The following is a 57671-nucleotide window of genomic DNA, read 5'->3' on the forward strand; positions in this document are numbered from 1 at the left end:
CTGATGGGAGAACATCAGGCGGACGGGGGAATGAAGACCGACAGCACGCTGAATTTACAAACCTTTCTCACGCGAGTAACCGAAGTGCGGCTGAAACTGCAACAGATGAACAACAGTGATGACCCGCCGGCAATGGCGAATGCGTTGGCTAAGACGGTCTTTGAAGGGAAAAGCACCGATTTGACCGATACACAGGGCTGATGGACAGCAATTGCGTTATTTTAACCAGATGGAAAGCTGGCAGAGTTTTCGCTGGCCGGGCGAGACCGATGAACCGGGGGTGACGCTGATGTGGACCAGTGTTAACACTGGGGCGCGGTTGTTCGGTGATTATCAGGGGAACTGGGGGCTGATCCGCTGGCTGGCGCGGGCGAAAGCGGAAAGGCTGGATGAAAGCCGTTACCGCCTGATATTTACTGCCTCGGATGGATTACCGTTGACCTGGATTTTGCGCACAGAATTAGGGAAAGGGCCGCTGGCATTATTAAAACTGCGCGGATTTAAATTACCGAAAAATATCTTTGCGGTAAAGCCGGGTAGTCATACGACAATATCAGTGGAAAATGACGATGACCTAATGGCGGAATAATACAGGCTATTGGGGGTAAATAAGGATATTTGGCTATATAGGTGAAAACTTAATAACACTTTTCTCAGTGAGGAAGGAATATTGTTATGGGGTTTTATTGACGTGATTAAATATCTTGTTATTCGTATTACAGGAATGAGAATTATTCTTCTTTATAGTGATGAGGTAAATGAAATTTAAAAAGGAATGATAAGATTGAAGCGGATATAATTTATTGAATAAGATGGAAATAGGCATTGTTATCATGGGGATATAATTATAACAGCGTATTCAGGTCGTCTTCATTTTATGGCAATCAATGTCAGTTTAGTTTTGTCAATAAATGTCATGTTATTGTCATGAAGTTTAAATATTCCGTTTGGCATGCTGTTATATCGGTGGTGAAAAGGGGTGTGCATTAAAAATCGTATTTTTTGAAAAAAAGAGTTGATTTTTATAAGCACCCGTCGAGAAGATAGGAAAATTCAGAAATCGCTCATTCTGTTTATGCATTGATGTATGGCGAAAAGGTGGGTGGCCGGTGTAAATATCTTTGATCCGAACGGATGATCATACGTACAGAATGGAAAAAGCCCTTGGTAAAAGTAAGTTGGGGTGGAAATCAGTTAATTGCAAATAAAAGATGAGGAGTCAATGATGAGTGAACCGAAGGAAAATGAGATTTTTATTCACCCTGAATATGATGAGCTTGGCCTCCCTTATTACAACGTGCCGAATGCCAGAATTGAAGAAAATCTGGTGGCGACGTGTTTGAAATACGCAACTAAAGTGATCCCGGTAATTTTCCTGCCGGGGGTGACGGGGAGTAATTTGAAATCGACAGAGGGGGAGTCAGTCTGGCGGCTAAACAGGATATTAAGTTTTGATGTTTTAGTTTGGATGTGCAGAGGAGCCTCTTATAGGAAAGATACACTAGATCCTAGTAATACAGAAGTTGATGATTCCGGGGATATCACGCCTGATCACACTGAGAAGAATAAATTCCAAACTTGCCAGCAGCGCGGTTGGGGGGAGATAGCCCATATGAGCTATGGCACTTTCCTGCCCTGGCTTCAAGCGGTGTTGGATGATGAGCGTCTGGCCTTTGAATATTGTCTGGCCGGGAAGGGGGAAAAAACCCTTCGGCAACGTATGGTTGATATGAACCTGAATGCGGAGTGGGGGGAAGAGCCGCTGACCGAGGCCGAGGTTGACCATAGTTATGATTTTCTCTATCCGATTCATGTGATGGGCTATAGGTGGTGAAAGTTAGGTAAAAAAAAGAAGATGATTGGTTTTATTCACTATCGTAGCAAATTATGCCCTGTGGCAGTGATATTTCCCTGCCTTTTATTATCTCGTTTAAACCTGAAAAGGAAAATTAAATGAAAACTGAAATATTAGCCAATATGCAGACTCGTTGTGTCGGGCGTTATCTGATTGATATTCCCTTAGTCTTTGAAAACATCATCAATAATGAGATATTTATTGGTGATGCGAAAATAGAAACCAAGCGTATGCATTTATCCGCATTTGAACAGCGGATAGAGATAAGAGAGCAAAAATTAAGGACGACTAAAACGGCCGATTTAAAAGATCTGCCCTTTTTAAAGAAGATTTATCATCTCCAGGGAAACTTATATGGTGTGATTTTTGATAGAAATAACAGTATCAGTGAGCCAGGTTTTACCCGAGTATTAGAAGCCCATTTATATGATAATGGGGTCGCTTTTATTATAGAAATGAAGTTTACAGAGATATCAGATGATAAATACAGTTATTCAATGGACCGTTATATAAAGTCTGGATTGACCGAAAGCCAATATAAAATGCTTTCTCAAACTTTGGAAAAAATGCAAAGGCTAATTGCCAGAATCAGTGGCAGAAAGGATAGCGATATTCCGACAGAGGCAGGAATCTGTATCCCTGACGGTTTTATTGCCGATTATAATAATGAAAAAGAAAGTATAAAGTTTGTCTATCAAGGAAATCAGGATGATAATTTCACATTCAGTCTTGAAATCATTAATGACCTTAAAGGGGAAGGGATTTTACTTGAACATATGGGTGAAATTGAAAGGGATTGGTTCGTTAACTATGGCAGGATAATAAGAGAAGGAGAAAGAGAGATAAATGGGATACATGGCGAGGAGTTGTTAGCGGTAGGTCTGCAATCTTTTGACAATAATCCGCGTTATCAATTTGATTTTATTGCAAATGATATGATGTTGGATGATAAAAAAGTCTGTGTTGTTATTATGTTAATGAATTATCAGTTACCTGCAACGCCATATACCGAAGATGAATTGATCATGTTTTGGGATGCAATAACGAACACCTTTCGTAAAAGATCGGATGCTTTCGAATAGTAATAAAGTGAGAGAGATAGTGTTTTAAATAATTCACTAATGTGTTGTTTATTGATTTATGTGACTATTTATATAACTATTTTAGTTGAGGTAATAATTTCAAAATCAATGACAAGGTATTTTGATATAAAATATTGCCTTTGAGTATTAATGTCTTATTGCGTGATTGCGCTGGCAATAAAATAGAGAATGTCGTTATGTCTGGCATTGTTTTTAGGTGATATCAGACTACGGCTATTTTTCTCTAATATTTTATTTCTCTTCTTTTTATTTATTCTGAACGGGAAACGGTATTTTTTTAATAACTCTTTTGGAGGAGCATCCTATGGATGATTTAACCCTGCGCTATTATGAGGCGGAAATGCGCTATTTGCGTGAGGCGGGTAGAGAGTTTGCTAAGGCTCATCCTGACCGGGCGGCTGCGCTTAATCTGGATAAAATCGGTATGCGCGATCCTTTTGTGGAGCGTCTGTTTGAAGGCTTTGCTTTTATGATCGGGCGTCTGCGTGAGAAGCTGGATGATGACCTGCCGGAGTTGACGGAAGGGCTGGTCAGTTTACTGTGGCCGCATTACCTACGCACGATCCCCTCTCTTTCCATTGTTGAATTTGGGATGGATTGGGCACAGTTGAAAAATCCGGTACAGGTGAAAAAAGGCTTTGAGATCCTTTCGCAGCCGATTGGCCCAAGCAAGACTCGGTGTCGTTATACCACGACTCAGGCGGTTCAGTTGTTGCCTCTGGCACTGACCGATGCTTCCCTGCAAGAGGAACCCAATGGACGTTCCGTTATTCGATTGCGTTTTGGCTGTGGAACATTGGTGGACTGGCGCCAAATTGATTTGAGCCGTTTACCGCTGTATCTCAGTGCCGACAGCCCGCTGGCCTGTGCATTGCATCGAGCGTTGACGCTGCAAACCCAACAACTTTACCTGCGTTTACCCGGTCAACCTGATCGTCAGCCATTTGACGGCGGATTCTCACCAATGGGATTTGGCGAAGAGGAGAGGTTATGGCCGAAAGGGGAAAGTTCGTTCAGTGGTTATCAACTGCTGCTGGAGTATTTCACTTTTCGTGAGAAGTTTATGTTTGTTACGCTCTGTGGGCTGGAAAAGTTGACTCTTCCCGAAAGCACGCCGTGGTTTGAGCTGGATGTGGTTCTGCGTGAAAGTTGGCCCGGTGATTTGCCATTTTCTGCGGAACATATTCGTTTGCACTGTTCGCCGGTGATTAACCTGTTTCGATTGGAATCCGATCCGCTTCAACTGGAACCATTGCAAACCGAGTATTTGCTGTATCCGGTACGCTTTCAGGATGGGCATACCGAGGTTTATTCCGTCGATCAGGTCTCCTCTTCAAAACGCGAGGGCCACCGGTATGTGCCGTTCAGTAGTTTCCGTCATAAAGGCGGCATGTTGCGCCATGACGCACCGGAGTGCTATTACCATACCCGCGTGAAACGGGGGCCATCAGGTCTGTGTGACACTTGGATTATTCTGGGGGGAGCGGACTTTGATGATAATGAACTGTATGAAGAAGAACTTCTGTCACTCACGCTGACCGGCACCAATGGTCAACTGCCTCGCAGGGCATTGCAGGATACGTTGTTGGATACCGCCGTTAATCCTCCGTTGGCGGAATTTACGGTACGTAACCTGTGTGAACCGACATTGCCCTGCTATCCGCCAAATCGGGACCGTTTCCACTGGAGAGTGCTCAGCCATCTTGGTTCTAATTTTCTTAGCATGATGGATAACCCGGAGGTGCTGCGCGGGACGTTGGCTCTGTATGACTGGACCGACAATGAGATGAACTATCGCCGTCTGGAGGCGATTGTCGCGGTGAAGCATTCGCTGATTGAGCGATTTGAGCAGGGATGTTTGCGGCGGGGCGTACACATTGAAGTGACACTGGATAGCAACGGCTTTGCAGGCAACGGGGATATCTGTTTGTTTGGCGAAATGCTCAACCGCTTCTTTGCTTTGTACACCGATATTCATCTGTTTAACCGACTTACGCTGATTTTACAACCTACGGGGGAGCGACTGTTATGGGAAGAACAACATTGTCAAAACATTCCCGGCTGATGGCGATGCTGGAAGCTGACATTTCAACACTCGATTTCTACCAATTCTGTCAGATCATTGAACGTGCGGTTCCTGATCAGCCGCCGTTGGGTAGTACGGAAAATCCGGCTGATGATGCGATACGTTTGCGGCCTCATCCAGGTTTGGGATTTCCCGCCAGTGAACTGAAAGCGATAGAAACTGACAGTGAACATCCGGAACGTCCGCCAACAGCCAGAACAACATTTATGGGATTGTATGGGGTGGATTCTTTGTTGCCGACCGCTTACCTGAACGATATCGCTCAGCAAAGGGAAGGGAATGAAACAATCGAAGCCTTTCTGGATATTTTTAACCACCGGGTATTCACCCAGTTTTACCGTATCTGGCGTAAATACTCCTATCCGGCGACTTTTGCTACCGGCGGAACCGACAGAACATCCCAATGTTTGCTCGGGCTGATTGGCTTAGGGATACCGGGTAGTCAGCAACAGATTGCCACGCCGATGTCTCGTTTTCTGGCGTTGCTCAGTGTTATGCGCCTGCCAACTCGAACCGCTGAAGGTGTATCAGCGCTGGTGGCATTATTGGCGCCGCAGACCCGGATCGTGGCGACGCCCTCTTGCCCGCGGCAGATCGATCTGATGCAACCGGCGAGTCTTTCAGACACTCACCGAATTTCCCTGTCGCAGCGTACCGTGCTAGGCAGAATGGGCATTGATATCAATAGCCAGTTATTGCTGGCGCTACATCTGTCCGTTCCGGCATTGGTTCGGGTTTATCAGTTGCCAGATAACAAAGCTTTGACCTTGTTGCCTGAAAAGGAGCGAATAAATGAAAAAACCTTCTCTATATGAAAGCCTTTTCGGTAATTTTAACTGTGGTCTGGAGTTGCATCAGGTGAGTGAAGAAGATCAGGTGATTTTGTCGGTATTAGACAATATGCAACGTATTCTCAATAGTCGTGCCGGTTCGCTTACCCATCTGCCCGATTATGGTCTGCCTGATCTCAACACCATTCTGCGAGGGTTGCCCGCGTCGTCACAGCGCTTGATCTCGACGATTGAGCACACGTTGTTGACTTATGAACCGCGTTTGGAGCAAGTCAATGTGACGTTATTGCCGGAGCTTGCGCCGGGACATCTGCGTTATGACATCAACGCCGAACTCAAAGGTGTGGGATTGGTGCGTTTCAGCACTGAATTTGTGCCGGAAGGGAATGTGTTGATCCGCCATTTACGCCAGCAGGGGTATATGGATTAGGTATTTGTGTGTGTTTTGTTACTCGTGTCGTAAATGATCATTTGTAATACAAAGTGAAGGCTTGCCATTGTTGTGCAAGCCTTTGGTAGTTTAAGAGAGAATTCGCTCTAGAAAATCTAAAGCTGATTGAGTACTAGATAATTCAGCATCAACACTGTCACCATTCATGTACTTAACATGGATTAAAAATGTATTGAATATTAGGTGATTAGGAATGAGCGTGCTGTTGTATGTAACAATAAAGTCTTTAGCTTCCTTTAAAGTTTGAAATTTAAAGTCATGCCCATACAAAGGGGTTATAACTACATATTTGAGTGTTTTTTGTATTTTCCATTCCAATGCTTTTGTAAATCTTTCAATGTCTTCCTTATTTGAGTTAAAAATACTAGACTTAACTATTTCAAGTTGATCTTGTTTAAGTCGTTCAATAAGAGCAACTTTTTCAGCAAGAATTATTTCTGAGGTATCTTCATCAAAAGCCATATCAATCCCGGCTAAAGCGAATGCTGAAACAATATCTTTATAATGAATATACAGAACCTGAAAACCACAACTCTCAAGTTGCTTCAAGGAAGGTTCTGTAAATTCTCCGGCGAGTATTGCGCCTTTGAAAGGACATTCAAGTTGATATTTATTTACAATAGGAAGTACAGCACCTTGAATTTCTTGAGCTTTATTCTTTGAATGTTTGGTGTATCGACGCCATGCTGATTCAATGAAAGCGACGGGTCTTCCTAATGTTGTTGCTGAGCCAGAATACTCAAACACGAAATCTAAGTCATGAGTGTTTCCATAAATATCTTCCCAAGTTATTTTTTTTCCTTTTCGTGCTTTTCTTGGTTGTCCAACAACGTCAAGATATAAGCTTGCCTTATTTGCTATATCTTGTAATAAAGGAACGAATAAATTTTCAAGTATGCTCCCAATAAGTTGTCCAAGTTTGTGAGATGGAGATATAGCCATATTCTTATCCTTTAACCCATAAACGACCTTCATGTAAAGGTACTGTATGTGTTCTATTCTTCCATTTAACATTCCTATCTCTTAGCTTTTCAAAGCTGAAAGAGGAAAAACCGGCAGAAACAGCAAGTTCCCCAAGCCATTTTTCAGCAGGAACATGTATACCATATGGTGCGGAGTCACCAATAACAAAGCAGGCTTTTGAATCTTTCTCCATATTTTTACGAATATTTACCCATATTTTGGCTATGTCCAAAAAATAAGCTGCAATCATGGTATGGTAGGATTTTTTACCACCTTTACTGTGTCTTATTATGTCTAATTTTTTGGTTACATCAGATATTTCATCTTTTATTGGATAGAGAAGTGGGTTGCTGAGAACTTCGTCTAAGTCGATTTTATCTGAAGATGAGTGTTGAGAACATGATCTCATTAGTGAAGGTCTGACAACATTTTTGAGATCTCCCCAGCCATTTATCTCTCCCCAAAACATCATCTCTAGTCTTGTTGCATCCGCATAATCATAGTTATTAGGGTATGGCGGTGATGAAATTAGTAAGTTGCACTTTTTTGTTTTAAATGGTTGTCTCACATCTTTATGTTCAATATATGAGCTGTTCTGCCAACCTGACGAAACTGCATGAAGCATATCGGCTCTCATCATTTCAAGTTTCCCAATGAAGGCTTCGAAGGGATCTAGTACTTTAGATTTGGATTTATTAGGTAATACATATTGCCATTGAGCTGTGCCTACATGGCTACATGCTCTCAATATTGATGTTATGTTTAGCCTGATCAATTCCCAGATCGGTTCAGCATTAGATAATTTCTCATATGCGATTTTTAATCGTTCAAGTTTGTTAAATGAATCAAGAGAGTAACATTTCCCCAAAAGGTTACTTTTGTTGTAGCGAATAGGATCGGGCATGGTCGTTAAAGACGATGCGCATGCGATAAGCTCTTCTCCTGCGTCATTTAGGTCATTCGTATCTAAATACCAAAGCTGTTTAGCTCTTGCGATCCTTGCTACAAAGGGATGTCCCTCAAATCCGAAAGAGCTAACATTAAAAAAATCGGCTGCAATGTTGGTTGTACCTGAACCAGCAAAAGGTTCAAGAATTATCGCTTTTTTACCCGTTTCGTCTTGAAATTTTAAAATCTCAGAATTCACCCACTCAGCCGAAAAACCAGCGGAATAGCGAAACCACCGGTGAACAGGGAGTTTCATGTTATCGGTAAAGGTTCCTGAGCGAGCTGTTTTTTTGAGCATAAATCTTTTTGTCATTTCGTGTTGGTGTAGAAAGGACTATTGTACTCGAAAACATCTTTTATTAAGACTGTTTTTTATTCGATTATTTTGTTTCCCCATATTCATCTAGAAATAAGGTAATAACAACGATTTGAACAACAATAGCGAGTAAAAGTTCTATTGTTAATAAAGTTGTAAAATTGTAACATAAATTAAATACAGTTTTCATATCAGATTGAATTTTAATAATAAATTTTTCGATAAGATAAATTTTTTAATGATTACAATGAATATTATCACTGGGTTTGTGGTAGGACATTTTCTGCCTATGAGGATTCGATATTTTATCGTTTACAATAACAATATTCCTGATGTTATCTTTACAATATCCAAGTAAATAAAGTCTTAAATATAAAAATAAAGATAAGGGGATTGTTTTAATTCGTTTTACCATAATGAAATTAATAATATTGTTTCAACGGTAGCCTTATTAATAGATCAAGGCTACCGTTATTTCTTCTGGTACGTCCAGATTGAATTTTATTGTCAGCAGCAGAGTGGTTTAATAATAAAATTGCTATGACAATAGGAATTTTTCTGGTACATAATGATGAAGATTATTCGCTAAACAGTATTCCTCCAGTTGTTGACTAGAATGAATACCTATCTTGCCATATATCCGAGCCATATAAGTTTCAACGGTATGGTGAGAAATATTTAATTTCTGCCCAATCTGTTTCCTGGTGTATTTCTGTAAAAAGAAGAAAATGATATCCCATTCACGCGGCGTAAAAATATCGCTTGGTGCTTGGAGTATAATCGATGCTGGTAGTTCTTTATAATATTGATGCAAACAGGACAGTGAATAGTCTTTGGCTTCCCAACAGTGGTACATGACGCCAATACAATTTCCATTTTCATGATAAAAAGGTGATTTTTCACAGAAATAAGATGACAAAATTTGGTTTTGTCCGAATATATGTGTCTCAATTGAACATATTCTTTGCTCTGTTGCCATGACTTTTTTATCTTGAATAATAAATTCCTTAGCAAATTCAGCGCCGTCCCAAGGGAGTTCATGATCATGAAGCCCTTCATAATCAAATGATGCTTTAAAATTATGAATATATTTCTTGGTTGCTGAGTTTCCATAAATAAAATTTGAAGAACTATCTTTTATTCCCCACGGTTCATTGCTGATTTCCATTGTATTGATGATTTGAGGTGATATCGTACAGTTCTTCATAAAAACTCCTTAATAGTTTTCAGCTTAAATAAACATTCTACTTTTGGATTTCCTGGTGCTTTCTGGGGTATAGCAATAAAATTAAATTTTTTCATAATAATTTTCTAGTTTTATATGTTATGGCAGGCTGGATTATCGTTTATTATATTTAAAACAACAGGTTATAGAGTAATATCCAGCAATCTGTTAGCTCAAAAGTACATTTGTTAGTTAATTGATTATCTTACAAATTCAGAATAATTCTAAGGAGGTTTATGATTATAAGGTGTTCTGCAATCAAATAATTCCTCAATATTATGAGTAAATTCTTTTATTGCTGAATTACCGTAAATAAAATAGGAAGAACTATTTTTTACGCCCCACGGTGTATGACTTATTGCCATTGTGTTAATAATTTGAGGTAATATTTCATAGTTCTTCTTCATAAAAACCCGGTTGTTATTTAGGGGTTAAGGAAATATTCTACTTTCTGGATGCACAAATCTTTCTGGTACGTAAAGATCATAATCATTTGTGCGGCAATAATCTTCCAATTGACGACTAGAGTGAACACCAATTCTTTTATATATTCGCGAGAGATGGGTTTCAACCGTACGATAGGAAATATCTAGCATCCTACCCATCTGCTTACTGGTATATTTTTGTAACAGAAGAAAAATAACATCCCATTCCCGTTGCGTAAATATGTCGGTTGGTGGAGAGAATAGGATAGATGCTGGTAGTTTTCCATGAAATAGACGGGTAAATGAGAAATCCTGAGCTTTCCAGCAATGGAAAATGGTACCGACACATTTGTTATCATCATTATAGAGTGGATATTTTTCACTAAAATAAGATGATAGAAATGTATCTTTTCCATATATATGTGTTTCAAGCGAGCATACTCTTGTTTGTTTCTCTATTACAGTTTTATCGTGAACAACAAATTCTTTTGCAAATTCAGCTCCGTCCCAAGGGAGTTCATAGTCATATCGCCCCTCGTAATCAAATGAGTTTTGAAAATTTTGAAGAGATTTACATGCTTGGTTACCAAAAATCCAGCACGAATCTTTATCTTTGATCCCCCAGGGATCATTACTTTGCTGCATAGTGTTAATGACTTGAGGTGAAAGATTTAATTTGTTGATTTGGTTCATAATGAAATCCTATCGTATAATTAATGGTTAGTAATCTAAGTTTATAACTCCCTGCTACCAATAGTTAGAAATCTTTCAGGAATATAGAGATGATAGTTATTTTCCTTACAGAAATCTGCTAATTCTACATGAGGTGATAAATCAAATTTATGATAAATTGACTGAATATGGTTAACGACATCTTCTGTGCTCATCATTAATTCTTTACTGATGCTCTCTTCATCTTGTGAACGTAAAGTTAGAAAAAGGACTTCCCACTCGGTTTGTGTCAGAATATTATTCGGCGGCGTAAACTCCAGGTTTGTTGGCGATATTCTTTCATAATAGTAAGAAACAGAAAAATCTTGAGCCTTATACATATGAAAGAAGATCCCAATGCAATCATTATTCTCATCAAAAAGGGGAAATTTATCACAAATATAGCTTTGTTTAATGTTATTTTCTCCAAATTGATGCGTTTCCAATGAGGTGACGCGCTGCATGGTTTGGATGGCTTTTTGATCCTGACGGTGGAATTCTTCCGCATATTCAGCAACAGGTGAAGGTAATTCACCCATAGAAAGCCCTATAATATCGAAATTTTCAGGAAGGTTGAGCAGTTGATAGAAAGCGGGGTTAGCGTAAATAAATCTTGATTGGTGATCTCTGGCGCCCCAAGGTTCATTGCTTTTATCCCACATCATGGTTAATTGTGGCGTAATAAGAGTGGATTTGTTTCTTATATTTGACATAGTAACTCCTAAATTTCGACTTAAATTGTTATCTGAGTAGTTGCGTTTTCGATTATGCCTTAAGCGGACTGCTATATAATAGGATATAATGCTTTTCTCGTCAAAAAGCGTATGTTTATTAATTGAATTTTTACTATTTTATAATGAAACTTTAAATAACAATGAATATAACCATATATACTATTTTAGATGTGGATTATTTTTGTGTTTATTGAAAGAGTGATTGGAGACTGTTGCTGTGCTCGCTGCGGTGCCTGATATCGGTCATTTTTAGCTGGAAAGTATCCATCATTAATAGTCAATAAGTGCAGATTATGCCCAGAATTATCAGCATCCTGGCTGTTGTCAATTGATAAATAATTATTTGTCCTAATGCTTAAGGGCTGTTTTTTTAAATTATTTTATTTACTCTTCTTTGTAATAAAGAAAAAATCTGAACAGTAACGTGGAAAAAACAATAGTTTTTGAACACATTTTTGATGTGACCTAAAGATTGAACTCAATAAATTACGTCTGTTGTGTTAAGTATATATTCTTAGTTTTTCATATTGTTTGTGCTAACTCCCCTTTTAAAGGGTAGCTGGCAGTAGTTACACTTATTGGGATTAAGTAGTAAATACTTAATGAATGATGCTAACATAAATTTGGTTTTTTCTATTTGAATTTAAAATTTTCTTAATGCGATCCGTTACTTCACATGTATAACACGCAAGTTTGATGGGAAGTGAAAAGATCATATCGTTACCTTAGACCGAAGGCACAGTTATGGATTTGATAACTATATCGTCCTTTTTAGATGATTAGCGGGGGGATAGGAGGAGGCTATATGTCAATAAAATTGGTAAATCCTGAAAAGGCTAATGAGGTTTTTGCTTATCTGAATGGAAGCTCAGATAATCATACCCTTTATACTGCGTTAATGAACGGGATTGATATTACTGACCAGATAAAAGGATTGTTACTTTCGCCAGGTTATCGCATGGTTCGTATTGATGGTCGATTTGGTAATCGTATCAGTCAATCCCACTTCGAATTGGCGTTGGTTAACGATGTGTCTAAAGAGGTCGCCTATTATAATCGAATGGTTATACAGCCAGATGTGGTAGTGACTTGTCGTCCAGTAACACAAATTCTTGTTTGGCGTATCAGAACGCCTCAACACCGTGCTGTTCTACATGATTTAGCTGGCAAGGTGTTCTTTGGTTACTTGCTTGAGCATTACAATGTGATTGTGTCAGATATGAACCAGACTCATGACGGTATTTCTTTTTGGCAGGCCCGTATGTATGACGCGCTGGCGTATAATATGCATGTTTATGCTTATGATATGATTACCTGTGAGTTGCGTAAGATTTTGACCCAGAATGATGTTAGTCGCCAAGAATCTTGGTTATGGGGAGATCCTGAACATCATCAGAATAGATTGGCAATTATTTCGAAAAGTGAATTACCCATCCAATAGACCCACTTTGTGGGTTTTTTTCATAATCGATCTGAATGATTCCATGATAATTAACTTGCGATATATCAATCCTCACCCAACGCGCTATCCCTCATTGTAAAGTCTATAAATTTCCAGAACAGTGTTTGAAGTCGAGTTTCGCTATTAATTTAACTCATTATAGTTAGTAATATTGTATTTATTGTTCGCATTTATTTATATCAGAATAATGGAAGTGAGCGGTTATTTTTTACTATAGATATTTTGTTGCAAAGAAATAAGTTAAATTTACCTACATTTCTGATGCAACAATGTTAATAATTTAACCTTAGTAATTTGATTTATGAAAATCTTTTAATGATTTTAATAAAAACAACAGGTTAATCTGTAATTTAATCTTATTTTTTACTGTCTTATTTGTATTGTTAACATCAGTGTGGGGATATAGGGCAATATGTGGGGGGTAAACAGACTTTTTTGTGTGTTAATATTGATTTTGAGTTTTGGCTCTATATTATTTTATTCTACTCATTCGTTTGACAGTATTTGTATATATAAGCTCATTATGTCTCTGAGCTTAGGTTTTTTATTTCACTATATATTTTACAATCTTTGTGAATAAATTTCTTGTTAAGGGCGAAATATGTTTAAAAAATTCGAACAATCATCTTTGATATCAGTTATAACAAAGGCGTTTTTTTCATTATTTCATTGTTCAGAAAATAAATAGCCGATGAAATAATAACTTAATAGAGTTAGGGTAATCTGCCTAATTAGGCCAAATAATGCCATCATTGATGGCTGTCATTATATTTCTTACCGTGGTAAGAGCAGTGGATTTGCACTGTCCACGGAAAACTCGATTCTCAAAACCGTTGCTGTATCTGTCAGATGCAGTGGTTTTCTATTTAACCTCAACTTAAATTAAGGGATTATTTATGGGAAAATCATCAAACCGTAGTACAGAATATTTCTTTACTGGAAAATACTACGATGATGATGATGGTAATAATATTGTTGCCATCGGCGTAGGAGGGGTTATTTATGCCAAAGGAGGCGATGATCGTATTACCCTCGGATCAATTGGGGCGACGGTCTATGCTGATTCTGGTAATAAGGTTGTTAATGGCGGCGCCGGATATTTAAAAATAGTGGATAAGGAAGGTAATCTGTCAGTACATGGCGCTGCCGGTTATTCAGGTATTGATAAAAGTGGCAATGGTGATATTTCATTTGCTGGCGTGGCGGGAGGGGTTGCTATCGATCACCGGGGAAGCCACGGTAATCTCAATTTCTCTGGGGCGGCTGCTTATAATGGCCTGAGTCGTAAAGGGCAATCCGGTGAGGTGATTTTTGAAGGTGTCGGTGGTTATAACGAATTATGGCATGAAACCAATCAGGGCAATTTAAGTTTCTTTGGCGCCGGCGCTGGTAATAAAATTGATCGTACTTGGTATGATCACTATGAGAAAAGTCACGGCGATGTGAAATTTGAAGGCGGGGGAGCCGCAAATAGTATTAGTTCACGGGTTGAAAACGGCAATATTAATTTCACAGGTGCCGGGGTGGATAATCACATTATACGTAAAGGTAGAGAAGGCAATATTATTTTGCATGGCGCCGGGGCGTCAAATCGTATTGAGCGTTTGCGCCAAAGCCAAGATCAATATGGTCGGACCCACGGTAATATCGAATTTGAAGGGGCAGGGGGTTATAACCGGATTTATTCTGATGTCGCACATGGTGATATTAGTTTCGATGGCGCCGGTGCTTACAATGAAATATCAAGAATCGGCGCAGATAACGGCTCTCGTGATGGCGCTTTGGAATATGCTAAAGCCGAAGAGATTGTGTTAACGACAGCGACAATAGGGGGAAAGTGGCTCCAACAATCCCAACACCAACAGGTGATTGGGATTAAATCAATTGCCGAGCCTAATACTTATCTCTTTGCGCTGGCCGATGAAATGTATACTAAGTTGGTTAAGGTTCAACTTCAAAATGATCCTGAAACCGGTAAGCTCGGTTATTACGCCACTTCTTGGTACAAAGAGGGCAATCATCTCAATAATCTTGCCGCGGAGAATATCTCTTCAAGTAATGGATTTTTCGATATATGTTCCAATGGTGGTTACCGTCTCTTTAATCTCATCTTTGAACATCATCAACCCGTTACTATTCAGCATACTGTTGAAGAAGATTTACAGGAAAACCAGTGGGTGACTTATGCCGGTGGAACCAATGCCAGAGCAGGAGATGTCACGTTGATTGATGCCAAGATGCATGGGCATGCAATCCATTCTGGTGGTTTGGTATTGGATGTTTCAGCGGTGAAATCGAACCGCCAACCGAACACTTATATTTATGCCAAGTATGTTGAGTCATATACCAAAGTGGTGATGGTTGAATTGGTGAATAATCCTGAAACCGGTGCGCTGCAATATTATGCCAGTGCTTGGTATAAAGAAGGTGATCATACCGGCAATCTGGCCGTTGAAGATTTTTCCCCTAAAAATGGTTATCGCTCAATGGATGTGGGCGGATATTCCCTAACCCATCTGCAATACAAAGTGAATTCAGTATGTCGTGTTTCTGAGCATTTAGCACATACCGAAGAGTATAGTCATCAGGAATTGGTGAAATCATCCACGGATATGGGTGATAGCTCCGGTGATATTAATTTCAAGGGTATGGGGGGCGGCAATGTCATTACTTCTAGTGTCACACGTGGCAATGTCAATTTTGAAGGTACTGGTGCCGCTAATGTCATCGTGAAAAGGGGTGAAGAGGGTAATCTGACGTTTCGTGGCGCAGGCTTGGCAAATGTGCTGGTGCATCAAAGCCAACATGGAGAAATGGACGTTTACGCTGGCGGTGCGGCAAACGTATTGGTCCGAATCGGTGATGGGCGGTATCTGGCTCATCTCCTGGCGATAGGTAATATTTCGATCCATCAGGGGAATGGCGATAGCCGGGTTATCATGTTTGGGGGGTACAACACTCATAGCCAAATAGGTAATGGCAGCGCAAATTGGTTAGGCGCCGGCGGTTTTAATGTGATGACTCAAACAGGTGAGGGGAAGGTTTCCTCGGTACTGGTGGGGGGCGCCAATGTGCTGACTAAGCTTGGTGCCGGTGATTTGGTCGCCGGTATGCTTGGTGGTGTGAATATTATCACCCATCTCCACGATGATGAAATATCAGCTACCACGGCGGTTGCGTTAGGCGGCGCCAATATTTTGACGAAAAAGGGCAGAGGTAGTGCTATTGCGCTGATGGGCGGCGGCGCCAATGTGTTTACGCACATTGGCAATGGGAGTACGACGGGTGTGATGTTAGGCGGCGCTAATATTTTGACCAAAGTCGGAAACGGTGATGCCACAGGTATCATGCTCGGCGTAGGTAATGTGCTGACTCATATCGGCGGTGGTCAGACTCTGGGAGTCATGGGAGCCGCAGGCAATATCTTTACCAAAGTAGGGGACGGAAATGCGATTGCAGCCATGATTGGCGCGGGCAATATCTTTACCCATGCTGGCAGCGGTGACGCATGGGGATTGATGGGAGGCTTGGGAAATGTTTTTACCAAAGTGGGGGATGGTAAGGCGCTGGCATTGATGATAGCGGCCGGTAATGTGTTTACTCACATTGGTGATGAAATGAGTGTTGCCTTGATGTTGGCTAAAGGCAATATCGCCACCAAAGTGGGTAACGGTATGACGCTGGCGGCAATGATCGGTGAGGCCAATGTGATGACCCATATTGGCAATGGCTCAACTTTTGCGGCGATGATCGGGCAGGGCAATATCCTGACAAAAGCGGGCAATGATTTGACGTTTGGTTTGATGGTTGGTGAAGCCAATATCTATTCGCATCTAGGTAGTGGCACCAGCATTGGCTTGTTTGCCGGTGAGCTGAATGTGATGACCAAAATAGGTGATGGTACAACATTGGCGGCGATGTTTGGTCAAGCCAATATCATGACTCATTCCGGTAATGGCTTAACCGGTGTTTTAGCGTTAGGAGAGGCGAATATTGTCACCAAAGTGGGCGATGATTTTATGGGAGTGGTTGCGGCTGCGGAGGCTAACGTCATCACTCATAAGGGATCATCAACCACTGCTGGCGTGCTATTCGGTAAGGGCAATATTCTAACGAAGGTGGGTGACGGGATAACCGTCGGTTTACTTATTTCCGATGTGGGTAACATTATGACCCATGTCGGTGATGGCACGACGGTGGGTTTCGCCAAAGGTAAAGCGAATATCATTACCAAAGTGGGGAACGGTACCGGCGTTAATGCTGTTTGGGGGGAGGCTAATATCCTGACTCAGGTTGGTGATGGCGACCGTTATAACTTTGCCAAAGGCAAAGCGAACATCATTACCAAAGTGGGTAATAAGCAGGAAGTCACGGTTGTTCAAGGGGATGCCAATATCATCGCCCATGTGGGGCAAGGTGATGATTATACCGGCGCTTGGGGCAAAGCTAATGTGATTACCAAGGTCGGTGATGGGCGCAATGTCGTACTCGCCAAAGCTGATGCTAATATTGTGACTCAGGTAGGTAACGGTGACAGTTTGAATGCCTTGTGGAGTAAAGGAAATATTGTCACCAAAGTGGGTGATGGTATGCAGGTGACCGCCGCAAAAGGCAGAGCGAATATTACGACCACGGTGGGGGATGGTTTAAGTGTTATCGCGACGTACGGCGATTTTAATATCAATACCAAAGTGGGGGATGGTGTTTCCGTTAACACAGCGTGGGGTGAATATAACGTTAACACTAAAGTTGGGCAGGGTCTCAATGTTGCGATCATGAAAGGTAAGGGCAATGCCAATATTCATGTTGGTGATGGTTTGGGAATTAACGCCTCTTACGCACGTAATAATGTGGCGATTAAGGTTGGTAACGGCGATTTTTACACTCTTTCTATTGCGGAAAGCAATACGCAAAGTCATAACCTTTCCTTTCTGTTTAAAACGATTAGACAAACTGTGTTAGGTGTGGAAGGTAGTCAGGCGATTAACTATCTGCTTCACGGTAATGAAGCGAATAGTTCTGGTACGAATAGAGGCCGAGGAGCAATTAATTTAACCGAAGTTTCTGCCATTGATGGTTTTCAGATGAATGCCATTGATGAAGTGGGTTCGGATCTGCGTGATAAATTAAGCGGCTCGGTAACTCAGGTGGAGACGCCTGATACTGAGGCCATCCAGAATGCCTTGTGTATTGGAGACGAGGTTGATTCGACTCAGAGTGAATCGTCATCGCAAGCTGACGCTGTTGTTAAATATGCAAAACAGGACAGCGCTGAGCAAAATGCGTTAAGTGATAAAGAAAAAGCGGAAGAGAATCATCGCATTCTGGAACAAGAACGGGATGACCAACTTAAAATAATTTCAAAATCACACTTCCAATTGGAATCAACAAATCAAAATGCGTTAAATACCAATGGGCAAGTACAGCGTGATGAAATGAGTGGAGAATCCAGAGCGGTAACGAAAGAGTTGCTTTCTATGACTCAACGTTTGAATGCGCTTAATGACTATGGGAATTACTCTGGTCAATCGGGTGATGAGTGGCGTAAGCGGTTTGCTACGGGATATTTGAACCGTACTCAGGAAAAATTAGATGACACCAAATTTATTTCACAGAAAAAATTAGCTGATTTACAGCCGTGCCTTATTGATAACCAACAACAAGTAAAAAAGGCAATTGGCAAATCAGAAGCAGGTTTAGAGCAAAGTTATCAGAATATAAAGAACACAGACGACAATATTGAGGATGCGCGTACAGAAGCGAGATCAAGACAGAAAGAAGCGGATTCACAACGTCTGCGAGCGGCAAAAGCGGAAAGCGATGCTTATGCCGTATATGAAGAAGCGAAACAACGCGGTGAATATGATAGCGCGGTAGCGAAAAATAAAGCCGCTCAGATACAGGCTGATGCGAAAGGGGCGAAACAGGCTGGTGGTGTAAAACCCGATCGTAACGGGGCGCCCGGCAGTGGCTTGTCTGGAACAGCTTATACAGCAATCGAGGTAGTGAAACCGAAAAGTCATATCAACCCTGAATCCAAAACGGAAGCTAATGGTTGGAACAGTGAAGATCTAACACTAACAGCCACAGATTTGGCGGCATTGAGTGGTGCGCGACAGGCGGTTAATCGACTACAGATTGACAAGGGTGTTCGTGTAGAAAATGTCGGTGCTTCGGTCATTTCGCTGCTTACCGGAACGTCATCCGATAGGGTTGTGGAACCTACCTCACATCAACCGAGAAAGTTAACCACAAAAACAGCTGTAATTTCGGGTATCAATTTGCAAGGGCTAGGGCAAACGGCTGGTGGCGATAGCCTTAAATCCCATGCTTCCATTCTGAGGGAGTTTTATCCTTTCTTGCTGAGTCAGGGTGACAAGCGGTTTATTGATTCGACGAAAAGATATCTTGGTCAGATAAATACCGATCGGCCCAGTAAGGCGCTGGCGGCAGTACGAGAGGCTTTCAACAATACGGTTGAACAACCTGATGAGCGGCATGTATTGCAGCTTGAGCAAGCGCTTGCTCATTGGCAACAGCATGATCCCAATGAATTTGCCAGGCGTGGCCGATTAGTTAAAAGCCTGCGTTTTGAGATGGGGGAGCGGGTTGCTTACCTTCAAGCAAAAAGAGCCGAACCCGTCGGGATTTTAGGGATTAGCCTGGCGCCTGCCCATATTGCACAGTTTGACCAACAGGTCTCGTTTGACGGGTTCGGGCGTGTAGTGGGTTTGAAAGGCGATATCACGCAAAGCGAAATTAATCGTCTTACTGATTTACAAATCAAGCCATTGACTCAGATTAACTCTGCGGCGGAGCGGGAAGCGCCTAAAACTGAAAGTGAGAGCCTCATCGTTTTCGTTAGCCGATTGCGACAAGAAGCTATTCCCGAAGGTATGCCGTTAGCTGAACGGGCCAAAAACCTTTGGCTGAGCGGACAAGTAACCCGACAGGAAACCATTAAGCTATTTGAGGATGCGGTTACCCAGTTGCAGGCACATCCTGAACTGCATTTTCTGGCTCAACAATTACTGACTGACGCCCGAAAAGAGAAGGCGACCGGGCAGTATATTGATAACCTGTTTGGCCGCCATTTTGATTCTGAATTGGCCTATGAACTGGTGAAAACCGCATCGCCGGAGGCCAGAGATGCCGCACAGCGAACAGGCAATTTCTTGGTGCGGGAATTTGAGCGGTGGATAAGCGGTTATTACCCGGATCAGGTTGTACGTGACAAGCATATTGCGGCTAAGATGCGCCTTTTTGCCAGAGCCATCAATCAGGATTTTCGCCCTTGGTTTAGCCGGGTCCCTGAGGTAACGACATTCCTAGACGAGCCAACTTTTGTCCATTTCAAGGCTATGATGACCACGGTGAATAATGGTTTTGATGTGATCAAAGTGCCGTTTCTGTCGGTAAAAATGGCGATTACTTCTGGGATGGGGATGGATCGGACGGCATGGAAGCTTGAAGGGGATCGTTTCTATGAAGATGTTATCACTAAAGCCCGTTCGACCAGTTATGAACTGACTGCCGGGGCGGATGTGAGATACAGAGTAGAAGTTACGGGCAAGCTGACCAACGATTATGGCACGGCGTTGCCTTATCAGCCTGCGAATGGCAAGCATGATGATTTCCTGTTTGGTCGGAAGGTAGCGGCGGATCGGATTCTAGTTCCTGGATGGGAGACGAAATTTGAGCGTAATGCGTTAGCCCAAGGCCATTCTGTGGTGACGGGAGCTTCTGGCTCGACCAATATCATGGTTCACCTTAATAACTACATTGCCAGAGAGCAATCTGACTTTTCCGCTGGGCAGGGTTATCTCAACACGCTGTCATTTCTGGTATTTGATGGAGGCCATTCTGTCAATGAAAGTCTGGCGGTTTATCAGGCGCTACAGGCGGTGGGTGACGAGCGTAAACAGATATTGAATAGCTACACCGCCAATTATCGGGATCTGGTGGATATTGCCGGTGAAGAAGGCAAAGTGTGGGTAAGTCAGGCGCTGGATAATGCTTTCCAGGAAACTGGGGAATTCTATCAGAAACATGTCAGAGTGAAGCCACAAAGTCGTCCAGCGGTGGAAGAGTTAGACGGGCTATCGGGTAAAAATAAGCGGCCAGAACCGACTATCATCGACGATCCTCATCAGGATAAGAAAATGAGCAGACCACTCGGTGACTGGCAAGTAGAGAAGGTGACGCCACAGGCTGATGGCCGTGAAACTCGCTTTGATGGTCAGATTATTATCCAAATGGAGGATGATCCGGTGGTCGCGAAAGCCGCGGCTAATCTGGCGGGTAAACACTCAGATTCTAGCGTAGTGATTCAACTTGACTCCAGGGGCAAATATCGTGTGGTTTATGGCGATCTTGTCCGATTATCGGGGAAGTTACGTTGGCAGATTGTCGGTCATGGTCGTGATGCGTCGGAGCAAAATAACATTCGCCTGAGTGGTTACGCGGCTGATGAACTGGCCACCAGATTAACGCGGTTTTATCAGGAGTTTAATCTGGGTAAAAGCCTAACTCGTAAACCTGATCACATCAGTATTGTGGGTTGCTCTCTGATAAGTGATGACCAGCGGGATGGTTTTGCTCGTCGTTTTATCACCGTGTTGGATAAACAAGGCATTCGCAGTGATGTTTCCGCTCGCAGTAGTGAAGTGGCTGTTGACGCTGGTGGACGCAAATTTACCCGTGATCAACATAACCAATGGGTTAATAATCTGTCTGATAACAAAGTCGTATTAAGTTGGAATGGCCAAAATGAGCTGAGCACACATACTGAACAGGTTCGTCGTGGTATTGCTGAAAGTGATATCAACCTCTCCAAGGTAGGACATACTGAAGCGGATACCGTTATTAAAGGTGCGATTACCGGTCACAATGAAGTGTTAGTTCAACCAAAGAGACGTGAAAATACGATTCAGGTTGCTCCTGACGATCAATCGAATAATCAGCTCAGTTACTCCGGTAATATCCAGGTGAATGTGGGAGATGGCGAGTTTACCTCCTTCAACTGGGGAACCTCGAACGTCGGTATTAAAGTGGGTAGCGGTGGTTTTAAATCACTGGCCTTCGGTGATAACAATGTGATGGCGCATATCGGTAATGGCGACAGTAAACACAGCTTCGATATTGCAGGCTATCAAGCGCTTGAAGGGGCGCAAATGTTTATCGGTAATCGTAATGTCAGCTTTAACCAAGGCCGCAGTAATGATCTGATTGTGATGATGGATAAATCCATTCCAACGCCGCCGTTGGTTAATCCGTTTGATGGTGCCGCGCGTATTGCTCATGTATTACAAGGGGTTGCCGGTTTCAGTGCGGATCAAGATTGGTTGGCGGCGCAAGATCAGCAGTGGACCATCGCCGGTGCGAAGAGGTTTGTGGAGGATATGTCCGGTTTAGACCAAACCAGCAGCGTGGACTACAACACATTGACTGATCTGGATTCGCAACATGAGCGTAGCAGCCGTGGTTTGAAGCATGACGCTGAATTGACATTGAACAAGAAGTTTAATCAGTGGCTAGGCGAACATGGCAATGGCACTGGTATGGGCAAAATAAGTCGTATAGCGCAATTCCGTCAGGTCAATCAGAAGCTGGCCTTCAACTTTGCTGTAGGCGGGCGTGGCGCCGATATTCAGGTGACAACCGGTAACTGGAATCTGATGTTTGGCGACCATATCCAGTCGATTCTGGATACTAACTTGGGTTCGTTGTTTGGCCTGATGACGCAGCAATATTCGGCAACGGGCATGGCGAAGACCACCTTTACCTATAATCCAAAGGACTTGCCGCGTCAGCTTAAGAATAAACTGATTGGTCGATTAGCGAGTGTAAATGCGGATACCACCTTAGCGGATATTTTGGGCGTGAACTACACCGCGGAGGGGAAAATTATTTCCCGCACCGGCGAATCGATTGATGGTGAGGCGATTCTGCAAGAGATGCTGGAAGTGATTGGGGAGTTTAGTGGTGATCAACTGCAAGCTTTCACCAATCCAGAAAAATTACTTGATAGCCTGGAGGCGGGCATTGATATGGGCGAGGATGGCGTCAGGTCATTTGCGGAGAGTCATGGTCTGAAAGAGAAAGCGCCCGATGAGCGTCAGGGATCAGGATCTGCGGTGAGTATCAATGGAGAAAATGCTCAGACCAATAATAAATCCAAGCCTGCATTTGGTTTTAATTCGCTTAACTTACCTAATCTGTTTGCCACGATGTTCAGCGAAGAGAAGCAGCGAGAGATGAAATCGTTAGTGGTTAACCTGAAAGAAAACCTGACGACCGATCTGCTTAATATGGAAGAAAAAACGTTTGATTTCCTGCGTGACAGCGGCCATTTGCACGGTGATGGCGATATCCATGTATCGTTGGGGAACTATAACTTCAACTGGGGAGGCGACGGTAAAGATCTCAGCGCTTATTTGGGAGATAACAACAACTTCTGGGGTGGTCGCGGTGATGATGTTTATTACTCGCTAGGGACCTCCAATATCTTTACCGGCGGTGAAGGCAATGATCTTGGCATCCTGATGGGACGTGAAAACTGGATGTTTGGCGGTAAGGGGGATGATACCGCGGTAGTGGCCGGGCGTATTAACCATCTATTTATGGGGGAAGGCAATGACCAGATATTTGTCTTTGGTGAAGGCGGTTTTATTGATGCCGGTAACGGACAGGATTACGTTGTCACCTCCGGCAACTATAACCGGGTGGATAGTGGGGAAGGTCAGGATTATGCGGTAATCATCGGCAATAATAATCAGGCCGAACTGGGTGGAGGCGACGATTTTGCCAGAGTATTTGGTAATCACAACCGGGTCGATGGTTATTCCGGCAATGATGCGATTAAGCTGATGGGCTACCATGCGGTGATCAACGGTGGCGAAGGTGATGATCACTTGATAGCCGCGGCGATTTCGAAGTTCAGCCAGTTTGATGGCGGTGAAGGTCAGGATCTGCTGGTGTTAGGCGGGTATCAGAACCATTTCCGGGGCGGTGCGGGTGTGGATAGCTTTGTGGTCGGCGCAGAGGTGATTGATAACCGAGTGAGCGATATTAACGCAGAAGATATGATCCTGTTTAACGGTGTTGACTGGCAAAATCTGTGGTTCCAGCGTAGCGGATATGATCTGGTGCTGTCAGTGAATCGCCATACTCAGGACAATACCGCTCAGGGGAGATTTGAATCGGTGGGTTCAGTCACCTTTAATGATTACTTTAATGGCAATCGCGCCAAATTGGTGACTCGGATGAGTGATAAGAACGCGTCAGGGGAGCGTGAATTTACCGCACTGTCAGATAATGCGGTGGATTCTTTGATTCAGGCCATGAGTAGTTTTGCCCCGACTGTGGGTGATAATGGTTTTATTGCGGGTCTGGGCAATCAGGAGAAAACGGCTATTGCAACGGCGTGGAGTGATGTGACGATTGGTAAAGGGAAATTTGCTTAATTAACTCTTTATTAGCTCTTTCTATAAGTCAGTAAAAAAGTTGTTATAAAAATGGCTCACAGAAAGGTGGGCCATTTTTTGTTTTATATTTTGATTAAGTTTTTCTATTTTATTTAAAAACAGGGTTATTATTATCGAATTGATTGTAATAATTTATTATTTTTTTCATAGTGATTCTGTAATAGATAAGTTAAATATCTGTGGTGTTTTTATGTTTTAAATATTAATAAATTACTCTATAAATATTTTATTTTTCAAATTTGAATAAAAATTGTCTATGATTAATTTAATGCTATTTTATTAACTGAGTTAGCACTAATAGTCATGATGGTGAGTATTAGGAAGTGTCAGGGGGGATAAAAAGACTTTTTGTGGGTGGATATTGCTTTTGCATTTCTACTCTATATTATCTCGCAAAATTTATTCAGCTCATTAATCACAAATTTACTCAAAGAACTCGTAGATACATAAACTCAGGATTCATCTGAGTTTAATTTTTTATTTATTTCGCATTATTTTATTAATAAGTTTTTATTAGGTAAAAAATGGCTGGAGAATTTATGTAAAATATCTTTTATATCAATAAACACCAGTGTGTTTTTTCTTTATTTCGCTGAACTGCAATGAAAATAATCTAAAGGATTTCTTATGGGTAAATCATCAAATCGTGGTACGCAATACTTTTTCACTGGGAAGTATCTTGCTGATGACGATAATAATAATATTAATGCTATTGGATTTGGTGGTCATATTTATGCGCATGGCGGGGATGATCATATCACCCTCGGTTCAATTGCGGCGAAGGTGCATACCGATGTAGGGCATGACACGGTGGTCGGTGGGGCGGCCTATCTAGAAATAGAGGATTCTAAGGGTGATTTGTCTGTCAAAGGGGGTACCGGTTACGCGCATATTGATAAGCATGGTGATGGTAGCATTATATTTTCTGGCGCTGCCGGGAGTATTGCTGTGGAGCACTCAGGTAACTATGGTAACTTGAATTTTTCTGGTGCGGCGGCTTATAACAGTTTGAATCGTAAAGGTTTGATGGGCGATGTCGATTTTACCGGGGTGGGGGGCTACAACAAATTATGGCATGAAACCAATCAGGGTAATTTGTATTTTGCCGGAGCTGGTGCGAATAATAAAATCGACCGTACCTGGTTGAAACGTTATCAGGGTTCTCAAGGTAATGTAACGTTTAATGGCGCAGGGGCGGCAAATCGTGTCAGTTCGTGGGTGGAGCGTGGTGATATTACGTTTACCGGTATAGGTGCTAATAATCACATCATACGTAAGGGTAAAGAAGGGAATATTATCTTACATGGCGCAGGTGCATCAAACCGAATTGAACGTTTGCGTCAACGTCAGGATCAATACCCGCAAACCCGTGGCGATATTATTTTCTCGGGCGTTGGTGGTTACAATAAGATTTATTCTGATGTTGCTCATGGCAATATCAATTTTTCTGGTGTGGGTGCTTACAATGAAATCACCAGATCAAGTACCCATGATATTTATCATGGTGAAGCAATTGGTGGGGTATTGGAATATGCCAGGGCCGAAGAGGTTGTATTAACAACCGCGATGATGGGAGGAAGTTTTCTGCGGGAACCTCAGCAAGTGATGGGTATTAAATCCACAACAGAGTTAAATACTTATCTCTTTGCATATACCGATAATCGGTATACTCATATTAGCAAAATTCAACTTCTAAATGATCCTGTCACCGGTAAACTCAATTATTACCCTACGTCTTGGTATAAAATAGGCAATCATCTTAAGGATCTCGCGTCGCAAAATATCTATTCATCTAATGGGTTTATCGATATAAATGTTAATAATGCTTATCGTCTTTTCAATTTAGTGGTTGAATATCAGAAACTCATCACTGTTCATAGCGTAGAAGAAAACTTACTGGAAAATGAGTGGGTAACTTATATCGTTGGGGCGGACGTCAAGGCAGAAGATATTACCCTCTCTGATGCGAAAATGGAGGGACATTTTGTTTTTTCCAATCGCCAGAAAGTGGATGCTTCCGCAGTGAAGTGGAACCGTCAACCGAATACTTATGTGTATGCCAAATATATAGAGTCGTATACCAAAGTGGTGCAAGTTGAATTAGCAAATGATCCTGAAACAGATTCACTGAAATATTTGACCAGAGCGTGGTACAAAGCGGGTGATCATACCGGAGATTTGTCTAATGAAGATTTTTCTTTGGCAAATGGTTATCACCCCATAGAAGCAGGTGGTTGTACTCTCAGCCAACTCCGATATCAGTTCGATACGGTATACAGTATCTCTGAACAGTTAGAACACACGGAAGAATTGGATAAACAGAATATCGGTGAGAGTTCGGGGAACGTTAATTTTAACGGTGCGGGTGGCGGCAACGTTATTCAATCCAGTGTTACGCGCGGCAATGTCAATTTTGTCGGCGGTGGGGCGGCTAACGTCATTGTAAGAGGTGGTGAAGAGGGAGATCTGTCATTTCATGGGGGCGGTTTAGCAAACGTCATTGTTCACCAAAGCCGGCGTGGAAGCATGAATGTTAACGCTAGCGGTGCGGCTAACCTACTCGTGCGGATCGGTAATGGTCGATATCTGGCCCATCTTCTGGCGGTTGGCAATATTTCGATCCACAAAGGTAATGGTGAAAGCCGGGTTACTATGTTGGGTGGTTACAACACCCATACCCAAATAGGTAATGGCAGCGCGAATTGGTCCGCGATGGGTGGCTTTAATATCATGACTCAGGCAGGTCACGGGGATGTGTATTCCGTACTTTTCGGCGGCGCTAATGTATTGACTAAGCTTGGTGCTGGTGAGCTGGTATCCGGTATGTTCGGTGGCGCGAATATTATCACCCACATTAGTGATGAGACTAGAACGTCAGATACTACGGTTATTGCGTTGGGCGGAGCCAATGTTCTGACCAAGAAAGGGGCGGGTAATGCGCTAACGCTGATGGGGGGAGGCGCCAACGTATTGACGCACATTGGTGACGGCGACACAACAGGGGTGATGCTAGGCGGCGCTAATATCCTGACCAAAGTTGGCAACGGTGATGTGGTTGGCATTATGTTCGGTATGGGTAACTTGCTTACTCATGTTGGTGACGGTCAAACATTGGGGGTGATGGGGGCTGCCGGCAATATTTTTACTAAAGTCGGCGGTGGGGAAACGCTTGCTGTCATGATGGGTAAAGGCAATCTTTTTACTCATGTTGGCAACGATGATGTTTGGGGACTGATGGGCGGGATAGCTAATGTCTTTACTAAAGTGGGAGATGGTAATGCATTAGCTTTGATGGTTGCCTCCGGTAATGTGTTTACCCACATTGGTGATGGGAGAAGTGTCGCCTTGATGCTGGCGAAAGGCAATATCGCGACTAAAGTGGGTAACGGCATAACCTTGGCCGCGATGATAGGTGATGCGAATGTGATGACCCACATCGGTGATGGCAATACCTTTGCCGCTTTGATCGGCAGTGCCAATGTGTTGACCAAGGTCGGTAATGATCTGACAACCGCCTTGATGATGGGTAAAGCTAATGTCTATTCCCATGTGGGTGATGGCCCCAGTGTTGGTTTGTTTGCCGGTGAGCTGAACGCGATGACTAAAGTCGGTGATGGTACAACGTTGGCAGTCATGTCAGGTAAAGCCAATATCATGACTCATTTCGGCAATGGCTTAACCGGTGCGTTAGCGTTGGGGGAAAAGAATATTGTCACCAAAATCGGCGATGATTTTATGGGGGTTATTGCCGCAAAGAAAGCTAACGTTATCACTCATGTGGGCAACGGGATAACCGCTGGCGTACTGCTTGGCGAAGGCAATATTCTGACTAAAGTGGGGGAAGGGACGACTGTTGGCTTACTGGTATCGGATGTGGGGAATGTGATGACCCATGTTGGTGATGGTACAACCGTGGGATTCGCTAAAGGTAAAGCTAATATCATTACCAAAATGGGGAACGGCGCTGGTATTAACGCGGTTTGGGGGGAGGCCAATGTTCTAACCCAGGTGGGTGATGGTGATCGTAATAACTTCGCGCGAGGTAAAGCGAACATCGTGACCAAAGTAGGGGATGGACAAGAAGCGACGATCGTTCAGGGTGACGTTAATATTATCACTCATGTTGGTGACGGTGATGATTACACCGGTGCCTGGGGCGCTGCGAATGTTATTACTAAAGTAGGTACCGGGCGCAATGTTCTCCTTGCCAAAGGTGAAGCTAACATTGTGACTCAGGTGGGTAACGGAGACAGTTTTAATGCCCTATGGAGTGACGGAAATATTGTCACCAAAGTGGGTGACGGCATTCAGGTTACCGTAGCAAAAGGCAAAGCAAATATCACGACCACGGTGGGCAAGGGGTTAAGTGTCACGGCGGCTCACGGCGACCTTAACATCAATACGAAAATGGGTAAGGGGATTTCGGTTAATCTGGCGTGGGGCAATGGTAATGTCGAGACTAAAGTTGGGGATGGTCTCAATGTTGCAGTCATGAAAGGCGAAAACAATGCCAATATTCATCTTGGTGATGGTTTGACCGTCAATGCTGCTTATGCCCGTAATAATGTGGCGATTAAAGTGGGTAATGGGGATTTTTACAGTCTGGCGGTCAGTAACCTTGAAACTGATAAACTCTCCCTCTTTTTTGACAGTATCAAACAGACTGCATTAGGTGTGGGAGGCAGTCAGGCAATTAGCTATTTGGTTCGCGGTGATGAAGCGAATGCCTCCGGCGTACTTAAAAATCGTGGTGCAATTAATGTGGCGGAAATTTCTGCTATTAATGGTTTTGACATGGAGCAGGTCGAACAAATAGGTTCAGACTTAAATTACCAGCTCAGTGGTTCTGTGTCAGATATCGCGATGCCTGATATTGACTCGGTTGAAGGCGCTTTGAATCGGAGAATCAAATCGGTATCAAGCCGGGATGGAAATCTGATCATCAACGGTGATTTTGAACAAGGTGATCAAGGCTGGCGGTCAACTAAGGGTATTGAGGCTTACAGTCCAGCGAGCGCTTATGGTTTTGATAATGCGGGATATGGCGATCGGATCACTGAACTTGACGCTGAAGTTAACACCATCCTCTATCAAGATCTACAAAATCTGTATCAGGGAGATGTGGTTGTGTTGAGCTTCGATTTTACCGCGCGTCCAAAAATTTCCGCTGATAATGGCATGGAGGTTTTTTGGAATGGTGAACGGGTATTCTCGGCGTCTGGTGAGCAATCGGCATGGCAAAACAAAACGTTGAGGCTAATGGCGAAAGAGGGGAGTAACCGAATCGAATTTAAAGGTACCGGCCAGAATGATGGGGTCGGTTACCTGCTGGATAACGTTATGGCGAAATCCGAAGAATCATTGATTATCAATGGTGATTTTGAACAAGATGACCAAGGTTGGCAATCAACTCATGATATTGAGGCATATCTATCGGCAAGCGCTTATGGTTTTGATGATGCGGAACATGGAACACGGGTCAGTGAACTTGATGTTGAAACTAACACCACGATTTACCAGGACCTGCAAAATTTATACGCAGGGGAAGTGATTTTACTGAGTTTTGATTTTGCCAATCGCCATAATATCCTTCTCGCCAACAATGGCATGGAGGTTTTCTGGAATAGTGAACGGGTATTCTCAACCTCTGGAGATGTCACGGAATGGCAAAACGAAACGCTGCAATTAACGGCGAAAGCGGGCAGTAATCGAATTGAGTTTAAAGGGACAGGCTTAAATGATGGTATAGGCTATCTGCTGGATAACGTTGTGGCGAAATCTGGGGGGGTATTACCAACTGGGGTCATTCCTGAATATGTGAAACAAGATAAAGCGGCGCAAAATGCGTTAAACGATAAAGCCAAAGCGGAAAAAAATCGTCTGCTGCTGGAACAGGAAAAAGATAAACAGCTGGCAGTCGTGACAAAATTACAATCCCAATTGGAATCAACAGATCAGAATGCGCTGAATACTCAGGGGCAGGAGCAGAGTCGTGCGGTAAAAGAGGAGGCGCAGTTGGTAACGGATGAACTGATTGCCATGACTCAAGGTTTGGATCAGCTTGATAGTGATGTAGACCGTCATCGGCCATCAGGCGAACAGTGGTGCAATCGTTTCGCCGGTGGGTTGCTAAACCGCGTTCAGGATAAATTAAACGCAGTAAATTCTGCTACTCAACGGCAGTTGGGTGATGCACAGAAGATCATCGTCGCTAACCAACAAGAAGTCGAAAAAGCGGTTGCCAAATCGGAAGCCGGAGCGGCAAAAAGTGAACAGCATCGTGTCGTTGCAAGTCAAGATGTGATGGATGCGCAAACAGATACAGCGTGGAGAAAAGAAGAGGCGCTTTCGCAGCGACAGCGGGCCGAAAAAGCGAAAAATGATGCTAATACTGCTTATCAGCATGCTGAGAGTCGTGGCAAACGTGACATTGTTGAAGCTGAAAATAAAGTCACTCAGGTACAAGCTGATGCCAAAGGCGCGAAGCAGAGTGATCATGCCAAGCCAGAACGTCAGGGGGCGGAGGGCAGTGGTTTGTCAGGAGAGGCTTATAAGCCAAAGCGTAATATAGAAATCGGCCGCCAGATTAATCCCGAAGCAGTTGTCTATGCGGATGGCCGGTTTAGTCAAGGGTTAGGGAAGGGAGAACAGCAAGGGCTGAATCGTATTGAACAAGAGGTTAACTATTTACAGGATAAAATCGGGCTACAGGGCAATATCGGGCGCCAATATTCGATGAAGACGCCCGATGTCACGCCGACGGGCCATTCTTCCGTGCAAAATCATGATGTTGTCAAAGGCGATATACTGCAAAAAATTGATAACAAAATCTTTGACTTAAAAGCACATGGAAAAGAGTTGGAAGCTTATTCATTTCATTTTAGCCAGGATAGCCATTTTCTGGAAAAACTGCGGGGAATTATTCCAGAAATTGGCAGTGTACTCCTGACTCATGGCGATAAGGTTGAGTCAAAAGAGTTCCTTAAGGGATTGTGTTTCGCTTTGTCGGCCCGCTATTTGATTGAAGAGCGGGTGCAGGGGTTAGGGGGCGGCAAAGCTTATATGATGTGGTTGAAAGATGCGGTTAAAGCTTACAACGATAAATCAGTTAATAAGAAAACCGATATCAATGCGATTGAAACGGCTTTGCTCAACCAATATCGTCGGCAAAATATTGGCCCGGCGATTGAAGATCTATTATCAATGCAGTACAGCCAGTCGATGGATAGCTCTACCGTTGCTGCGCGTCGAAAAGCCAATGCCGCTTATGGTGGCAAGTTAAAAGCCAATGGATTGACAGGACCGAACATCAATAATGCGTTGAATTATGAGGCCGAAGGCTATGAAGCGGTTATGGATAAACTGCGTAATGTAAGAAAGTCGGCTTATATGACATTCATGTCTGAAGAACATGCCATGTCTGTTGTGGTACACAAAGGGCGTGCTCAGACAGTTTGGTCATTCTATGATCCCAACTTTGGCGCTAAATCGTTCGCTAATTATGATGATTTCCGCCGTTTTATGGATGATTTCCATAAAGGATACCTGACGCATTATCACTTTCAGACGAGCGAGCGGCTGGATCAGAGCTTCTATGTTCAATTCAATCGGTTTGAAGAAGGTCCCATGACCAAATATGACGGTATCTGGCAAAAGGCGCGTGATGGTGAACAGAGCTATGTACTACGTGCATTAAAAGAGCAAGGTAAAGCTTTTACGTTGAGTTCAGGGGTTACTGGGCGTGTGATTGATTACTGTGAAGGTCATGTAACGTTAGAAGTGATAACTAAACAAGGTAAGAAAGTGTTGGTTGAAGTTGAAGGTAGCAACTTTCAGCAAGTAGCCAGCTTTGTACAGTTGAATATCAGTAAGGTATTGACTTATTCGGCGGTAAGTAAATTAACATTTAAAACGCCGGTGGATAGGAAAGTGTCGCATCCTACATTAGAAAGATTGTCATCAAATGACGTTATTAAAAACAAAAATATCGATTCTTGGGAACGCGTGACTGTCACACCTCAAACTGATAGCCGTGAAACGCGTTTTAATGGTCAGATTATTATTCAGATGGAAAATGATCCGGTCGTTGCCAAGGCTGCGGCTAATCTTGCGGGTAAACACCCAGATTCCAGTGTGATTGTTCAGCTTGATGCTGATGGCGAATATCGTGTTGTCTATGGAGAGCCTGCTCAATTATCGGGCAATTTACGTTGGCAGATTGTGGGCCACGGCCGTGATGAATCAGAACAGAATAACAGTCGTCTGAGTGGTTATCGTGCCGATGAGTTGGCGGTAAAACTAAAACAGTTTAGCCAGCATTTTGGTCAGACGAGTAAACCGAGTCACATCAGTATCGTCGGTTGTGCGTTGATAAGTGATGATAAGCGAGATGGCTTTGCCCGCCGTTTTATCATGGCATTAGATGAGCAGGGTATTCGTAGTGATGTTTCCGCTCGTCGTAGTGAAGTTGCCATTGATGCAACCGGCCATAAATTTACACGCGATAAAAATAACCAATGGGTGAATAACCTGCCTGATAACAAAATCATATTCAGGTGGGATGAACAGGGTGAATTGAACATCAGTACAGAAAGGGTCGTGCGCGGTATTGCTGAAAGTGAAATCAACCTCTCTCACGTGGGGGTAGCCAACTTAGATAAATCAATCAAAGGGGCGATTGCGAATAATTCATATATTTTTACTACACCGGAGAAGCGTCGGGCCAGAATTAATAGTCATTCAGGTAGTACATCGAATACTCATCACTGGGAATATTCCGGCAATATTCAAGTTAAAGTGGGAGAGGGGGAATTTACCGCGATCAACTGGGGAACTTCGAATGTGGGCGTCAAAGTGGGTACTGGTGGTTTTAAATCACTGGCCTTTGGTGACAATAACCTGATGGTCCATCTCGGTGATGGTGATAGTAAACACAGTTTTAATATCGGTGGCTATCGGGCGCTTGAAGGGGCGCAAATGTTTATCGGTAATCGTAATGTGAGTTTCAACATGGGTCGCAGTAACGATCTGATTGTGATGATGGATAAATCCATTCCGGTACCGCCATTGGTTAATCCGTTTGATGGTGCTGCCCGTATTGCGGGTGTACTGCAAGGTATTGCGCGTTTTGATGAAGGACAAATGTGGTTGGTCTCTAGAGATGAACAGTGGACATTATCGGGCGCGAAGAAGTTTATCCAGGATATGTCTGGTTTAGATCAAACTAGCAGCGTGGACTATCATACCTTGGTAGATCTAGATTCTCGCAATGAACGTAGCAGCCGAGCACTGAAAGACGATATCGAATTAACACTGAATAAGAGATATAACGAGTGGCTAAGTAGCAATGGCAACCATGCTGACATCGGCAATATGAGTCGAGCGGAGCGATTCCGTTTGGCTAATGAAAAATTGGCGTTCAACTTTGCGGTGGGTGGTCAGGGCTCGGATATTCAGGTGACAACCGGTAGTTGGAACTTGATGTTTGGCGACAATATCCAGTCGATTCTGGATACTAACCTGGGTTCATTGTTTGGTCTGATGACGCAGCAGGTTACGGCAACGGGTTTGACGAGGACGACTTTCACCTATAATCCGCATGACTTACCGCGTCAGCTTAAGAACAGATTGCTTGGTCGGTTGTCGGGGGTTGGCGCGGAGACAACCTTTGCCGATATCTTTGGCGTAGATTACACCGAGGAGGGGCGTATTGTCTCTCGCACGGGTGAGCCGGTTGATGGTGCCGCTATTGTGCAAGAGATGATTAATATCATTGGGGAATTTAGTGGTGAACAACTGAAAGCCTTTGCTGATCCGGATAAATGGCTTGATGATTTGCGAGCTGGCATCAGTATGGGTGCGGAGGGGGTGAAATCGTTTGTGGAAAGTCACGGCTTAAAAAAGAGAGACGTTGAGGAAAAAAGCCAGGTTTCGACGAGTAATCTCAATATTGAAAAGGCGCAAATCAACTTATCAACGACGGGCAATCGTACCCCGGAACGGGCATTTGGCTTTAATGCGTTGAACGTGCCTAACCTGTTTGCGACGATATTCAGTAAAGATAAGCAAACGGAAATGACATCATTAGTCACCCATCTGAAAGAGAATCTGACGTCAGATTTGCTTAATATGGAAGAGAAAACGTTGGATTTTCTGCGTCACAGTGGTCATTTGCAAGGAGATGGCGATATTCACGTGTCGTTGGGCAACAGTAACTTTAACTGGGGTGGCGACGGTAAAGATCTTGGTGCTTATCTGGGAGATAACAATAACTTCTGGGGCGGTCGTGGTGATGACGTTTTTTACGCAATGGGGATATCTAATATCTATACCGCAGGTGAAGGCAGCGATCTCGGTGTCCTGATGGGGCGTGAAAATATGATGTTTGGTGGTATGGGTAATGATACCGCGGTGATGGCCGGGCGCATTAACCATTTATTTATGGGGGAGGGCGATGACCAAGCGTTCGTCTTTGGTGAAGCCGGTTTTATTGACGCAGGCAGCGGACAGGATTACGTAATAACCTCCGGTAATGATAATCGGGTGGATGTTGGGGAAGATCAGGACTATGCGGTAATCATCGGCAATAACAACCAGGTTAACCTAGGTAAAGGCGATGATTCTGCCAGAGTGTTTGGCAACAACAACTGGATTGATGGCAACGTTGGTGACGATGTGATTAAGCTGATGGGCTATCACGCGGCGCTTGATGGTGGAGAAGGTGATGATCGCCTGATAGCCGCGGCTATTTCGAAATTTAGTCAGTTTAATGGCGGTGAAGGGCAGGATTTACTGATGTTAGGCGGGTATCGGAATCGTTTCCAAGGAGGTACTGGCGTGGATAGTTTTGTGGTCAGCGGGGAGGTGATTGATACATTAGTTAATGATATCAGCGCAGAAGATGTGATCCTGTTTAATGGTGATATTGACTGGCAAAACTTGTGGTTCCAGCGCAATGGGTATGATTTGGTGCTGTCAGTGGATCGTCAAACTCAGGACGCCTCTGCTCAGGGGATCTTTGAATCGGTAGGTTCGGTCACCTTTAATGATTACTTTAATGGCAATCGCGCTAAGTTGGTGATACAGATGGGCAATGAGGATGCGTCAGGTGAGCGTGAATTTACGGCGCTATCAGAGAATGCGGTGGATTCCTTGATTCAGGCCATGAGTAGTTTCTCCCCGACAGTGGGTGATAATGGTTTTATTGAAAACCTGGAGAGTCAAACGAAAGCGGCTATTGCAACGGCATGGACTGATGTGACGATTGGTAAAGGGAAATTTGCTTAATTAACTCTTTATTAACTCTTTCTATAAGTCAGTAAAAAAGTTGTTATAAAAATGGCTCGCAGAAATATGGGCCATTTTTTTGAATTTTTATTTGTAGATTATTTTTGAGTTTTATTTGTTAATAATGTTATTGATTATTCATCACTATTTTAATATTAAATTTAGGGTTTTGTTATTAAATGGAATAGCTCACAAATAAGGTTGGAAGATTTGCTGGTTTCTAAGGGGCCTGTCAGCCCCGATTTTAGGATTCAGGTTAATATTCACTTCATATTGCGATATTGTGTTCTACTTCTTGCATAGATTGCCTTACGAACTCCGCAAATGGCTTTACATTTTTTCCTACCGAGGCTGATTCTAGCGCTGATAAATACTGAGTTCTATTTTTGAGTTTAATCACCGTCCAAGGGTATCCTCCGATTACCAGCAAGAAATTCATTAAGAATCTGGCAGTGCGGCCATTACCGTCGGGGAACGGATGAATGTAACCCAGAAAAAGATGTCCCAAGATAGCCTTTACTACAAAGTACTTCTCATTAGCGATCAACTCTTTCAGTGCTTCCATACAGTCCATCAATTGCTCGCTGGAGGGCGGTACATGCATTGAAGTGCGGATATAGATTGGTCCTTTGCGAAATCCCGCCAAATCCAGTCTGTTGATAATTCCGGCATCTACACAAGGATTGAACAGCGCAGTGAACCAGTCAGTCAAGCCAACGTCGATCAGATAGTGGATATCCAAGCCTTCCTTATCTTCATGTGCCTCACGCAGTAGCTCTTTCACCTTGTTGAAAGCATCATAATAGCCTCTGGCAGCCATTGCATCCTTCTGCTCCTTGTCCCTTTGGATGGTATCCGGCGACCAGTCACCTTTAGACAGGCGCTCGATTAATTCTGGTGTAACCTTGTAACCCTCGATGGATAGTGAGTTGTAGGCATCGCTTATGTAGAGACTGCTCATCATGGCGTGTGTTTCTTCGATTGAGCGCTCAAAGAAGTCAAAAGGTGGTGGAAAGTCATCGAATACCTCAATGACTTCTTGTCTCATCTCTTGCCATAGGAGCTTCACACGAACTGCGCTTGGGGATTCTCCCCGACTACCACCTACAATCATTGGAATATGGTCAAACGGGTTAACCCGCTTAATACCTTCAAAACCAGCTCCCTCCATGATGGTTTGTAGTTTCCGACTTTCGGCTCTCATCTTTAGCTGCTCGTAGGCGCCAATTAATCTATTTCCTGAGGCAACATTCTTGGTTGTCAGTACTGCCTCTGAAAGCAAACTCAGATCAGCGTTTCGGAGCGCTAGCTGAATGTTTAGGGGATTAACCCTGAAAGTTTGTGGGCCAGTTTCAACGAGTGCGCTTTCCAACGAATGAACATTTATACCGTTTACTCTGACAGTCTTACAGGGAACCCTTCCCTTGATGATCACCATACTCATGTTGTTAGGTAGGTTAAGTGTGCGAGGCGCTGTGTCTGAGGTGTAGACGATTATTTGGCTTGGTAAAGCATTGTTTGCTGTATGTAAATCAAGAGAGGATTCGGGACTTAGCCAGTAATCATCCCCGAAGATGCTTTCGACGTACTGCCCAACGAAAGACCAGATGGACTCATACCAAAGTACTGAATCACCCGCTTTTTCAGTCGTGAGATCTGCATCCAGGAGATACCATCCCCTGATAATTTGTTTGAAATAGCCTTTATTGACCAGAAGTGTGCGTTGTTTATCAGTGATTGATTTGGAGTTGAGCACATTGCCCACGGCCGCATCACTTGCAGCTCTCAGCGCTTCTGCCAACCTTTCGTTTCCAGTTTTTGCCATGTCTTTCTTCCAGCAGATGTTCAAGTATTCGCTAATACGGGAATACAATATTAGCTATTACGATATTGAATTACTAGCTTTTACGAACTTGCATTATTAGCTGTTACGCGCTTGTATTATTAGCTGTTACACTCAAATACAGTGAATTTAAGTCTTCTATCAACTAATGGTTGATGGTCAATATGCTGTAAAGGCCAAACAAATAAGTTTGGGATCTTTTGATAACTCCTCAGATCACTCGAACCGGATTGAGTTCCTTCAAAGTGCTCGACTATTTTGCAAAGTGATTCAGGACAAATTAACCCTAATATTAATAACAGTACTCTTTACTACAAAGTTATTAATTTTTTTATTTAATGTTACAGATCGCATTTTTGTGAATAAAAGAGACGCTATTATGCATTAGCGAAATCGCTTAACGACGGGTAAAGATAACGTTCTATTTGTCTGTATAACGATGAAGCTTGTCATTCAATTTTAATAATTACTATTTATTCAGAGGTCTTTATGGGCAGTACCGGAAGTGTCAGTGCGTGGGATGAAGCGTTATTAATTGCCGCTATTCAATATCCTGTTCCTATTATTAAGGGGCCTGAGGATATTCAGGTTCAAGTGCGGCAGATTTGTAAAACAATCGATTCAACTAAAGCCGGTTATCCTGACTTGGATTTTATTGTATTTCCTGAATATTCCGCTCAGGGATTAAATACCAAGATCTGGACTTATGATGAAATGTTGTTATCGCTGGACGGTCCAGAAGTGGATTGTTTTCGTCAGGCTTGTATTCGCAACGATATCTGGGGCGTGTTTTCAGTCATGGAACGTAATGAAGATCCGTCTCAGCCACCTTATAACTCCGCGATTATTATTAACAACAACGGTGAGATTGCATTGCATTACCGAAAATTACAGCCTTGGGTACCGATTGAACCTTGGATGCCGGGTAATTTGGGTATGCCGGTTTGTGAGGGACCCAAAGGCTCAAAGCTGGCGGTGTGTATTTGTCATGATGGTATGTTTCCTGAGTTGGCGCGTGAAGCAGCTTATAAAGGCTGTAACGTCTTTATCCGTATTTCTGGTTATTCTACCCAAGTCAATGACCAATGGATCTGGACTAATCGCACTAATGCTTGGCAGAACTTAATGTATACCGTATCGGTTAATCTGGCAGGCTACGATGAAGTTTTTTATTATTTCGGTGAAGGTACGATTTGTAATTATGACGGTAACGTTATCCAGCAAGGTCAGCGTAATCCGTGGGAAATTGTTACCGCCGAATTGTTCCCGCGTCTGGCGGATAAGGCTCGTGAGAATTGGGCGCTCGAGAACAGTATTTTTAATCTTGGTTGCCGAGGTTATGTTGGTAAACCTGGCGGAGAGAGAGCTAATTATTTGACTTGGGTGCGCGATTTGGCAAACGGTGAATATAAATTGCCTTGGGATGAGAACATCCGTATTCGTGATGGCTGGAAATATTATCCAGAAGGTGTGAAATTGGGGCCATTACCGAAAATTGATAAGTAAACTGAGAGACTGATAATGTAAAACCATAGGAGTGCTGTGATGCCGCTATTCTTTCCGTCCTATGTAAATTTAAAGCGTAGTGGAAAAGTGGTGAGTCTGGCATTCTTCTGGTATGAAAGGTATTGAGTGAAATTTTAATTATTTTTTGAAATTGAAAATAATATAAATATTTTATTGGATAACTATTATAACCAGGTGATTTTTTATTGTCTTTTTATTAACACCATTGTGTTTATTAATTGGTTATATTACTAGTTTAACATTAATTTATTGAATGAATTAATCATTTATATGATGATTGATAATGGTTTTAATTTTTGTGTAAATTGGATATATAAAATCTTAATTTAATTGAATTGAGATATATGGCATATTGAAGTGAAATGATTTTTTAAAAACGATTAAAGCAGAAATATATTTTAGGCTGGATGATTCACCGTGATAGGCCATAGTGTAATCCTATTCATCAAACATCTAAGTATCATGATGTTTGATGAATATTCCTATTTTCTATTGAAAAGGTAATTACTTATGGCAAATAAAATAGAATCACGAATTAGCTATAAAACGCTATTTAACGATAACCAAGATCTCTATTGTTTTCCCGGTTTACCTGAAGCCAACGATGGCCCTTTGGCTTATTTGGTCGATTTATATCAACAATCCTGCTTGTTTGAAGAAGATGCCGATAAAAAGAGCGCTCGGCTTCTCAGCCAACGACGGCCAGATATTGAAAAATTACTGCTTGATGGCACAAATCTCAATCAAACCAGTCAATCATTACCCTTTGTGGTTGAAATTCTTGCCGAAAAAATCAAAACATATCTCAATAACGACCAACCTTTGACGGGTTCGCTGGCCGATATTTATTACCCACTTTCGTTGCCATTTCATTTTCCACTCCAGCAAACGACAACCGTACTGGCCGAAAAGCAGATCTCATTACTGGATCTTATTCAACAGGCCGACAGAAAATACCCCAATTTTATAGATGACAACCTGAGCGTGGATTCGCTGCAAACGGCCATGATGGTTAGTAGTACCTTGGCGCCCAAATTGCAAGCCTTGCTGTTGGAAACATCACAAAAAGACCAAAAAGATTTCTTCGATAACTACTACGGTCTCAAAGGCGATGCAGCGGAGGCGGAACGCTCTTTATCTCGCCTCACTGTATTTACCCAACAAACCGGGCTAAGTTCCCAAGAAGCTGAACGCCTGTTTGCCGTTAATGGCATATCAAAAGCGGAAGAAGACGAGATATACAGTACCGTCACTTATTCCGCCAATGTCATCAAACCCGACAATGTGGATAAACGGTTTCCTTCCGGTGCTAACTATGCCGCTTCCTATATCAATGCGGGTCAAGCTCCCGCTCTCTATCTGGAAAAATTCGAAGATAAAGACACCGCTAAAAGCGTTATCTTAATTTCAGACGCCAGTACTGATAACTTTGACCGTATCCAACGTTTCCTGCATCTGCAAAAAGCACTGAAACTCTCTTATGAGCAACTGGATCTGTTACTGGCAGCCGCACGACAGGCAGAAAAACAGACTGGGTTTGTTATCACAGAAGCAACCATCCGCACATTGGGCGTTTTCCTGCATTTCCGGCAAGAGTACAACACGACCGCGGAACAGTTTGCTGCCTTTATCGGCCAGATAACGCCTTATGCTCTCGGCGATCAACTCTCCTTCTTTGACAGGATTTTTAATGCCCAAGGGCTGTCAAAACAGGCGTCTTCTTCCTCTGTGCTTGTGCTGGATAATCGTGAATTTGACCCGATGGCGACCGAAGGCCCAGACGCTTTAATCGTTAATCAGTTATGCAAAGGTCTGAATATTGATGATGAAACATGCCAAATTCTGCTAACGCTCGTGATGTATGTTCAGGGGTTGAAGAAACCCCAATGTTCACTGAATGTTGTTTCCTCCCTGTATCGCTTGGTGGCATTGCCCCGTCAGTTACGCATGTCAGTTAAAGAGAGTTTAGGGCTACTCGTCATATTGAGCCGTGATAATAACCATTATCTGCAACAGTTGGCGGGTATTCCGACATTGGCGCAAGATGCCAAGGCCGTTGATATCCTTGATGTACTGATCGCGGTCATGAATGCGGCACAGTGGATTCAACGCCATAATTTATCTCCTCTGTCGCTGAACACGTTACTCACCCCTTATCGAACTAACGGCAATGAGACTGTTGATATTGAGAATATTGATTGGATTAACAAAGTCAGAACTGTCATCCCTGATGCTAGCGATGCGCTGCTGAGCGAAGCTAAAATTGGCGCTGTCATGCAAGACTTTCAGGCGAAGAAGACGCCGATCCAGTGGATGAATGAGCTTAATCAACTGATAGGGGAATTAGGTATTGTTTTAGTCCAGGTAGCTTCAAACGATGATCAAAAAGCCTTAAGCGACAAAATCAGCGAAATTCTCAAAAAATTAGCACAAGATGATAAATGGCAACAACAAGGGGATACCTGGACACAGAAGCTAACCACCTTGATAGGCAACGCCTTTATTGCCCAACAGGATCTGATAGTTAATGCTATCGCCCATGTTTTTGATATTGAGAACCCACTTGCGTTGCCACTATTGCGATGGACGGGAAACAGCAACGCTGACTTTCTGAGTAATACCATTGCATTGGCTCGCCGTTCCGGTTCTCAACAACAAACAGAGCAAGCGCTGATCACATGGTACGATCTCAACCGTTATGCTGAGACTTGCAAGCTATTCAAGCTGCAAGATACAAGTGTTACAGCATTAGTGAATTACCCTGCTTGGTTCAATCTCCAGAAAGATAACCAACTTCGCCCCCTTGATTTGACGTTTCTCCATCGTCTGAGCCGTTATAGTGATTGGCTGAATTTGTTACCCGCCAATAAAACAGAAGTGGATGTCATCTACTATCTGTATCAAGTCAGTCAAATTGGGCAGCAACCGCCTGACGCTAAAGTTTGGAGTGCTGAACAAGCAGCCACAAATCTGGCCGAATTAATTGGCTGGTCAAGTCAAGAAATTCTGCGGATAACCAGCGATTTTAACCTGAAAGTGGCACAGAATGTCGTTGATGTCACTATCGTCATGCGTTTAAAAGCACTGGCCGAAAAGAGTGAAATATCTGCCCAGCCATTACTGGATATCGCCAAATTGACCGCAACATCCAGCTATGATCATTGGTATCAAGTCAGCAGCGCTTTATTTGCCGCCACCTCTTCCGAAGTACAATCCAAGCTAGGCGGTTCACTCAATGAACGCTGGCGTGATGCGATGGTCGAATATCTGTTACGGCGCTGGGCGCCTTCCAGCGATGCTTCATCGGATATTACGACGGTTGAAGATCTTTCAAACTATTTCCTGACCGATATATTGGTGGCGAAAGAGGTCGATACCAGTAGAGTGGCTTTTTGCATTGCCAGCTTACAACGCTATCTGTTCCGTCTCTTTTCCCGGATGGAAACCGGCTATGAGGGACAAATCATCAGCGATGAACGAACCCAGTTCTGGGAGAACTTTTTGAACCAATATAACCGTTGGCAAGCTTGGCAAAAGCAAAGAAATTTCCCGGAAAACTTTATCTCTCCCGCCAGCAGGCTGCGTAAAACCAGCGCTTTTACCACGCTGGAAAACGATTTGGGTCAATCACGTTTGAATAACAATATTATTCAAACAGCTATTCTGCGTTATCTGGCCGAATTTGAACGGATCAGCAATCTGCAATTAATATGCGGCTATATCGACGGTACTGACCCTAAAAACGATCGCTATCACTTTATCGGTAAAAGTAATGCCGAACCTATAGAGTATTACTGGCGCACACTGGATATTAAGCTGCGTGATAACACCGATGTCATTAGCCCACTGGCGTGGAGCGAATGGGAAAAAATCACGTTGTCTTTATCCGGGACCATGCTGGCAATTCGGCCAATCGTGATTTCTGGCCGCCAATATGCAATCTGGGTTGAGCGTGAAGCAACGCCATTGATGGGTGTAGATCAGAAACCCACCGATTATCGCGCTATCAATGTGAAATTTACCTTCAAACAAAGCAGTGGTGAATGGAGCGCCCCCAATCTATTACTCCGTCTGGATGGTAAAGATGCCAAGGGTGAATATCCGACAAAAGATAATAAGCGCGTTCCCGATGGAGATAACCCTTACTTGAAGGATGAAAAATATAAACCTGGGTTGATAGCTATGGTGGATGTACAACTACAAGTGGACGGAGACCAATGGATGGGGGTTTTATTGTACGACTCCGAAAATAAAGACAGAGGCAAATGGGAGAAAAACAAAGATTATTACTTTGAATTGCGTGATTTATTATTGGTGGATAAGAAGTCCTTGACTCAGGAGAATGAAAAAACACTTGTTACGATGTGGTATAAGTTTTTCAGCAATCCAGACACATTACAACATCACTATGCAGGTACCGCGAAGTTTCTCACCATAAAAGAAGCCGAGGAGGAAACGAAGAATAGTTATGATGGTATTAAACCGCATAAATCTTCTTTTTTGCAATTAGAGGGCAAAGTAGGAAGCGGCGGGACCAATCTTCTGCTAACTGGCAGAAACACATTGGTTAAACGCTATCAGTTAGCATCATCAAGCCCTAACAAGTTCCCCTCCAAAGAACTTTTTTGGGGAATCAATACTAAGAACATTCAAATGCAAGTCCAAATTCCTGCCAGTGATACGGCAATAAAAACGTTTAATTTTGAGTGGGCCAGAGGAGATGCGCCAACGGATGTTTTTATTATCAGCTATGATGAAATACAACTTTTCAAGTTATTACCTTCTGAATGGAAAGATAATAAAATTACCAAAAGCCACGATTTTTCATGGATCGGTAGCGCTGTATTTCAGGCCAGTACACAATGGAATCTCAGTGATAAAAACCTGTCCCTCTCCATTGAGGGAGAGAATATTTCCTTACGTAAAGAGATATACAAGATCCAAGATGGTTGGGAATATTTATCATCCGAGTTGATCTTCAAAACATATCCACAAGGTGAACAATACGCCAACCCAAAATTACCACTAGATGGTCATGCGGTAATACAAGATATCATTTTTAATCTTAAGCCAAATATCAATACTTATTCTTTTAGTTTAACCGCAAAATTAATTGAGCCAGGAAATAAACCACAAATTGTTGAGAATATATATGAACTTACTATCGAAGAAAGTGATAAAATTCCTGCCATTACGTTGAAAAGAAATACAAAGCAAGTTCAATATCTGGATATAACCAACCTGAAATTCAAATCCACCGCCATTAGATTGAACACATTATTTGGTAAACAACTGGTCGCACGGGCGACGCAATCCATTGACAAGGTACTGGCTTGGGAAACTCAATCCTTGCTGGAGCCTGCGTTGGATAACGAAACTTCACCGACAAAAGTCGATTTTAATGGCGCCAACGGACAATATTTCTGGGAACTGTTTTTCCATCTTCCTTTCCTAATCTCTTCCCGACTTTATGAAGAGCAACGTTTCTATGATGCACGCCGATGGTTTATCAATCACCTGTTTAACCCTTATAACAACATTCGAATGTGGAATTCCCGCGCCATTGTCGAAAATGGCAATGATCTTCCTCTAACAGTGAGAACGGCCGATCCTGACACTGTTGCTTACAGCCAGCCCGTCTATTATCAGAAAGCCCTGTTCCATTTCTTAATCAATTTGTGGATACAAGAAGGCGATAATCTCTACAGACAACTGACCAGAGATAGTCTGAATGAGGCCGGTTTATGTTATCAACAGGCTTTGCAATTGCTCGGCGCATTACCGGAGGGTTTAGATGCCAGTCATTGGCGTCCAGATACCTTGGAAAAGGTCAAAGCAAAATTGAAACCCAAGGTACGTGCGGCTGAAAATTTATTTAAATCCCCTTTCAATGAAAAACTGATTGAATTTCAAAAAACGTTGAACAATCGGCTCTATAATCTGCGTCATGGCTTAACACTGGATGGCAAAGTACAACCGTTGCCACTTTATGCCAGTGCCGCGAGTGCAGAGAGCCTGACGCAAAGAAACGTCGGCAATCTCCTCAGCGGGTTGAACAATATGCAGCAGCAGATCCCCCCTTATCGCTTCCCATTGATGTTAAAAAGCGCCAATAGCGCGGTAAAACAATTAATTGAAATGGGACATCGGTTACTTCATATCATGGAAACTGAGGCTAATGGCGAAAAGGACGTGCTGGTACAATCGCAAGCGCTGCGGTTATCCGCTTTTACAGTGGAACTGCAACAACAAGCCTTGCAACTTGCTCAAATGGGGAAAGTCACGCTTGAAGTCAGTAAAAAAATGGCAGAAGAGCGCTACCAACATTATCACGCGCTATATGAACAAAACCTTTCTGCTTTAGAGATTTCAGCCCTCAGCATGAAAGTGGTATCAGGAGTATACAAAATGTCGGCCGCTCCTTTCCTTGTCGCCAGCACGATACTGGAAACCATACCCAATATTTATGGTATGGCGGTTGGGGGAGCAAAGCCCGAAGCGTCTGTCAAAAACGCAGCTATCGTTGCCGACCTTCTTTCTGATGCATTAGGCAATGTTGCCGACAGGTTGCAAGACGGAGCAGAATACCAACGCCGTCGTCAGGAATGGGAAATTGAGTACAAACAAGCCCAAAGCGAAATCAATATCATTGAGATGCAATTAAAAGAGCAGGAATTGCTTATCAAAAGCTCTCAAACCGCCCTGAAAGAAGCTCAGGCACAACAATTCGCTGCCCGTGAGCTGTATGAGTTTATAACATCCGGCTTTCTGGTTGTCCCAACCTATAAGTGGCTGATGGGGCGTCTCGCAGCACTGTATGCGCCAGCCTATGATGCGGTGCTTTCCATGTGTTTGATGGCGGAAAGAAGCTGGCGGTACGAAGTCGGGGATTATCAGCGGCAAGGTTTTATCAAAACCTCGGCGTGGAATGATTCTTACCAGGGTTTGCTGGCAGGGGAATCTTTGCAGCTTGATCTATTACAAATGGAAAGCGCTTGGTTACAACGTAATGAACGCCGTTTGAATATTAATAAAACCATCTCGCTCGGTAAATTGCTGTCAGAAAATGGATTGAAAACTCAAATCATTAATAAAAAGGCGGTGAGTTTTACGCTGGATTCTAAACTGTTCGATACGAATTATCCCGGACATTATCTACGACAGATTAAGCGCATTTCCGTTTCAATATTGGTAAATGCACTTAGCCCTTACCCTGCGTTACCGACGGAGATTAGCGCCACCCTGACACAAACTAGCAGTTTCACTTTAACCAATACCGATATTGATGGGGTAACCTGGCTTTATGACCCAACCAGAAATAGCGGAAGCGATAAAAATATTGTGAAGAATCTGCGCGCTCAACAGCAAATTGCCCTCTCTTCCTTAAATGAAAAAGATGATGGCGGTGTCGCTAAAGAGAACTGGCTATGCACCCTGATGTTTGATGATGATCGCTATCTGCCTTTCGAAGGAACAGGCGCCATTTCAACTTGGACATTGGAATTCCCCGATCAGTCTGTGATTGATGTCCTGTTTCCCAACATCTACACATCGCAGTTGAAAGATATTCAGATTCATCTCCACTACACTGCGTTAGATGGTGGTAAACCGTTTGCCACAGCAGTAAAAGGTAAAATGAAGAATGGATAAATCGGCACCTGAGAGAGTGAATTATCCAAAACCTCGTTAACGGTCAGAGCCGGGAGTTTTCCCGGCTCTGTATTGAATATCAATAAGTCGAGCTGGTTCATTAGTCTAAATCCAATTCCTTGACCTTCCCTTGCCCGGTGCTTAATTGAGAGATAGATTCCATAAGACGATTCGCGTTGGTTGGTGATTTCATCAAATAAGCCGTTTCTTGCAAAGATTCGAAATCAGTTAATGACATAAGTGCGCAATTTTCGCCATTTTCACGAGTGATAATCACTGGGCTACAATCGTTCACGGCATTTATCATCGTTTCAGAAAGATTTTTTTTTGCTTCTGAGTAAGTTAACACTTTCATTTATCCTACCTATACCAAGAAATAACCTGAAAAATATAACGAAACACCCATTGATCGTACAACATACTGTACGATTGTTTCTGTATCTTGCAAGCTTCCAAGTTCGTAATTTGTGGTAACTGAGCTATAGCGGTCATTATTATCAGATTAACTAAGGTGTCATATGTACCACTTTGACAAATACAAAGAGCGAAACGTTGCCTGCCGAGAAAATGCAGGTTTCGTTCTTTCTGCCGAAGAGAGTGAGCGTGTTACACGATTGATTCGTGTGTTTGATGCCGCAGTACAACTTTTTGGCGGAAATAAGAATGAAGCATGGACATGGTTAAAAAGTCCTGTTAAGGGGGTTGGTGGAGTTACTCCAATGTCTCTTATTGCAACTGAAAGTGGCGCACTTGAGGTGCTAGATCTCATCGGGCGTCTGGAGCATGGGGTATTCTCATGATTTTTCTATAGAATTAAGAAAAATCATTCTCCTTCTTTAACCTCTCTTTTCTAGATTAATGCCCAGTCAAATGTGAACTGGGCATTTTTTTAACGTCATGGTAGGTGGCAGGTTTACATTAAATAGAATCGATATTAATTATTTCAAATTGTTATTATATTAATAATATATTATATGTGCGGAATTAATGTTATTCGTAAAAATATATTTTTGGTATTTTAATAAAGAAAAAATAAATAATTGATCATAATTAGCGAAACGTTATATCTTATGCGAAAGAAAACGGTTTTCTGCGTTAAATATTGTTTTTGAATCTTGTTTTTATTTGAAAGTATTTGTCTATACATCAGTTTAGGTATTTTTTGATTTTAAAGTTTTGTTGTGCGCTTTTTATGAATAAATTGTCTTTTGAGTAAAATTATGTCTAAAAGATTCGTACAAATTCTCTCTAATCTGCATATTAGCAGGAGAGCTGCTTACCTTATATTCCGTGTGCTAAGAGCGAAATTGCCGGATGAATGAAATAATGGTGGAGTAGCATTTTCCTGCATTTAGTATTTTAAATAAAGCTTAATCGTTGAGCCGGAATATCTGTTTTTTCCGCAATGATCATATTCCATGATCACCGCTTTAACGTTGCTAACAATTTGTTATTTGGTCTCTTTTTATCATGAAGAGGCTAAAGGATTTGTATTGTTAAAAAAATGAGATGTTCAACTTAACTATTATATCCGTCGAGTACGGTTTTAACTTCTATACCCGTTATCTTTCAAGTTGCCTCTTTGTTGGCTGCACTCGTTCACCCCGGTCACATAGTTATCTATGCTCCCGGGGATTCACTCCCTTGCCGTCGCGATGCATCTTGAAATCCATAGGGTATATTAAACTAAGGGATTGTTTATGGGGAAATCATCAAGTAGGAGTGCGGAATATTTCTTTACCGGGAATTATTTCGCTGATGACAATGATAATGACATTGATGCCATTGGCTTTGGTGGCTATATTTATGCCCGCGGAGGAAATGACCATATTGCTCTGGGGTCGATTGCCGCCAAAGTTTATACCGGTACAGGTAATGACACGGTAGTCGGTGGTGCGGCGTATTTATCCATTGTGGATTCCACAGGTAATCTGACAGTAAAAGGTGGTGCGGGTTACACCGATATTGATAAAAATGGTGATGGTGATATTTCGTTTTTTGGCGCCGCGGGTGGCGTTGTGATGGATCACACCGGTCATCACGGTGATTTGGATTTTACCGGTGCGGCGATTTATAACGAAATGAACCGTGACGGTTTAACGGGTGATATGAGTTTCAGTGGCTCCGGCGGCTACAATAAATTATGGCATGGAGCCAATCAGGGCGATTTATTCTTTGATGGTGCTGGAGCGGGTAACAAAATTGACCGCACCTGGTATGACAATTACAACGGGAGCCGTGGCGATGTCACGTTTCATGGCTCAGGTGCCGCAAATAGTATTAGCTCGCGGACAGAGTTCGGTAATATTGTTTTTGAAGGTGCCGGGGTTGATAATCACATTGTACGTAAAGGTAAAGAAGGTGATATTACCTTGAGTGGTGCGGGAGCATCGAACCGAATTAAACGTATTCGACAAAGGGAAGATATTTACGTACAAACCCGTGGTGATGTTTCTTTCGAGGGGGCGGGTGGTTATAACAAGATTTATTCTAATATTGCGCATGGCAATATCAATTTCTCCGGTGCCGGAGCTTATAACCAAATATCAAGAATAGGTGTCAATAACAGTTTTCGTGATGAGACACTGGAATATGCTGAGGCTAAAGATGTTGTATTAACTACAGCGACGATGGGTGGAAGTTGGATTCAAGAAGCTCAGCCAGTGACAGGTATTAAATCAACGACTGAACCTGATACTTATCTCTTTGCCTTTGCTGACAAAATGTATACGAAAATCAGCAAAATTCAGCTCCAAAATGATCCCGAAACCGGCAAGCTCAATTATTACGCCACCTCTTGGTATAAGGAGGGTAATCACCTCAATGGTCTAGCTTCAACGGAGATTTCTTCCGGTAATGGATTTGTCGATATCAACATCAATGATGCTTACCGACTTTTCAATTTAATGGTTGAACATCATCAGCCGGTGACTATTCATGCCGTGGAAGAGGGGTTATCTGAAAACGAGTGGATTATTTATGCGAGTGGGACAACGGTTAAAGCGGAAGATATCACGCTCTCTGATGCAAAGATGGGAGGGCATGCGATCTTTGCCAATTGTCAGAAGTTTGATGTTTCCGCGGTGAGATCGAACCGTCAACCGAATACTTATGTGTACGCTAAACATTTGGAATCATACACGAGAGTGGTGGTGGTTGAACTGGGAAATGATCCTATCACGCAGGAACTCAAATACTTTGTTAATGCGTGGTGCAAAGCGGGTGATCATACCGGCAATCTGGCTGATGAAGATATTTCATCCGCAAACGGTTACCACTCGGTGAGTGCAGGTAGTTGTGTGTTAAGTCAGCTTCAATATAGCCTTAATGCAACGATGCGGTGTGGTTCTGATCGGTTGGCACATACCGAAGAATACCGTCAGCAAGCACTGGTGAACTCATCTACTAACAGTGGTGACAGCTCCGGTGATATTCAATTCAATGGCGCTGGCGGCGGAAATGTTATTACATCCAGTGTCACTTATGGCAATGTCAATTTTGAAGGTGTCGGCGCCGCGAACGTCATTGTGAAAAAGGGAGAAGAGGGTAAGTTGACATTCCGTGGCGCAGGTCTGGCAAATGTCGTTGTTCACCAAAGCCTGCGTGGAGATATGGATATTCATGCTGGTGGCGCGGCAAATGTTTTCATCCGTGTCGGAGATGGACGATATTTGGCACATCTTCTGGCGGTTGGCAATATTTCAATCCACAACGGTAATGGCAATAGCCAGATTTTCATGCTAGGTGGTTACAACACGCACACGCAGATAGGCAATGGTAGAGCGAGTTGGTTAGGTGCGGGCGGTTTTAATGTCATGACCCAAAAAGGAAATGGCAATGTCTCCTCGGTACTGGTGGGCGGTGCTAATGTGCTCACTAAGCTCGGAGCGGGTGATTTGGTGTCCGGTATGCTCGGCGGGGCTAACATTATCACGCATATTAGTGATGGTGCTGAAATGTCGAATACTAGGGCAATTGCCTTGGGTGGGGCCAATGTTCTTACCAAGAAAGGGCCGGGTAATGTGTTGGCAGTGATGGGCGGTGGTGCAAATGTTCTGACTCACATTGGTAACGGAAATACGACAGGTGTGATGCTCGGTGGCGCCAACATCCTGACAAAAATAGGCGACGGCGATACTACCGGCGCTCTGTTTGGGATAGGTAATGTACTTACCCATGTTGGTGGCGGTCAGACTTTGGGCGTGATGGGGGCGGCAGGCAATATTTTTACCCGAGTCGGGGATGGGACCGCGATTGCAGCCATGATTGGTGCAGGCAATCTCTTTACTCATGTCGGTAAAGGTGATGTATGGGCGCTGATGGGAGGCGCGGTAAACATCTTTACTAAAGTGGGTGATGGTGATGCGTTGGCGCTGATGATAGCCGCAGGCAACGTATTTACCCACATTGGTGATGGGAGTAGTGTTGCCCTGATGCTGGCGAAAGGCAATATCGCGACTAAAGTGGGTAACGGCACGACGTTGGCGGCAATGATTGGTGGCGCCAATATTTTTACCCATATCGGAGATGGCAATACTTTTGCCGCCATGATCGGTGGCGCCAATGTGTTGACTAAGATTGGTAATGATCTGACAACTGCCTTGATGATAGGTAAAGCTAATATCTATTCCCATGTGGGTAATGGCTCCAGTATTGGCTTGTTTGCCGGTGAACTGAACGTGATGACTAAAATCGGCGATGGTACAACGCTAGCGGCAATGTTTGGTCAGGCTAATATCATGACCCATGTCGGCAATGGCTTAACCGGTGTTTTGGCGTTAGGAGAAGCGAATATTGTCACCAAAACCGGTAATGATTTTATGGGGGTGGTTGCAGGGGCGAAAGCTAATGTTATTACTCATGTAGGCAATTCGATGACCGCTGGCGTACTGCTTGGCGACGGTAATATTCTGACCAAAGTGGGAGAGGGGACGACCGTTGGTTTGCTTGTGTCGAATGTGGGGAATGTCATGACCCATGTTGGTCATGGCACAACAGTGGGATTTGCTAAAGGTAAAGCCAATATCATTACCAAAGTGGGGAATGGCGCCGGTATCAATGCGGTTTGGGGTGAAGCTAATATCTTGACGCAAAAGGGGCATGGTGATCGTTATAACTTCGCGAAAGGTAAAGCGAACATCATAACCAAAGTGGGTGATGGACAAGAAGTGACGATCGTTCAGGGTGATGCCAATATTATCACTCATGTTGGTCACGGTGATGATTACACCGGCGCTTGGGGTAAAGCTAACGTCATTACCAAGGTCGGTAATGGGCGCAATGTGGTGCTTGCCAAAGGTGAGGCTAATATTGTGACTCAGGTGGGTAACGGTGACAGTTTTAATGCCTTGTGGAGTAAAGGAAATATTGTCACCAAAGCGGGTGATGGCATGCAAGTTACCGCGGCAAAAGGCAAAGCGAATATCACCACCACCGTGGGAAATGGCTTAAATGTAACGGCGACGCATGGCGACCTGAATGTGAATACCAAAGTGGGTGAGGGTGTTTCCGTTAACGTGGCATGGGGTAATTTCAATGTTAATACTAAAGTTGGAAATGGCCTGAATGTTGCGGTGATGAAAGGTAAAAATAACGCCAATATTCATATTGGTGATGGTCTGGGGGTGAATGCCTCTTATGCACGTAATAACGTTGCGATTAAGATCGGTAACGGTGATTTCTATAGTTTCTCTGTTGCAGAAAGCAATACGCAAAGCAACAAACTCTCTTCCTTCTTTGAACATATCAAACAGACAGCATTAGGTGTGGGGGGCAGTCAGGCGATCAATTATCTGGTTGAGGGCGGTGAGGCTAGTACATCTGGGACACATAAAGGCAGAGGGGCGATTAATTTAGCCGAAGTTTCTGCTATTGATGGTTTTAAGATGGATGAAATCGCAACGGTAAATTCAGATTTAAGCAGCCACCTACATGGTTCTATAACAGCGATCGAAACGCCTGAGCTCGAAAATATCCATCATTCATTGAACATTGATAAAAGCGATGCGCCGGAACAGAGAGCTAATCTGATCATCAATGGTAATTTTGAACAAGGTAATTACGGTTGGTTGGCAACCAATGGTATTGAAGCATATCACTCAGCTGGTGCTTACGGTCTTGATAACGAGGGGCATGGAGAGCGGGTTAGTGAGCTTGATGCGGATAGAAACACCGCGATTTATCAGGACTTACAAAACTTGTTCGAGGGAGAAGTTATTTCACTGAATTTTGATTTTGCCAATCGTCATAATACTTATCTTACCAACAATGGCATGGAAGTTTTTTGGAACGGGGAACAGGTATTCTCAACTTCTGGAGATGCCGCTGGATGGCAAAACAAAACGCTGGAGTTGACAGCGAAAGCCGGTAGTAACCAAATTGCATTTAAAGGTACAGGTTTAAATGATGGCGTAGGTTATGTTCTCGATAATATTGTTGCGAAATCTGAAAGCTCACGACCAGCTAAGGCGGTTATCGAACAGGTAAAACAGGATAAAGCGGCGCAAAATGCGTTAAACGATAAAGATAAAGCTGAAGAAAATCGCCGCATCTTGGAACAAGAGAAAGAGCAGCAACTGGCAGCAATTGCAGGCGCACGGTCTCAATTGGAATCAACGGATCAAGCAGCGCTAAACACCAATGGGCAAGCGCAGCGTGATGCGATAAAAGAAGAATCACAAGCAGTAACAGATGAACTACTCTCCATGACTCAAGGTCTGGATGCATTGAATGACTTTGATAGTTACCAAGGTAAATCAGGTGATCAATGGCGTAACCAATTTGCTGCCGGATTTTTGAACCATGTTCAGAGTAAATTGGATAACACTAAAACTGATGCACAGAGAGCGTTGGTTAATGTGCGGCAAAATATTAGCGATGACCAACAGAAGGCGAAAAAAGCGATTGCACAATCGGAGGCAGGTATAGCGAAAAGTGAGCAGCATCGTATTGGCGTGCAACAAGATATGATAGACGCTCATAAAAAAGTGGAATTGAGAGAAAAAGAGGCCCTGTTACAACAGCGGCAAGCAGAAAGAGCAAAAAGTAATGCCAGTGTTGCTTATCTAGAGGCGGAAAATCGAGGCAAACGTGATATTGCTGTGGCTGAGGAGAAAGTGGTTCAGGCACAAACCGATGCGAAGAGCGCGAAGCAGAGTGACAATGTTAAGCCACAGCGAATAGGCGCGCTTGGCAGTGGTTTGCCGGGAGAGGCTTATCAGTCCACGGCTATGCCTGAAACCAGCAGCCATGTTAACCCTGAGTTTGTCGCACAGGCAGATGGACGATTCAGTGCAGGATTGATAGAAGAAGATCTGACTATACTGAAAGATGCAGAAAACATGATTAATCGGTTGCAGGTTAATAATCAATCTCCGTTGGATAAAAATCTGCTAACAACATCTTCTCAACATCGTGGGGTAATAAAAGGAGACGTTTTTCAAAAAATTGATAACAAAATTTTTGACTTCATAGCACATGGAAAAGAGCTGGAAGCTTATTCATTCCATTTTAGCCAGGATGGCAATTTGTTAGAAAGACTGGGTAAAGTTATCCCGGAAATTGGCAGTGTGCTCTTGACTAAAGGAGATACCGCCGAGTCTAAAAAACTCATGAAAGGATTGTGTTTCGCTTTATCTGCCCGTTACTTAATGGAAGAGCGAGTACATGGCTCAGGGGGTGGTAAAGCTTATATGTTGTGGTTGAAGGACACTGTTAAAGCCTATAACGACAAATCAGTCAATAAGAAAACCGACATTAACGCCATTGAATCCGCTTTGCTGACTCAATATCGCCGTCAAAATATTGGGGTGGTTATTGAAGATTTATTATCGATGCAATACAGCCAATTTATGGATGACTCTACTCTTGAAGCCTATAAAAAAGCGAATGCTGCCTATGGCGGCAAATTGAAAGCTAACGGATTGGCCGGGCCGAACATTAATCATGCACTGAATTACTCTGCGGAAGGCTATGAATCCGTCATGGATAAGCTGCGTCATGTAAGAAGATCGACTTATATGACATTCATGTCGGAAGAACATGCCATGTCCGTTGTGGTGCATAGAAAAATCAATCAAACAGTTTGGTCATTTTATGATCCTAACTATGGTGGCAAATCGTTTGCTAACTATAACGATTTCCGCCGTTTTATGGATACGTTCCATAAAGGATTTATAACGAGTTATAAATTTCAGGCAAGTAAAGAATCCAACCAAAGCTTTTATGTTCAATTTAATAAATTTGAAGAGGGAACCATTGCGAGATATGACGGTGTTTGGAAAACGTCACGTGATGGTGAACAAAACTACGTATTGCGCGCATTGAAAGAGCAAGGCAAGGTATTTAACTTAGGTTCAAATATCACTGGGCGTGTAGTTGATTATCGAGAAGGTGATATCACCTTGGAAGTGGCAGTTCAGCAAGGTAAACAAACTAAGAAGGTTTTGGTTGACATTGAGAGCGACAACTTTAAACAAGCGGCCAGCTTTGTACAGTCGAATATCGATAAAGTCCTCTCTTATCCGGCAGCAAATCGATTGATACTTAAAGTGCCGGTTGATAGTGATGCGGCGAGTCCGTTACTGGAAAAATTGTCATCAAGTGACATCATCAAAAACAAAGATGCGGGAACGTGGGAGCCGGTGGCTGTCACACCACAAACCGATGATCGCGCAACGCGTTTTAATGGTCAGATCATTATTCAACTGGAAGATGATCCGGTCGTTGCCAAAGCAGCAGCCAATCTGGCCGGTAAACACCCAGATTCCAGCGTGGTGGCGCAGCTCGATGCTGATGGTAAATATCGTATCGTTTATGGAGATACTGCCAGATTATCCGGTAAGTTACGTTGGCAAATTGTCGGTCATGGCCGTGATACATCGGAGCAAAATAACATTCGCTTGAGTGGTTACACTGCCGATCAACTTGTTGTGAGACTAAAGCAGTTTAATCACGACCTTAAACCAGCGGGTAAACCTGGGCATATCAGCATCGTGGGTTGTTCTTTGATCAGTGATGACAAGCGGGACGGTTTTGCCCATCGTTTTATTACAGAGTTAGACAAACAAGGTATTCGCAGTAATGTTTCCGCCCGCCGTAGCGAAGTGGCGATTGATGCGACAGGCCGTAAATTTACCCGTGATACCAATAACCAATGGGTTAATAACTTACCTGATAACAAAGTTGTATTCGAATGGAATAAACAGGGTGAATTGACGACCAGTACAGAAAGGGTTATTCGCGGTATTGCTGAAAGTGACATCACCCTTTCCAAGGTGGGATACACTGGGGATGATGCGGTGACGAGAGGGGCGGTTGCAGATTATCGTCGTCCTTTTACCATGCCAAAGAAACGTGAAAATACTATTCAGATTGACTCCAACGATAAATCGAATAATCAGCTTAGTTACTCTGGCAACATTCAGGTTAATGTAGGTGAAGGGGAGTTTACCGCCCTCAATTGGGGAACATCAAATGTCGGTATTAAAGTGGGTAGTGGTGGCTTTAAATCACTGGCCTTCGGTGACAATAATGTGATGGTCCATATCGGTGACGGAGACAGCAAACACAGCTTCGATATCAATGGTTACCAAGCGTTTGAAGGGGCGCAGATGTTTATCGGTAATCGTAACGTTAGCTTCAATCAGGGCAGCAGTAATGACTTGATTGTGATGATGGATAAATCCATTCCAACGCCGCCGCTGGTTAACCCGTTTGATGGTGTGGCGCATGTTGCCGGCGTGCTACAAGGTATTGCTTACTCTGGCAAAGGACAAAATTGGTTAATCGCGCAAGATCAGCAGTGGACCATCGCCGGTGCGAACAAGTTTGTGCAAGATATGTCTCGTTTGGATCAAACCAGCAGTGTGAACTACAAGACGTTGGTTGAGCTGGATTCACAGCATGAACGCAGTAGTCGCGGCTTGAATCGAGATATTGAAGCGACGTTGAATAAAAAATATCATCAATGGCTAAGCAGTAATGTGACTGGCATGGGCGCAATGAGCCGCGCAAATAAATTCCGTCAGGCTAATGAGAAGCTGGCTTTTAACTTTGCCGTCGGTGGTCAAGGAGCAGATATCCAGGTGACAGCCGGTAACTGGAATTTTATGTTTGGCGACCATATCCAATCGATTATGGATACCAACCTAGGTTCGTTGTTTGGTCTGATGACTCAGCAATATTCGGCAACGGGTATGGCGAAGACCACTTTTACCTATCATCCGCAAGACTTACCGCGTCAGCTTAAGAATAAGCTGCTTGGCCGATTAGCAAGTGTAAACGCGGAGACTACCTTAGCGGATATCTTTGGTGTGAATTACACCGCGGAAGGTCAAATTGTTTCCCGTACAGGAGAACCGGTTGATAGCGAAGCGATTCTGCAAGAGATGCTGGCAGTGATTGGAGAATTTAGCGGGGATCAACTGAAAGCTTTTACTAATCCAGAGAAGTTGCTTGATGGTTTGAAAGCGGGCATTGATATGGGCGAGGATGGCGTCAGATCATTTGCGGAAAGTCATGGCCTGCAAGAGAAAGCGTCTGATGGAAATCGTGAACCGGAATCTCCAGTGAGCGTCGATAGAAAGCGTGCTCAGACCGATGATGATAAAGCCAAATCTGCATTTGGTTTTAATTCACTGAATTTGCCTAATCTGTTTGCGACGATGTTCAGTAAAGATAAGCAAACAGAAATGAAGTCCTTAATCACGCATTTGAAAGAAAACTTGACGGTTGATTTGCTTAATATGGAGGAAAAGACGTTTGATTTCCTGCGTAACAGCGGTCATTTGCATGACGATGGCGATATCC

General features: G+C 43.1%; 19 protein-coding genes and 2 pseudogenes (2 of these 21 only partly in view). 14 read left to right on the top strand and 7 right to left on the bottom strand.

Annotation, left to right across the window (positions count from 1 at the left end):
* From Phpb_RS10520 to tssE, 7 genes and pseudogenes are all read left to right on the top strand, one after another.
* On the top strand, positions 1–201 hold the final stretch of the coding sequence (locus Phpb_RS10520; protein WP_338046870.1) for an ImcF-related family protein. 2334 nt of this gene lie to the left of the window's left edge; only the last 201 of its 2535 coding nucleotides appear in the window; its start codon lies beyond the left edge, outside the window; it ends in the stop codon at positions 199–201.
* Positions 202–211: 10 nt separating this feature from the next.
* The gene (locus Phpb_RS27665; protein ID WP_338046871.1) at positions 212–589 is read left to right on the top strand and encodes a type VI secretion IcmF C-terminal domain-containing protein; all 378 of its coding nucleotides are present in this window, start codon (positions 212–214) and stop codon (positions 587–589) included.
* Between the two features lie 636 nt (positions 590–1225).
* Positions 1226–1834, top strand: a complete 609-nt coding sequence (locus Phpb_RS10525; protein WP_240492514.1) for a hypothetical protein — start codon at positions 1226–1228, stop codon at positions 1832–1834.
* 119 nt (positions 1835–1953) lie between these two features.
* Positions 1954–2937 carry a T6SS immunity protein Tli4 family protein gene (locus tag Phpb_RS10530; RefSeq protein WP_065390291.1) on the top strand — a complete coding sequence of 328 codons (984 nt, stop codon included), beginning with the start codon at positions 1954–1956 and terminating at the stop codon, positions 2935–2937.
* A gap of 325 nt (positions 2938–3262) precedes the next feature.
* Entirely contained in the window at positions 3263–5023 is a 1761-nt protein-coding gene (gene tssF / locus Phpb_RS10535; RefSeq protein ID WP_065390292.1) for a type VI secretion system baseplate subunit TssF, read from the top strand.
* A pseudogene (gene tssG, locus Phpb_RS10540) lies at positions 4987–5751 on the top strand (type VI secretion system baseplate subunit TssG); the annotation flags it as partial. The gene tssF and the pseudogene tssG, both read left to right, overlap by 37 nt.
* Before the next feature lie 85 nt (positions 5752–5836).
* Complete coding sequence (gene tssE / locus Phpb_RS10545) at positions 5837–6265, top strand: type VI secretion system baseplate subunit TssE (protein WP_036812416.1); 429 nt, start codon at positions 5837–5839, stop codon at positions 6263–6265.
* A 90-nt stretch (positions 6266–6355) separates the two neighbouring features.
* Here tssE and Phpb_RS10550 read toward each other — a convergent pair whose 3' ends face one another.
* From Phpb_RS10550 to Phpb_RS10570, 5 genes are all read right to left on the bottom strand, one after another.
* The gene (locus tag Phpb_RS10550; protein WP_065390374.1) at positions 6356–7228 is read right to left on the bottom strand and encodes a hypothetical protein; all 873 of its coding nucleotides are present in this window, start codon (positions 7226–7228) and stop codon (positions 6356–6358) included.
* Positions 7229–7232: 4 nt separating this feature from the next.
* A complete protein-coding gene (locus Phpb_RS10555; RefSeq protein WP_065390293.1) occupies positions 7233–8510 on the bottom strand; it encodes a hypothetical protein in 1278 nt (425 codons plus the stop codon).
* Positions 8511–9051: 541 nt separating this feature from the next.
* A complete protein-coding gene (locus Phpb_RS10560; RefSeq protein WP_065390294.1) occupies positions 9052–9720 on the bottom strand; it encodes a helix-turn-helix transcriptional regulator in 669 nt (222 codons plus the stop codon).
* 449 nt (positions 9721–10169) lie between these two features.
* Positions 10170–10856: a helix-turn-helix transcriptional regulator gene (locus Phpb_RS10565; protein ID WP_065390295.1), complete on the bottom strand. Its 687-nt coding sequence runs from the start codon at positions 10854–10856 to the stop codon at positions 10170–10172.
* 41 nt (positions 10857–10897) lie between these two features.
* Positions 10898–11587: a helix-turn-helix transcriptional regulator gene (locus tag Phpb_RS10570; protein ID WP_065390296.1), complete on the bottom strand. Its 690-nt coding sequence runs from the start codon at positions 11585–11587 to the stop codon at positions 10898–10900.
* 826 nt (positions 11588–12413) lie between these two features.
* Here Phpb_RS10570 and Phpb_RS10575 point away from each other — a divergent pair.
* From Phpb_RS10575 to rtxA (Phpb_RS24475), 3 genes are all read left to right on the top strand, one after another.
* A complete protein-coding gene (locus Phpb_RS10575; RefSeq protein WP_065390297.1) occupies positions 12414–13049 on the top strand; it encodes a hypothetical protein in 636 nt (211 codons plus the stop codon).
* A gap of 917 nt (positions 13050–13966) precedes the next feature.
* Complete coding sequence (gene rtxA, locus Phpb_RS10580; protein WP_065390298.1) at positions 13967–24535, top strand: MARTX multifunctional-autoprocessing repeats-in-toxin holotoxin RtxA; 10569 nt, start codon at positions 13967–13969, stop codon at positions 24533–24535.
* Between the two features lie 648 nt (positions 24536–25183).
* Entirely contained in the window at positions 25184–35842 is a 10659-nt protein-coding gene (gene rtxA / locus Phpb_RS24475; RefSeq protein WP_065390299.1) for an MARTX multifunctional-autoprocessing repeats-in-toxin holotoxin RtxA, read from the top strand.
* A gap of 268 nt (positions 35843–36110) precedes the next feature.
* On the opposite strand, the gene Phpb_RS10590 is transcribed toward rtxA (Phpb_RS24475), so the two are convergent.
* Positions 36111–37667: a Fic family protein gene (locus tag Phpb_RS10590; RefSeq protein ID WP_065390300.1), complete on the bottom strand. Its 1557-nt coding sequence runs from the start codon at positions 37665–37667 to the stop codon at positions 36111–36113.
* Positions 37668–38174: 507 nt separating this feature from the next.
* Here Phpb_RS10590 and Phpb_RS10595 point away from each other — a divergent pair.
* Both Phpb_RS10595 and Phpb_RS10600 read left to right on the top strand, forming a co-directional pair.
* The gene (locus Phpb_RS10595; RefSeq protein ID WP_065390301.1) at positions 38175–39191 is read left to right on the top strand and encodes a formamidase; all 1017 of its coding nucleotides are present in this window, start codon (positions 38175–38177) and stop codon (positions 39189–39191) included.
* Positions 39192–39722: 531 nt separating this feature from the next.
* A complete protein-coding gene (locus tag Phpb_RS10600) occupies positions 39723–46862 on the top strand; it encodes a Tc toxin subunit A-related protein (RefSeq protein ID WP_065390302.1) in 7140 nt (2379 codons plus the stop codon).
* 100 nt (positions 46863–46962) lie between these two features.
* Here Phpb_RS10600 and Phpb_RS10605 read toward each other — a convergent pair whose 3' ends face one another.
* On the bottom strand, positions 46963–47217 hold the full coding sequence (locus Phpb_RS10605; protein WP_065390303.1) for a type II toxin-antitoxin system prevent-host-death family antitoxin: 255 nt from the start codon (positions 47215–47217) through the stop codon (positions 46963–46965).
* Between the two features lie 187 nt (positions 47218–47404).
* Here Phpb_RS10605 and Phpb_RS10610 point away from each other — a divergent pair.
* Together Phpb_RS10610 and rtxA (Phpb_RS10615) are read left to right on the top strand one after the other, a co-directional pair.
* A pseudogene (locus tag Phpb_RS10610) lies at positions 47405–47662 on the top strand (Xre family toxin-antitoxin system antitoxin); the annotation flags it as partial.
* 900 nt (positions 47663–48562) lie between these two features.
* A protein-coding gene (gene rtxA, locus Phpb_RS10615) for an MARTX multifunctional-autoprocessing repeats-in-toxin holotoxin RtxA (protein ID WP_065390305.1) crosses the window boundary here: on the top strand, positions 48563–57671 show its 5' portion. 1091 nt of this gene lie beyond the right edge of the window; the window shows 9109 of its 10200 coding nt (coding positions 1–9109); it begins with the start codon at positions 48563–48565; its stop codon lies off the right edge, out of view.

Origin of the sequence: Photorhabdus namnaonensis, from assembly GCF_001684335.1 — a bacterium.
Taxonomy (GTDB): domain Bacteria; phylum Pseudomonadota; class Gammaproteobacteria; order Enterobacterales; family Enterobacteriaceae; genus Photorhabdus; species Photorhabdus namnaonensis.

Bases quoted from the DNA above. Each gene is read 5' to 3' on its own strand.
- Phpb_RS10555 (WP_065390293.1), bottom strand. From the start codon at position 8,510: ATGACAAAAAGATTTATGCTCAAAAAAACAGCTCGCTCAGGAACCTTT.
- tssE (WP_036812416.1), top strand. From the start codon at position 5,837: ATGAAAAAACCTTCTCTATATGAAAGCCTTTTCGGTAATTTTAACTGT.
- Phpb_RS10570 (WP_065390296.1), bottom strand. From the start codon at position 11,587: ATGTCAAATATAAGAAACAAATCCACTCTTATTACGCCACAATTAACC.
- Phpb_RS10565 (WP_065390295.1), bottom strand. From the start codon at position 10,856: ATGAACCAAATCAACAAATTAAATCTTTCACCTCAAGTCATTAACACT.
- tssF (WP_065390292.1), top strand. From the start codon at position 3,263: ATGGATGATTTAACCCTGCGCTATTATGAGGCGGAAATGCGCTATTTG.
- Phpb_RS10605 (WP_065390303.1), bottom strand. From the start codon at position 47,217: ATGAAAGTGTTAACTTACTCAGAAGCAAAAAAAAATCTTTCTGAAACG.
- Phpb_RS10550 (WP_065390374.1), bottom strand. From the start codon at position 7,228: ATGGCTATATCTCCATCTCACAAACTTGGACAACTTATTGGGAGCATA.
- Phpb_RS10595 (WP_065390301.1), top strand. From the start codon at position 38,175: ATGGGCAGTACCGGAAGTGTCAGTGCGTGGGATGAAGCGTTATTAATT.
- rtxA (WP_065390298.1), top strand. From the start codon at position 13,967: ATGGGAAAATCATCAAACCGTAGTACAGAATATTTCTTTACTGGAAAA.
- rtxA (WP_065390299.1), top strand. From the start codon at position 25,184: ATGGGTAAATCATCAAATCGTGGTACGCAATACTTTTTCACTGGGAAG.
- Phpb_RS10590 (WP_065390300.1), bottom strand. From the start codon at position 37,667: ATGGCAAAAACTGGAAACGAAAGGTTGGCAGAAGCGCTGAGAGCTGCA.
- Phpb_RS10530 (WP_065390291.1), top strand. From the start codon at position 1,954: ATGAAAACTGAAATATTAGCCAATATGCAGACTCGTTGTGTCGGGCGT.
- Phpb_RS10575 (WP_065390297.1), top strand. From the start codon at position 12,414: ATGTCAATAAAATTGGTAAATCCTGAAAAGGCTAATGAGGTTTTTGCT.
- Phpb_RS10600 (WP_065390302.1), top strand. From the start codon at position 39,723: ATGGCAAATAAAATAGAATCACGAATTAGCTATAAAACGCTATTTAAC.
- Phpb_RS10560 (WP_065390294.1), bottom strand. From the start codon at position 9,720: ATGAAGAACTGTACGATATCACCTCAAATCATCAATACAATGGAAATC.
- Phpb_RS10525 (WP_240492514.1), top strand. From the start codon at position 1,226: ATGAGTGAACCGAAGGAAAATGAGATTTTTATTCACCCTGAATATGAT.